At 69.9% G+C, this 55,146-nt stretch carries 51 protein-coding genes, 1 tRNA gene and 2 pseudogenes (1 of these 54 only partly in view); 20 read left to right on the forward strand and 34 right to left on the reverse strand.

Annotated elements, in window-relative coordinates; all coding sequences use genetic code 11:
- The 4 genes from ACFQ6S_RS24490 to ACFQ6S_RS24505 all read right to left on the reverse strand — a co-directional run.
- Positions 1–1,632 carry the 5' portion of a fructose-specific PTS transporter subunit EIIC gene (locus ACFQ6S_RS24490; RefSeq protein ID WP_383413548.1) on the reverse strand. 444 nt of this gene lie to the left of the window's left edge, so the window shows 1,632 of its 2,076 coding nt (coding positions 1–1,632); the start codon lies at positions 1,630–1,632; the stop codon falls past the left edge of the window.
- 250 nt (positions 1,633–1,882) lie between these two features.
- Entirely contained in the window at positions 1,883–2,830 is a 948-nt protein-coding gene (gene pfkB, locus ACFQ6S_RS24495) for a 1-phosphofructokinase (RefSeq protein WP_383413551.1), read from the reverse strand.
- Positions 2,827–3,588, reverse strand: a complete 762-nt coding sequence (locus tag ACFQ6S_RS24500; protein WP_383413554.1) for a DeoR/GlpR family DNA-binding transcription regulator — start codon at positions 3,586–3,588, stop codon at positions 2,827–2,829. Before ACFQ6S_RS24500 ends, pfkB begins: the two co-directional genes overlap by 4 nt.
- 187 nt (positions 3,589–3,775) lie before the next feature.
- The gene (locus ACFQ6S_RS24505; protein ID WP_383414527.1) at positions 3,776–5,242 is read right to left on the reverse strand and encodes an MFS transporter; all 1,467 of its coding nucleotides are present in this window, start codon (positions 5,240–5,242) and stop codon (positions 3,776–3,778) included.
- Positions 5,243–5,484: 242 nt separating this feature from the next.
- Between ACFQ6S_RS24505 and ACFQ6S_RS24510 the strand changes: the two genes are divergently transcribed.
- Positions 5,485–6,450 (forward strand): helix-turn-helix transcriptional regulator, encoded by a 966-nt coding sequence (locus tag ACFQ6S_RS24510; protein WP_383413557.1) that lies wholly within the window; start codon positions 5,485–5,487, stop codon positions 6,448–6,450.
- A 349-nt stretch (positions 6,451–6,799) separates the two neighbouring features.
- Here ACFQ6S_RS24510 and ACFQ6S_RS24515 read toward each other — a convergent pair whose 3' ends face one another.
- Both ACFQ6S_RS24515 and ACFQ6S_RS24520 read right to left on the reverse strand, forming a co-directional pair.
- Positions 6,800–7,393, reverse strand: coding sequence for a TetR/AcrR family transcriptional regulator (locus ACFQ6S_RS24515; protein WP_383414530.1), 594 nt, complete (start codon positions 7,391–7,393; stop codon positions 6,800–6,802).
- A gap of 394 nt (positions 7,394–7,787) precedes the next feature.
- Positions 7,788–8,786 carry an RNA polymerase sigma factor RpoD/SigA gene (locus tag ACFQ6S_RS24520; RefSeq protein WP_383413560.1) on the reverse strand — a complete coding sequence of 333 codons (999 nt, stop codon included), beginning with the start codon at positions 8,784–8,786 and terminating at the stop codon, positions 7,788–7,790.
- Positions 8,787–8,954: 168 nt separating this feature from the next.
- Between ACFQ6S_RS24520 and ACFQ6S_RS24525 the strand changes: the two genes are divergently transcribed.
- On the forward strand, positions 8,955–9,485 hold the full coding sequence (locus ACFQ6S_RS24525; RefSeq protein ID WP_383413564.1) for a GNAT family N-acetyltransferase: 531 nt from the start codon (positions 8,955–8,957) through the stop codon (positions 9,483–9,485).
- 62 nt (positions 9,486–9,547) lie between these two features.
- Here ACFQ6S_RS24525 and ACFQ6S_RS24530 read toward each other — a convergent pair whose 3' ends face one another.
- Entirely contained in the window at positions 9,548–10,333 is a 786-nt protein-coding gene (locus ACFQ6S_RS24530) for a dioxygenase (RefSeq protein WP_383413567.1), read from the reverse strand.
- Between the two features lie 152 nt (positions 10,334–10,485).
- Between ACFQ6S_RS24530 and ACFQ6S_RS24535 the strand changes: the two genes are divergently transcribed.
- Positions 10,486–11,025: a MarR family winged helix-turn-helix transcriptional regulator gene (locus ACFQ6S_RS24535; protein WP_383413570.1), complete on the forward strand. Its 540-nt coding sequence runs from the start codon at positions 10,486–10,488 to the stop codon at positions 11,023–11,025.
- 114 nt (positions 11,026–11,139) lie between these two features.
- Here ACFQ6S_RS24535 and ACFQ6S_RS24540 read toward each other — a convergent pair whose 3' ends face one another.
- Both ACFQ6S_RS24540 and ACFQ6S_RS24545 read right to left on the reverse strand, forming a co-directional pair.
- Positions 11,140–12,681, reverse strand: coding sequence for an MFS transporter (locus ACFQ6S_RS24540; protein WP_383413573.1), 1,542 nt, complete (start codon positions 12,679–12,681; stop codon positions 11,140–11,142).
- 165 nt (positions 12,682–12,846) lie between these two features.
- Positions 12,847–13,491 (reverse strand): TetR/AcrR family transcriptional regulator, encoded by a 645-nt coding sequence (locus ACFQ6S_RS24545; protein WP_383413576.1) that lies wholly within the window; start codon positions 13,489–13,491, stop codon positions 12,847–12,849.
- A 287-nt stretch (positions 13,492–13,778) separates the two neighbouring features.
- Here ACFQ6S_RS24545 and ACFQ6S_RS24550 point away from each other — a divergent pair, with 287 nt between their 5' ends.
- Complete coding sequence (locus ACFQ6S_RS24550; protein ID WP_383413579.1) at positions 13,779–15,059, forward strand: M6 family metalloprotease domain-containing protein; 1,281 nt, start codon at positions 13,779–13,781, stop codon at positions 15,057–15,059.
- A 136-nt stretch (positions 15,060–15,195) separates the two neighbouring features.
- A complete protein-coding gene (locus ACFQ6S_RS24555) occupies positions 15,196–16,878 on the forward strand; it encodes an IclR family transcriptional regulator C-terminal domain-containing protein (protein ID WP_383413582.1) in 1,683 nt (560 codons plus the stop codon).
- A 229-nt stretch (positions 16,879–17,107) separates the two neighbouring features.
- Here ACFQ6S_RS24555 and ACFQ6S_RS24560 read toward each other — a convergent pair whose 3' ends face one another.
- Positions 17,108–17,704, reverse strand: coding sequence for an NADPH-dependent FMN reductase (locus ACFQ6S_RS24560; RefSeq protein WP_383413585.1), 597 nt, complete (start codon positions 17,702–17,704; stop codon positions 17,108–17,110).
- Between the two features lie 209 nt (positions 17,705–17,913).
- Between ACFQ6S_RS24560 and ACFQ6S_RS24565 the strand changes: the two genes are divergently transcribed.
- Positions 17,914–17,989 (forward strand) — tRNA-Arg (locus ACFQ6S_RS24565).
- 68 nt (positions 17,990–18,057) lie between these two features.
- Here the strand turns inward: ACFQ6S_RS24565 and ACFQ6S_RS24570 are convergent.
- From ACFQ6S_RS24570 to ACFQ6S_RS24580, 3 genes and pseudogenes are all read right to left on the reverse strand, one after another.
- A pseudogene (locus ACFQ6S_RS24570) lies at positions 18,058–18,666 on the reverse strand (site-specific integrase); the annotation flags it as partial.
- A 368-nt stretch (positions 18,667–19,034) separates the two neighbouring features.
- The gene (locus tag ACFQ6S_RS24575) at positions 19,035–19,430 is read right to left on the reverse strand and encodes a DUF6188 family protein (protein WP_383413587.1); all 396 of its coding nucleotides are present in this window, start codon (positions 19,428–19,430) and stop codon (positions 19,035–19,037) included.
- On the reverse strand, positions 19,427–19,714 hold the full coding sequence (locus ACFQ6S_RS24580; RefSeq protein ID WP_383413590.1) for a hypothetical protein: 288 nt from the start codon (positions 19,712–19,714) through the stop codon (positions 19,427–19,429). Before ACFQ6S_RS24580 ends, ACFQ6S_RS24575 begins: the two co-directional genes overlap by 4 nt.
- A gap of 236 nt (positions 19,715–19,950) precedes the next feature.
- On the opposite strand from ACFQ6S_RS24580, the gene ACFQ6S_RS24585 reads away from it, so the two are divergent.
- Positions 19,951–20,307 carry a hypothetical protein gene (locus tag ACFQ6S_RS24585; protein ID WP_383413592.1) on the forward strand — a complete coding sequence of 119 codons (357 nt, stop codon included), beginning with the start codon at positions 19,951–19,953 and terminating at the stop codon, positions 20,305–20,307.
- A 982-nt stretch (positions 20,308–21,289) separates the two neighbouring features.
- Here the strand turns inward: ACFQ6S_RS24585 and ACFQ6S_RS24590 are convergent.
- The 4 genes from ACFQ6S_RS24590 to ACFQ6S_RS24605 all read right to left on the reverse strand — a co-directional run bounded on the left by ACFQ6S_RS24590 (position 21,290) and on the right by ACFQ6S_RS24605 (position 25,095).
- Positions 21,290–21,682: a hypothetical protein gene (locus ACFQ6S_RS24590; RefSeq protein ID WP_383413595.1), complete on the reverse strand. Its 393-nt coding sequence runs from the start codon at positions 21,680–21,682 to the stop codon at positions 21,290–21,292.
- Positions 21,683–22,590: 908 nt separating this feature from the next.
- Positions 22,591–22,794 (reverse strand): hypothetical protein, encoded by a 204-nt coding sequence (locus tag ACFQ6S_RS24595; RefSeq protein WP_383413598.1) that lies wholly within the window; start codon positions 22,792–22,794, stop codon positions 22,591–22,593.
- Positions 22,795–23,917: 1,123 nt separating this feature from the next.
- On the reverse strand, positions 23,918–24,523 hold the full coding sequence (locus ACFQ6S_RS24600) for a hypothetical protein (protein WP_383413601.1): 606 nt from the start codon (positions 24,521–24,523) through the stop codon (positions 23,918–23,920).
- Positions 24,520–25,095 carry an RNA polymerase sigma factor gene (locus ACFQ6S_RS24605; protein WP_383413603.1) on the reverse strand — a complete coding sequence of 192 codons (576 nt, stop codon included), beginning with the start codon at positions 25,093–25,095 and terminating at the stop codon, positions 24,520–24,522. Before ACFQ6S_RS24605 ends, ACFQ6S_RS24600 begins: the two co-directional genes overlap by 4 nt.
- Before the next feature lie 390 nt (positions 25,096–25,485).
- Here ACFQ6S_RS24605 and ACFQ6S_RS24610 point away from each other — a divergent pair, with 390 nt between their 5' ends.
- Entirely contained in the window at positions 25,486–26,067 is a 582-nt protein-coding gene (locus ACFQ6S_RS24610) for a hypothetical protein (RefSeq protein ID WP_383413606.1), read from the forward strand.
- Here ACFQ6S_RS24610 and ACFQ6S_RS24615 read toward each other — a convergent pair.
- Positions 26,025–26,642: a hypothetical protein gene (locus ACFQ6S_RS24615; RefSeq protein WP_383413607.1), complete on the reverse strand. Its 618-nt coding sequence runs from the start codon at positions 26,640–26,642 to the stop codon at positions 26,025–26,027. The two genes, ACFQ6S_RS24610 and ACFQ6S_RS24615, sit on opposite strands and share 43 nt — an antisense overlap.
- 190 nt (positions 26,643–26,832) lie before the next feature.
- Here ACFQ6S_RS24615 and ACFQ6S_RS24620 point away from each other — a divergent pair, with 190 nt between their 5' ends.
- The gene (locus ACFQ6S_RS24620) at positions 26,833–27,054 is read left to right on the forward strand and encodes a hypothetical protein (protein ID WP_149823567.1); all 222 of its coding nucleotides are present in this window, start codon (positions 26,833–26,835) and stop codon (positions 27,052–27,054) included.
- Positions 27,055–27,648: 594 nt separating this feature from the next.
- Here ACFQ6S_RS24620 and ACFQ6S_RS24625 read toward each other — a convergent pair.
- Positions 27,649–28,989, reverse strand: a complete 1,341-nt coding sequence (locus ACFQ6S_RS24625) for a ferric reductase-like transmembrane domain-containing protein (protein WP_383413610.1) — start codon at positions 28,987–28,989, stop codon at positions 27,649–27,651.
- Positions 28,990–29,221: 232 nt separating this feature from the next.
- Here ACFQ6S_RS24625 and ACFQ6S_RS24630 point away from each other — a divergent pair, with 232 nt between their 5' ends.
- Positions 29,222–29,596, forward strand: a complete 375-nt coding sequence (locus tag ACFQ6S_RS24630) for a hypothetical protein (protein ID WP_383413613.1) — start codon at positions 29,222–29,224, stop codon at positions 29,594–29,596.
- A gap of 100 nt (positions 29,597–29,696) precedes the next feature.
- Here the strand turns inward: ACFQ6S_RS24630 and ACFQ6S_RS24635 are convergent, their stop codons facing one another.
- Both ACFQ6S_RS24635 and ACFQ6S_RS24640 read right to left on the reverse strand, forming a co-directional pair.
- Positions 29,697–30,599: a hypothetical protein gene (locus tag ACFQ6S_RS24635; protein ID WP_383413615.1), complete on the reverse strand. Its 903-nt coding sequence runs from the start codon at positions 30,597–30,599 to the stop codon at positions 29,697–29,699.
- A gap of 113 nt (positions 30,600–30,712) precedes the next feature.
- Entirely contained in the window at positions 30,713–31,585 is an 873-nt protein-coding gene (locus tag ACFQ6S_RS24640) for an alpha/beta fold hydrolase (protein WP_383413617.1), read from the reverse strand.
- Between the two features lie 113 nt (positions 31,586–31,698).
- Here ACFQ6S_RS24640 and ACFQ6S_RS24645 point away from each other — a divergent pair, with 113 nt between their 5' ends.
- Positions 31,699–32,256: a CGNR zinc finger domain-containing protein gene (locus tag ACFQ6S_RS24645; protein WP_383413620.1), complete on the forward strand. Its 558-nt coding sequence runs from the start codon at positions 31,699–31,701 to the stop codon at positions 32,254–32,256.
- Between the two features lie 48 nt (positions 32,257–32,304).
- Here ACFQ6S_RS24645 and ACFQ6S_RS24650 read toward each other — a convergent pair whose 3' ends face one another.
- From ACFQ6S_RS24650 to ACFQ6S_RS24665, 4 genes are all read right to left on the reverse strand, one after another.
- A complete protein-coding gene (locus ACFQ6S_RS24650) occupies positions 32,305–33,087 on the reverse strand; it encodes an SAM-dependent methyltransferase (RefSeq protein WP_383413623.1) in 783 nt (260 codons plus the stop codon).
- Positions 33,088–33,220: 133 nt separating this feature from the next.
- Positions 33,221–33,865: a LuxR C-terminal-related transcriptional regulator gene (locus ACFQ6S_RS24655; RefSeq protein WP_383413625.1), complete on the reverse strand. Its 645-nt coding sequence runs from the start codon at positions 33,863–33,865 to the stop codon at positions 33,221–33,223.
- On the reverse strand, positions 33,829–35,148 hold the full coding sequence (locus ACFQ6S_RS24660) for a histidine kinase (RefSeq protein ID WP_383413628.1): 1,320 nt from the start codon (positions 35,146–35,148) through the stop codon (positions 33,829–33,831). The genes ACFQ6S_RS24655 and ACFQ6S_RS24660 overlap by 37 nt, the downstream gene beginning before the upstream one ends.
- A gap of 108 nt (positions 35,149–35,256) precedes the next feature.
- On the reverse strand, positions 35,257–36,456 hold the full coding sequence (locus tag ACFQ6S_RS24665) for an MFS transporter (RefSeq protein WP_383413630.1): 1,200 nt from the start codon (positions 36,454–36,456) through the stop codon (positions 35,257–35,259).
- A gap of 92 nt (positions 36,457–36,548) precedes the next feature.
- Here ACFQ6S_RS24665 and ACFQ6S_RS24670 point away from each other — a divergent pair, with 92 nt between their 5' ends.
- The 3 genes from ACFQ6S_RS24670 to ACFQ6S_RS24680 all read left to right on the forward strand — a co-directional run bounded on the left by ACFQ6S_RS24670 (position 36,549) and on the right by ACFQ6S_RS24680 (position 38,983).
- The gene (locus ACFQ6S_RS24670; protein WP_383413633.1) at positions 36,549–37,532 is read left to right on the forward strand and encodes an ArsR family transcriptional regulator; all 984 of its coding nucleotides are present in this window, start codon (positions 36,549–36,551) and stop codon (positions 37,530–37,532) included.
- Positions 37,533–37,542: 10 nt separating this feature from the next.
- Positions 37,543–38,046, forward strand: coding sequence for a glutathione peroxidase (locus ACFQ6S_RS24675; protein ID WP_383413636.1), 504 nt, complete (start codon positions 37,543–37,545; stop codon positions 38,044–38,046).
- Between the two features lie 67 nt (positions 38,047–38,113).
- The gene (locus tag ACFQ6S_RS24680; RefSeq protein ID WP_383413639.1) at positions 38,114–38,983 is read left to right on the forward strand and encodes a MerR family transcriptional regulator; all 870 of its coding nucleotides are present in this window, start codon (positions 38,114–38,116) and stop codon (positions 38,981–38,983) included.
- A gap of 37 nt (positions 38,984–39,020) precedes the next feature.
- On the opposite strand, the gene ACFQ6S_RS24685 is transcribed toward ACFQ6S_RS24680, so the two are convergent.
- Both ACFQ6S_RS24685 and ACFQ6S_RS24690 read right to left on the reverse strand, forming a co-directional pair.
- On the reverse strand, positions 39,021–40,883 hold the full coding sequence (locus ACFQ6S_RS24685) for an MFS transporter (protein WP_383413641.1): 1,863 nt from the start codon (positions 40,881–40,883) through the stop codon (positions 39,021–39,023).
- 196 nt (positions 40,884–41,079) lie between these two features.
- Positions 41,080–43,605: a D-alanyl-D-alanine carboxypeptidase gene (locus ACFQ6S_RS24690; protein WP_383414532.1), complete on the reverse strand. Its 2,526-nt coding sequence runs from the start codon at positions 43,603–43,605 to the stop codon at positions 41,080–41,082.
- Positions 43,606–43,842: 237 nt separating this feature from the next.
- On the opposite strand from ACFQ6S_RS24690, the gene ACFQ6S_RS24695 reads away from it, so the two are divergent.
- From ACFQ6S_RS24695 to ACFQ6S_RS24705, 3 genes are all read left to right on the forward strand, one after another.
- Complete coding sequence (locus ACFQ6S_RS24695; RefSeq protein WP_383413644.1) at positions 43,843–44,598, forward strand: GPP34 family phosphoprotein; 756 nt, start codon at positions 43,843–43,845, stop codon at positions 44,596–44,598.
- 329 nt (positions 44,599–44,927) lie between these two features.
- Positions 44,928–45,785 (forward strand): helix-turn-helix domain-containing protein, encoded by an 858-nt coding sequence (locus tag ACFQ6S_RS24700; RefSeq protein WP_383413646.1) that lies wholly within the window; start codon positions 44,928–44,930, stop codon positions 45,783–45,785.
- Positions 45,786–46,019: 234 nt separating this feature from the next.
- Entirely contained in the window at positions 46,020–46,211 is a 192-nt protein-coding gene (locus ACFQ6S_RS24705) for a DUF397 domain-containing protein (RefSeq protein ID WP_383413648.1), read from the forward strand.
- Positions 46,212–46,333: 122 nt separating this feature from the next.
- Here the strand turns inward: ACFQ6S_RS24705 and ACFQ6S_RS24710 are convergent, their stop codons facing one another.
- Positions 46,334–47,173 carry a hypothetical protein gene (locus ACFQ6S_RS24710; protein WP_383413651.1) on the reverse strand — a complete coding sequence of 280 codons (840 nt, stop codon included), beginning with the start codon at positions 47,171–47,173 and terminating at the stop codon, positions 46,334–46,336.
- 75 nt (positions 47,174–47,248) lie between these two features.
- Here ACFQ6S_RS24710 and ACFQ6S_RS24715 point away from each other — a divergent pair, with 75 nt between their 5' ends.
- Both ACFQ6S_RS24715 and ACFQ6S_RS24720 read left to right on the forward strand, forming a co-directional pair.
- Positions 47,249–48,034 carry an SDR family oxidoreductase gene (locus ACFQ6S_RS24715; protein WP_383413654.1) on the forward strand — a complete coding sequence of 262 codons (786 nt, stop codon included), beginning with the start codon at positions 47,249–47,251 and terminating at the stop codon, positions 48,032–48,034.
- Between the two features lie 125 nt (positions 48,035–48,159).
- A complete protein-coding gene (locus ACFQ6S_RS24720) occupies positions 48,160–49,734 on the forward strand; it encodes a sodium:solute symporter family protein (protein ID WP_383413657.1) in 1,575 nt (524 codons plus the stop codon).
- A gap of 65 nt (positions 49,735–49,799) precedes the next feature.
- Here ACFQ6S_RS24720 and ACFQ6S_RS24725 read toward each other — a convergent pair whose 3' ends face one another.
- The 6 genes from ACFQ6S_RS24725 to ACFQ6S_RS24750 form a co-directional block, all read right to left on the reverse strand.
- The gene (locus ACFQ6S_RS24725) at positions 49,800–50,681 is read right to left on the reverse strand and encodes a CU044_5270 family protein (RefSeq protein WP_383413660.1); all 882 of its coding nucleotides are present in this window, start codon (positions 50,679–50,681) and stop codon (positions 49,800–49,802) included.
- On the reverse strand, positions 50,678–51,355 hold the full coding sequence (locus ACFQ6S_RS24730; RefSeq protein ID WP_383413662.1) for an RNA polymerase sigma factor: 678 nt from the start codon (positions 51,353–51,355) through the stop codon (positions 50,678–50,680). Before ACFQ6S_RS24730 ends, ACFQ6S_RS24725 begins: the two co-directional genes overlap by 4 nt.
- Before the next feature lie 55 nt (positions 51,356–51,410).
- A complete protein-coding gene (locus ACFQ6S_RS24735; RefSeq protein ID WP_383413665.1) occupies positions 51,411–52,520 on the reverse strand; it encodes an ADP-ribosylglycohydrolase family protein in 1,110 nt (369 codons plus the stop codon).
- A gap of 155 nt (positions 52,521–52,675) precedes the next feature.
- Positions 52,676–52,837, reverse strand: a complete 162-nt coding sequence (locus ACFQ6S_RS24740) for a hypothetical protein (protein WP_383413668.1) — start codon at positions 52,835–52,837, stop codon at positions 52,676–52,678.
- A gap of 74 nt (positions 52,838–52,911) precedes the next feature.
- Positions 52,912–53,373, reverse strand: a complete 462-nt coding sequence (locus ACFQ6S_RS24745) for a hypothetical protein (RefSeq protein ID WP_383413671.1) — start codon at positions 53,371–53,373, stop codon at positions 52,912–52,914.
- Positions 53,374–53,478: 105 nt separating this feature from the next.
- Entirely contained in the window at positions 53,479–54,780 is a 1,302-nt protein-coding gene (locus ACFQ6S_RS24750) for an RNA-guided endonuclease InsQ/TnpB family protein (protein WP_383413673.1), read from the reverse strand.
- Between the two features lie 165 nt (positions 54,781–54,945).
- Here ACFQ6S_RS24750 and ACFQ6S_RS24755 point away from each other — a divergent pair.
- Positions 54,946–55,128, forward strand: a pseudogene (locus tag ACFQ6S_RS24755) (transcriptional regulator); the annotation flags it as partial.
- Positions 55,129–55,146 lie beyond the last annotated feature (18 nt).

A 55,146-nucleotide genomic window follows, 5' to 3' on the forward strand; every position in this document is an offset into this window, starting at 1 on the left:
CATGATCTTCATCGCGGAGTCGCTGGGTGCCGCGACCGAGATACCGGCGGTCGCGAAGGTGTAGGCCACCTTGTTGACCGGGCCGCCGAGGTCGAAGCACATCATCAGGCCGAGCAGCACGCCGAGCAGGATGGCGTTGGTGCCGGAGAGGCTGTTCAGCCAGTCGGTGAGGCCCTTCTGCGCCTCGGAGATCGGCTTGCCGATCACCACGAACATCAGGAAGCCGACGACCGCCGAGGAGACCAGCGGGATCACCACCACCGGCATGATGCCGCGCAGCACCGGCGGGATGTCGATGCGCTGGATGCCGAGGACCACACCACCGGCGATCAGACCGGCGACCAGACCGCCGAGGAACCCGGCGCCGATCGTGACCGAGATCGCGCCGCCGACGAAGCCGGGCACGAGACCCGGCCGGTCCGCCATGCCGTAGGCGATGTATCCGGCGAGGACCGGGACGAGGAAGCCGAAGGCCGCCGCGCCGATCTGGAACAGCAGCGCGCCCCAGCTGTCGACCTGGCCCCAGTCGAAGTGCTCGGTGACCGACTTGGCCTCGTTGATCTGGTAGCCGCCGATCGCGAAGCCGAGGGCGATCAGCAGACCGCCGGCCGCGACGAACGGGACCATGTAACTCACGCCGGACATCAGCCACTTGCGCAGCTTGCTGCCGTAGCCCTCGCCGGGCTCGCCCGCGCGCTCGACCGGGGTGCCGCCGCCGGGCCGGGCGGCCGCGGTGGCCTCGCCGCGCTCGGCCTTGGCGCGGACGTCGGCGATGAGTTCGGCGGGGCGGTTGATGCCCGCCTTCACGCCGACGTCGACGGTGGGCTTGCCGGCGAACCGGTCCTTCTCGCGTACGGCCACGTCGTGGGCGAAGATCACGCCGTCCGCCGCCGCGATGACGGCCGGGTCGAGCCGGGTGAAACCGGCCGAGCCCTGTGTCTCGACGACGAGTTCGACGCCCGCCTCACGGCCGGCGTTCTCCAGCGACTCGGCCGCCATGTACGTGTGGGCGATGCCGGTCGGGCAGGAGGTGACGGCGACGATGCGGAAGGGGCGCTCGACGGTCGGCTCGGCGGGCGTACCCGCGGAGGTGGTGCCCGTGGCGGCGCCGGCGGAGGCCGCCACCGGCGACGCCACGGAGTCTTCGGAACCGGAATCGACATGGGCGTCGGTGGCACCGGCCGCTTGGGGCTCCTCGCCCCGGATCAGCGCCGCGGCCGAGGCCGTGTCTCCCACCGACCGCAGCGCGTCCGTGAACTCGGTGTTCATCAGCTGCCGGGCGAGAGACGACAGGATCGTCAGATGGGCGTCGTCCGCGCCCGCCGGAGCGGCGATCAGGAAGATCAGGTCGGCGGGGCCGTCGGTGGCGCCGAAGTCGATGCCGACGGCGCTGCGCCCGAAGGCGAGCGTCGGCTCGGTGACGTGCTCGCTGCGGCAGTGCGGGATGCCGATGCCGCCGTCGAGGCCGGTGGGCATCTGTGCCTCACGGGCGGCCACGTCGGCGAGGAAGCCCTCCAGGTCGGTCACCCGGCCCAGGGCCACCATGCGCTCGGCGAGGGCGCGCGCCGCCGCTTCCTTGGTGTCGGCGGACAGGTCGAGATCGACCAGGTCCGCCGTGATCATGTGGCTCATCGCGGGCTCCTTCGCACGCGTATCGCCCGGTGAGTCTGGTGGGCGGAGAAGGGGACGGGGGTGCCGTGGGGGGTGGCGGGGCTGTGGTGGGGGGACGCGGAGGCGTCGGAGGCGGGGTCGGGGAAGGCCCGCCCCCTTCGGGCGGCAGCGCGGTTCAGGAGGCGCTGCCGTCCGTCGGCGGCCGTGAGTAACAGCGAGCTTCGCCGCTCGGGGAGTCGATCGGCAACAACTGTGACAACCGCGACATTCGTCATGACACGGGCTCCTTCAGTACGCGGTCCATCGGCACCTCGGCCGTGACCGTCACCGCCATCAGGTCCAGGTCGGCCGGGGACGGCATCACGCTGCCGGGCAGCCGCACGGCCGCCGCGCCATGGGCGACCGCCGAGGCGAGCGCCTCCGGACCGGTGCCGCCGGCGATCAGAAAGCCGGCGAGGGAGGAGTCACCGGCGCCGACATTGCTGCGTACGGTGTCCACGCGCGCGCTGCCGAACCAGGCGCCCGCGTCGTCCACGAGCAGCTGCCCGTCGGCACCCAGGCTCGCCAGCACGGCGTGCGCGCCCATGGTGCGCAGCTCCTCGGCGGCCTTCAACGCGTCGCCCACGGTGGTCAGAGGGCGCCCGACCGCTGCCGCGAGCTCCTCGGCGTTCGGCTTCACCACGTCGGGCCGGGCCCGCAGGGCTTCGAGGAGGGCGGGCCCGGAGGTGTCCAGCGCGATCCGCGCGCCCCCGTCGTGCGCCCGCGCGACGACATCGGCGTACCAGGACGGGGCGAGCCCGCGCGGCAGGCTGCCGCAGCAGGCGATCCAGTCCGCGTCGCGCGACTGCTCGCGCACGGTCTCCAGAAGCAGTTCCTGCTCGGCCGCGGAGAGCTCGGGCCCGGGTGCGTTGATCTTCGTGAGCACGCCGTCCGACTCCGCGAGCGCGATGTTGGAGCGGGTGGCGCCGGTGACCGGGACCGGCGCGACCTCGATGCCCTGCGCGTCGAGCAGGTCGGCGACGAGCGCGCCGGGCGCGCCGCCCAGGGGCAGCACCGCGACCGTGCGCCGTCCGGCGGCCGCGACCGCGCGCGAGACGTTCACGCCCTTGCCGCCCGGGTCCATGCGCTCGCCGGTGGCGCGGATGACCTCGCCACGGTCGAGGGAGGGGACCTCGTAGGTGCGGTCCAGGGACGGGTTCGGGGTGACGGTGAGGATCATGCGCGCACTACTTCCGTGCCGCCGCTCTCGATGGCGGATGCGTCTTCTTGGCTCAGCCCGCTGTCGGTGATCAGCAGGTCCACGTCGCTCAGGTCGCCGAAGCGGGCGAAGTGCTCCTGACCGTGCTTGGCGGAGTCGGCGAGCAGCACCACACGGCGGGCCGCGGCCACCGCCGCGCGCTTGACCGCGGCCTCGGCGAGGTCGGGGGTGGTCAGACCGTGCTCGACGGAGTAACCGTTGGCCGCGACGAACAGGACGTCGGCACGGATCTCGCCGTAGGCACGCAGCGCCCAGGCGTCGACGGCCGCGCGCGTACGGTGCCGTACGCGCCCTCCGACGAGGTGGAGCTGGATGCCGGGGTGGTCCGCGAGGCGGGCCGCGATGGGCAGGCTGTGGGTGACGACGGTCAGGGACGCCTCCAGCGGCAGCGCGGCGGCCAGGCGGGCCACCGTCGTACCGGCGTCGAGGATCATCGTGCCCTCGGTGGGCAGCTCGGCGAGGGCCGCCTTCGCGATGCGGTCCTTCTCGTCGGCCGCCGTGCCCTCCCGCTCGGCGAGGTCCGGCTCGAAGTCCAGGCGCCCGACCGGGATCGCGCCACCGTGCACCCGGCGCACCAGCCCGGCTCGATCGAGGGCCTTCAGGTCCCGGCGGATCGTCTCGGCCGTGACCTGGAACTCCTCGGCCAGCGACAGGACGTCCACCCGGCCGCCGTCACGGGCCAGCCGGAGAATCTCCTGCTGCCGCTCCGGTGCGTACATGTCCGTTCGCCTCCGAACTGTGCCCGAACTTGTGGTTTCAATGCGGAGACTACGCCCGGATTTCCGGGAAGTAAACAGGTTCGGGCCCAATCGGGCATGACTGTGGTCTCACCTGGGCATGAGTGGGCTTGCCGGAACGACGAAAAGCCCGGCAACGAAGTGCCGGGCCACCGTCTTTCCCCCGTTGTCAGCCCACCAGCGCGGGCTCCTTCTCCGGTCCCGGCTCGGACCCGGACTCCTCGCTCGCTCCCTCGACGTGCTGCGCCGGCCGCTTCGGCAGCGCGAACATCAGCAGGAAGATCGCACCCATCACCGCGGCCACCCAGCCCAGCGCGTTCTGGAAGCCGTCCGCGAAGGCCGCGGCCGCCTGCGAGGCCTCAGGCGCCTGCGCGGACTCCGTCAGCCTGTCGTCGACGACACCGAAGAAGACCACCGAGACCAGGCCGAGGCCGAGGGCGTTGCCCATCTGCTGGACGGTGTTGATCAGGCCCGACGCCGAACCCGCGTGCTCGCGCGGCACCTCCGACAGGATCGCGTCCGTCAGCGGGGCCACGATCAGGCCCATGCCGACGCCCATCACGACCAGCGGCAGGGCCATCTGCCAGGGGGCGATGGAAAGGCCGTAGCGGCCGGCCTCCCAGATGTAGAGCAGGACGCCGATCGCCATCACCAGCGCGCCCGCCTGGAGCACCTTGCGGCCGAAGCGCGGGACCAGCGCCTGCACGGACATGCCGGCCGCCGCCGAGACCGCGATCGAGAACGGGATCCCGGTCAGGCCCGCCTTCAGCGGGCTCCAGCCCAGGCCGAACTGCATGTACAGCGTCCACACCAGGAAGAAGATGCCGAGCGCCACACCGAAGACGGTCTGCACCGCGATGCCGGCCGCGAAGCTCTTCACCTTGAACAGCGACAGTTCGACGAGCGGGGAGCCGTCGCGGGCGGCCTTGCGGCGCTCGTACGCCACCAGCACCCCGAGGACGACGAGCGCGCCCGCCATCGACACGTAACCCCACAGCGGCCAGCCCAGCTCACGGCCACGGGTGAGCGGGTACAGCAGCATCAGCAGGCCGAGGGTGACGAGCGCGACGCCGACCAGGTCCAGCTTCAGTGCCTTCGGGGCCTTGGACTCCGTGATGAAGCGGCTGCCGAGGATCAGGCCCGCGATGCCGACGGGCAGGTTGATCAGGAAGATCGGGCGCCATTCGAGGCCGAAGAGGTTCCACTCCGTCAGCAGTGCGCCGAGGAGCGGGCCGGTGACCGCGCCGAGTCCGACGACCGCGCCGAACAGGCCGAAGACCTTCCCGCGTTCGCGGGCCGGGAACGTCGCGTGCACGATCGACAGGACCTGCGGGACCATCAGCGCCGCCATCGCGCCCTGCAGGATGCGGGAGGCGACCAGCATCTCCGGGTTCGCGGCGAAGCCGCACAGGGCCGAGGCCAGGGTGAAGCCGCCGATGCCGATCAGGAACAGCCGCTTTCGGCCATGTATGTCGCCGAGACGGCCGCCGGTGATCAGGCCGGCGGCGAAGGCGAGGGCGTAGCCGGCGGTGATCCACTGGATCTGGCTGAAGGACGCGCCGGCCTCCCGCTGGATCGACGGGATGGCGATGTTGACGATCGTGACGTCGACGAGGTCCATGAAGGCCGCGGTCATCACGATCGCCAGGGCGAACCATCGGCGGCGGTCGCCGGGTGCGGGCTCGGCGTCTGCGGTGGGGGCGGTGTCTGAGGTGGCGGTGGTGGCGGTGGTGGCGGTGGCGGTGGGGGCGGTGTTCGCGGCCTGCGGTGCGCTGGGGTGGGTCACGAGGGTTGATTCTGTCCCGGATGAGGTCATGGCTTGAAGGTATTCCTTGAGTAGGTCAGGTCATGTCCTAGTTCTGCGGCATCCTCGGATTCATGACGACGGACACTCCGGCACGGCTTCTGACGCTCCTCTCCCTTCTCCAGACGCCCCGCGAATGGCCCGGCGGTGAGCTCGCCGACCGGCTCGGGGTGTCCCGGCGCACGGTGCGGCGGGACATCGACCGGCTGCGGGAGCTGGGGTATCCGGTGCAGGCGACCATGGGGGCGGAGGGTGGCTATCGGCTCGTCGCGGGCAAGGCGATGCCGCCGCTCGTCCTGGACGACGAGGAGGCCGTGGCCATCGCGGTCGGGCTGCGGGCCGGGGCCGGGCATGCGGTGGAGGGGGTGGAGGAGGCGTCCGTGCGGGCGCTGGCGAAGCTGGAGCAGGTGCTGCCGTCGCGGTTGCGGCATCGGGTGGCCACGCTGCAGGCCGCGACCACGCCGTTGACCAGTGGGGACGGGGCGAGTATCGCGCCCGAGACGCTGACCGTGATGGCGTCGAGTGTGGCGGGGCGGGAGCGGTTGCGGTTCGCCTATCGTGCCGCGGACGGCACCGAGTCGCGGCGGCTGGCGGAGCCGTACCGGCTCGTCTCTACGGGGCGTCGCTGGTACCTCGTCGCGTACGACCTCGATCGCGCCGACTGGCGGACGTTCCGGGTGGACCGGGTGAGCGAACCGTTCGCGACCGGGGCGCGGTTCGCTCCGCGGGAGTTGCCTACGGGGAGCGCAGCGGAGTACCTACGGCGTTCCATGCAGCGGCATCAGGCGTCGTACTCCTTCGAGGTGACGTTCATGGCGCCTGCGGAGGTTGTCGCTGCTCGGGTTCCTCGGTGGTTGGGGGTGCCGGAGCCGGTGGGTGCGGAGTGCTGTCGGTTGCGGGCCACTGTGGGGGACGCGGTGGAGTGGTTGGCGGTGCGGTTGGTGTTGCTGGGGTTTGAGTTCACTGTGCGGGAGCCTGTGGAACTGGTGGAGTGTGTGCGGGAGTTGGGTGGGCGGTTGAGTCGGGCCGTGGTGGGGTGAGGGGGCGGGATGCCATGCGGCGGCCCGCTTCGGTGAGTGGGGGTGCGGGTAGCGCCTGCGGTGGGGTGGGTGGGTCGGGGCCGTGCCGGGGGGTGTCCGTCCTCGGTCGGGCGGTTGCCGTTGGGCAGGGAGGCGGGCGTTTGTTGACGCCCGCCGCTGCGGGCGGACACCCCCCGGCACGGCCCCTTGCCGCCGTACGCGGGTGCCGGACCGGTGGGGCAGCCCGCCGCCTATGAGCTGCTACGGCCCTTCTCAGCGCCGGGGTGCATCATTCAGCCCGTCCGGCGTTTGAGGACGAGGCCCCTTCAGGGCCGACGGGGTCCAGGTGGCGGAGCCCCCTGGCGGCGGGTCAGGACGGGGTGAACTCATCCCATGGGAAGGTCCTCAGGGCCTTCAAGTTGCGCAGTGCCAGGGCTGCCGGGCCCTTGGGGCCCTCTGCTGGGGCGGTTCCGGTGGCCCAGGTTTCCACTGCTACTCGGATGGAGGCCGCTGCCACCGCGGCGGCGAAGTTGAGGGTCGACGAGGGGGCCTCGGCAACGTTGTCCTGGCTTCTGTGGGCCAGGACCTCCGCCAGTTCCTCCTCCGACTCGTGGCAGACCTCGGCCCATACCCGGCGCAGGGCCGGGCTCGATATGGCCAGGCGCACCAGGGTGCGGACCCAGTCCCAGGACGCCGCCGAGACGCCTGTGCCGGGGGTGAGGGTGTGGTGGGCCGCGTGTTCCAGGGCCTCGGGGAGGGAGAGGTCGGCGGGGGCGTTGCGGACCGCCTGGGTCCACCGGGCGGCGCCGGCCGCGTAGAGGGGGGCCACCGCCTCCTCCTTGGTGGCGAAGTAGCGGTAGAAGGTGCGCGGGGCGATGCCTGCCGCCTGGGCGATGTCCTCGGCCCGGGTGGCCCGTAGGCCCTGTCGTACGAAGAGGGCCGCCGCCGCGCGGGCGATCTCCATGCGGGTCGCCGCCTTGCGGCGTTCCGTCAGTGAGGGGGAGGGCGGGCTGCTCACGTTCGGCAGGCTATGCCCATGTGGCACAATCTGCCATCCGGGTGGGCGACCCCGTGGTTCAGGTACGGGGTGGCCCACCCGTCCGGTCGGCCCTTTGCAAAAAAGAGCCGGGCCCCGGCACCCAGGGGGGATAGGCGCCGAAGCCCGACTCGGGGAAGTCCCGGCGCCGGGGGGAGTGCGTCGGGACTTGGTCCGTTGGTGTGTGCGGTGGGTCGCGGGTCCGAACTTCCTTGCCCGGAGGTCTTGTTCCCGGTCCCTGTGGATTGAAGCGGCGTTACAACGCCATGTTTGCGCGGTCTTTGGCCACCCGGCGTACGCCCCCGCCCTTGCGGGCGGAGGACTACGCGGCCGCGTCGAAGCCGGTGCTGCGGGCCATCTTCTTCAGCTCCAGCAGCGCGTGCTTCTCGATCTGGCGGATGCGCTCGCGGGTCAGACCGTGCTCCTTGCCGACCTCGGTCAGAGTGCGCTCGCGGCCGTCCTCGATGCCGTACCGCATCTTGATGATGGACGCCGTGCGCTGGTCGAGGCGGCCGATCAGGTCGTCCAACTCCTCGCTGCGCAGGAGGGTGAGGACGGACTGCTCGGGAGAGACCGCCGACGTGTCCTCCAGGAGGTCGCCGAACTGGGTCTCGCCCTGGTCGTCCACCGACATGTTCAGCGAGACCGGGTCGCGGGCCCAGTCCAGGACGTCCGTCACTCGGTCCGGATTCGAGCCGAGCTCGGCGGCGATCTCGGTGGGCTCCGGGTCGCGGCCGTGCTCACGGTTGAACTCGCGCTGCACGCGCCGGATTCGACCCAGCTCCTCCACCAGGTGGACGGGGAGGCGGATGGTGCGGGACTGGTCGGCTATCGAGCGGGTGATCGCCTGACGGATCCACCAGGTCGCGTACGTCGAGAACTTGAAGCCCTTGCGGTAGTCGAACTTCTCGACCGCGCGCACCAGACCGGCGTTGCCCTCCTGGATCAGGTCGAGGAGCGGAAGACCGCTGCGCGGATAGCGACGGGCCACCGCCACGACCAGACGGAGGTTGGAGCGGATGAAGATGTCCTTGGCCCGCTCGCCGTCGGCGACCAGCGCCTCCAGTTCTTCACGGGTGGCGTCCGCCTTGGCCTCCTCGTATCCGTCGAGGACCTGCCTGGCGAACACACCCGCCTCGATGATCTGCGAAAGCTCGACCTCTTTGGCGGCGTCGAGTAGCGGCGTACGCGCGATCTCGTCCAGGTACATGCCGACCAGGTCGCGGTCCGCGATCTCGCCGCCATGGGCGCGAACACTGCGTGCCGCGTCGCTGGCCTCGCCGGTGGCGGACTGACGACGGGCGACGGCACGGGTTGCCATGCGTGCTCCCTTGCGAAGTGGGCGGGCGGGTGCTTTTTGAACGCTTGGGACTCTTGTCGAGTGCCCTGCATCCGAAGGAAACAACGACTGGAATCAGGACAGAATTCCCAACCCACCCCCCTATTTTTCTGATCTTGCAGTATCCTGCCGGGCCAACGAGGAGGCCCGATGTCGTCGGAACGTACAGAGGTGCAGGTCAGGTCGGGAGTCGAGGGAGACCTCGAAGCCCTCACCGATATCTACAACCACTACGTACGTGAGACGGCCATCACATTCGACACCGCGGTCTTCACGCCGGAAGAGCGCCGCCCTTGGCTGCTCTCCCACCCTGAAGACGGCCCGCACCGGCTGAAGGTTGCCGTGGAGGCCGGGTCCGAAGGGAACGCACAACGGATTCTGGGCTACGCCACATCCGGTCCCTTTCGGGCCAAGCCCGCCTACGGGACCTCCGTGGAGGTCACCGTCTACCTCGCCCCGGACGCCGGCCGGCGCGGAATCGGCACGCTCCTCTACAAGGCCCTGTTCGAGGACCTGGCCGAGGAGGACCTGCATCGCGCCTACGCCGGCATCGCCCAGCCGAACGAGGCGTCCACCCGCCTGCACGAGCGCTTCGGCTTCCGGCACCTCGGCACCTATCGCGAGGTGGGCCGCAAGTTCGGCCGGTACTGGGACGTGGCCTGGTACGAGAAGGAGTTGTAAGCCAGGAGTTGCAGGCCAGGAGTCGTAGGCCAGGAGTTGTAGGCCGGCAAGGGCCGGGGCCCTCAGCCGAACTGCACCGACCGCTTCGCCAGACCCATCCAGAATCCGTCGATCACGGACTTCTGGTCCGCCCGCTCGCCGGCCGCGTCCGCGGCGCCCATCGTCACGAACAGCGGGGCGAAATGCTCGGTGCGCGGGTGGGCGTAGCGGCCGGCCGGGGCCTTGTGGAAGAAGTCCAGCAGGGCGTCCCAGTCGCCGCCCTCCAGGGCGCGGCGGCCCCAGTCGTCGAACTCCGCGGACCAGGCGGGGATGCCGCCCTGCCGCAGGGCGGCCAGGTTGTGGGTGAAGAAGCCGGAGCCGACGATCAGCACGCCCTCGTCGCGCAGCGGCGCCAGCTTGCGGCCGATCTCCATGAGCCGCACGGGGTCCAGGGTCGGCATGGAGATCTGCAGGACGGGGATGTCGGCCGCGGGGTACATCTCGACGAGCGGGACATAGGCGCCGTGGTCGAGGCCGCGGTCCGGGATGTCCTGCACGGGCATGCCCGGGGCGCGCAGCAGCTTCCGTACGGACTCGGCGAGGCCGGGGGCGCCGGGGGCCGCGTAGGTGACCTGGTAGTAGTGCTCCGGGAATCCCCAGAAGTCGTAGACGAGAGGAACGCGCTCGGTGGCGCCGATGGCCAGGGGGGCCTCCTCCCAGTGGGCGGAGACCATGAGGATCGCCTTGGGGCGCGGCAGGTCGGCCGACCAGGCCGCCAGCTCGCCGGGCCAGATCGGGTCGTCCGCGAGCGGCGGGGCGCCGTGACTGAGATAGAGCGCAGGCATGCGCTCCTGCGTGGCGGCGGACATGGCGGCCACTCCCTCCGGGAGGTCAGATGCTTCGCAACAGTTGCTTCACTCAGTTGCTTCACTCAGTTGCTTCAAACTTAAAGCTTCCTCTGCCGGAAACCGTACGTCCAAGTAGTTAAAATTTCAAGGAGAGCTCTCGTACAGTGGGGTACATGAATACGGCATCGACCTCCGCGCCACCCGCATCCGACGCGTCCGCACCCGCGCGGGAGACGCGCTGGCTCACCGTCGAGGAGCAGCAGGTCTGGCGCTCCTACATCGAGGCGACGACCCTGCTCTGGGACCACATGGACCGCCAGCTCCAGCGGGACGCGGGCATGCCGCACATCTACTACGGGCTGCTGGTCAAGCTCGCCGAGTCCCCGCACCGCCGGCTGCGGATGACCGAGCTGGCGATGCTCGCGAAGATCACCCGCTCCCGTCTCTCGCACGCCATCGCGCGCCTGGAGAAGAGCGGCTGGGTGCGGCGCGAGGACTGTCCCGACGACAAGCGGGGCCAGTTCGCGGTGCTGACGGACGCGGGCATGGCGATGCTGCGGGAGGCGGCACCCGGCCATGTGGAGGCGGTGCGGCAGGCGATGTTCGACCGGCTCACGCCGGAGCAGCAGAAGGCCCTCGGCGAGATCATGCAGATCGTCGCCGAGGGCCTTCAGCCGAGCGAAGCGGGTGCGGACCTGCCCTGGCTCCGCTGAACCGCTCATTCAGCGAGGCCGGGGCAGGTCCTTCGAGGCGTTACGTACGGAGCGTCCCCATCCCCGTACGTACGCCCGGTCTCAAGGGGTACGACCGGACGGTCGTCGCCGGTGTCAGTGCGCGACGACCGGCACTGCGACCTCGTCCGCGGCGCCCTCCTCGGAGGAGGCCACCGTCGTGCCGCCCGGACGGCCGGCGTTGACGAAGGTCAGGGCGATGGCCGCGGCCGCGACCAGGATGCCGACGGCGAACCAGATGGCGCTGGTGTAGCCCTCCACCATGCCCTCCAGCTGGACCAGCTGCTGCTGGGACCGGCTGGAGGCGCCGCCGATGTGGTCGGCGATGTAGGACGTGGTCGCCGAGGCGGCGATCGTGTTCAGCAGGGCCGTACCGATCGCGCCGCCCACCTGCTGCGAGGTGTTGACCATCGCGGAGGCGACACCGGCGTCCTGCGGCTTGACGCCCTGCGTGGCGAGCGACATCGCCGGCATGAACGCCGTACCCATGCCGAGGCCGAGCAGCAGCATCGCGGGCAGCAGGAGCGCGGCGTACGAGGAGCCGATCTCCAGCTGGGTCAGCAGCAGCATGCCGAGGGCGGCGACCAGGAAGCCGGGGCCCATCAGCAGCCGCGGCGCGACCCGGGTCATCAGACGGGTGCCGATCTGGGTGGAGCCCGTGATCATGCCCACGATCATCGGCAGGAAGGCGAAGCCGGTCTTCACCGGCGAGTAGCCCTTGACGATCTGCAGGTAGTAGGTGAGGAAGAGGAACAGGCCGAACATCGCGATGATCGCGAGGCCGAGCGAGAGGTAGACACCGCCGCGGTTGCGTTCGGTGACCACGCGCAGCGGCAGCAGCGGGGCCTTGACCTTGGCCTCGACGAGGACGAAGGCCAGCAGCAGCACGCCGGAGGCGACGAACATGCCGACCGTCAGGGAGTCGCCCCAGCCGTTGGACTCGGCGCGGGTGAAGCCGTAGACCAGCGCGACCAGACCGAGGGTGGACAGGACCACGCCGGGGATGTCGAGCGAGGAGCGGTTGCGGCCGCCCTCGGGCTCACGGATGACGTACCAGGCACCGGCCGCGGCGACGATGGCGAACGGGATGTTGACGAAGAAGGTCCAGCGCCAGTCCAGGTACTCGGTGAGGAATCCGCCGAGGATCAGACCGACGGCACCGCCACCACCGGCGATGGCGCCGTAGATGCCGAACGCCTTGGCGCGCTCCTTGGCATCGGTGAACATCACGGCGAGCAGCGAGAGCGCGGCCGGGGCGAGCAGCGCGCCGAACGCACCCTGCAGGGCGCGGGCGCCGAACATCATGGCCTCGTTGGTGGCCGCACCGCCCAGCGCGGAGGCCGCGGCGAAGCCGCCCAGACCGATGACGAAGGCACGCTTGCGTCCCCACAGGTCGGCGATACGGCCGCCGAACAGCAGCAGACCACCGAAGGCGAGGGCGTAGGCCGTGACGACCCACTGCCGGTTGCCGTCGGAGATGCCCAGGTCCTGCTGGGCGGAGGGCAGAGCGATGTTCACGATGGTCGCGTCGAGCACGACCATCAGCTGGGCTATCGCGATGAACGCGAGCGCTTTCCAGCGATTGGGATCGACGGCGCCGAGGGCGCTGCCGGGAGCCTTTGCGGCCGTTTCAGACATGGGTCTACCCACTTCGGGACTTCGTGACGGAAAAAGGAAACAAAAAGGGGACGGCTCGTCGGCTCTGACGGCCGGTGAGTTCGGTGGCTTGGCTTGGGTGTCTTAGGTGGCTGGTTGTTCGATGGCCAGGTGTGGATGACCGCTCTGGCGGCCTGAACTAATCGGTCAGGACTTGCGCAGGTCCTCCATCGTGATCGCCTCACCCGGCAGGACCGAGCGGGCCGGGGCCCGCAGTCCGTCCAGGAACAGCTGAAGATGACGGTGGACATAGCGGTCGGCCATGTCGCACCCGGTTCCGGCCGGGGGCCGGCTGAGCTGGGCCACGGCGATCATGAGGTCGCCGACGTCCACGTCGGTGCGGAGCTGGCCGGCCACCTTGGCGCGGTCCATGATCGCCCCGATCAGCTGCTCGGCCCGCTCCCGCGAGGCCTCCAGGTCCGGGTGGTGCTTGTCGAAGGTGCTCTGGACCATGGGGCACAGTGCACTGATCCGCTCGTCCGCAGCGGTGTGCACAAAGCGCTCCAGGGCCTCGAACGCGTCCCCGGTCTGTGCGAGCGCGAGCTCGGCCGCCGCCGTCGTACGGTCCATGACGGAGCAGACGACCTCGCGAACCAGCGCGTCGCGGTCGGGGAAGTTGCGGTACACCGTGGCATTGCCGACGCCGGCCCGGCGGGCGATCTCGTCCAACGGCACGTCCGGGCCGAACTCGACGAACATCTCCTGGGCGGCGGTGACGATCCGCTCCCGGTTGCGCAGAGCGTCGGCGCGCGGCCGGGGCGCCTTGCGCGGTACGGGGGTCACGGTCTGCACGGCGTACTCCTGGTGCTGCTGGATGGCTATTGATGATGCTGGGCGGCGATCCGGGGAAGCTGTCCCCGTTTCGCTCGGACACATGGCTAAACGGGGAGAGGATCCCCGGTTATTTCCCACCCGGAAAAGAATCCATGTGACCTGAGTCACACATGATGGGCCAAAGAACACACGTTCGGCCCACGTTCGGTCTCTTCCAACGCGCGCCCGCGCAGCCCTCGACACAGGGTGATCGAGAGGGTGCAGCGCGCAGGCCGGCGGGCTGCCATGGACTGAAGGGCCCATGCATGCAGCCGAGCCGTCGGATACGCCCCCGCCGTGTGGCCGCCCTCGTCTCCGTGACCGCCCTGACACTGGCGGTCAGCACCTCGGCAGGCAGCGGGCACCTCACGGCGGGATCCTCGACGGTGGCCGGGGCGGGCCCGATCTCTCCGGAGCACCCCTCCGCCCTGCGCCCCTGCATGATCAGCGGCCGGCCGGCGATCCAGATGTCCGAAGGCGTGCCGACGGTACGCGGCTACTCCCGCTCCACCGGCACCGTGCGCGCCCTGACGGTGATGGTCGACTTCCCCGACGCCCCCGGCCCCGGCCGCGCCCTGGACCGTTTCTCCGAGTTCTTCCCGCAGACCCAGGACTGGTTCCGCACCAGCTCCTACGGCCGCCTCGACTACCACCCCGAGACCCCGATCCCCGGCTGGCTGCGCATGCCCAAGTCCTTCCGGGCGTACGGCATAGAGCGCGGCGCACCCTTCGACCCGGGGTACCGGGAGCTGGTCCAGGACATCGTGGTCGCGGCCGATCCGAAGGTGGACTTCCGGGCGTACGACTTCCTGAACGTGCTGGTGACACCCAACGCCGGCCCGTCGGCCCTGGACACGGTCCTGTCGGTGACCTTCGCGGGCAACAGCGAGGCCCCGGTCGCCGACGGTGTCTCGGTGGCCAACGCCTCCTTCGTCTACTCCCGCCAGGACGACGGCTCCGGCACCTACCACCGCACCGGCTACCGGGTCCTCCCCCACGAGAACGGCCACGTCTTCGGCCTGCCCGACCTGTACACCGCCGAGGGCGGGAGCGCGGTGGGCCACTGGGACATCATGAGCGAGGACTGGGGGGCCAACAACGACCTGCTCGGCTGGCACAAGTGGAAGCTCGGCTGGCTGGACGACGCGCAGATACGCTGCGCGTCGACCCCGGGGACCACCGAGTACGCCCTGACCCCGCTGGCCCGCGAGGGCGGCCCGAAGCTGGTGTTCGTACCCCTGAGCCGCCGCACCGGATACGCCCTGGAACTACGCACCCGCGAGGGCAACGACGAGGCCGTGTGCCGCCCCGGCGTCCTGGTCTACCGGGTCGACGCGGATGTGGACACCGGGATGGGACCGGTGAGGGTCCACGATTCCCAGGAGAACAGCGGGGGTTGCACCCGCAGCCCGAACGTCCACGCCGAACTGTCCGACGCGACGTTCGTGCCCGGGGAGGAGTTCCAGGACGAGAAGCGGGGGGTGCGGGTGGCGGTGGTGGGGGCGGATCTGACGGGGGCGTATCGGGTGCGGGTGACTCGGGAGTAGGCCGGCCGCGAGGAGGGGGTGGGGGGCTTGGGGGCTTGAGCTGGGATCGTCGTACGGCCACCTGGCCCGGGATTGCCGTACGCGCGCGGGTGTCGGATTACGGTTAGGGCTGCCGCGAACGCCGTACGGAGAGCCGATGCCCGCGAAGACGACCCTGGACGACGACCGAGCCCTGCCGGTGGAGGCGGTCACGCCGCTGATCCGGGGTGTCGCGGTGCTGCGGCGGCTGACGGAGGCCGGCGGGACGCTGAGCGCGAGCGGGCTGGAGCGGAGCACCGGGCTGGCGCGCTCGACGGTGGACCGGATCACGTCCACGCTCGCCCGCATGGGATACGTCCGTCTCGACGGCCGTGACATCGCCCTGGCGCCGCGCGTCATGGAACTGGGCAACGCCTACCTGGCCGCCCTCGGCCTGCCCGGCCTGCTCTCCGCGCACGCGGACGCGCTCGCCGACGAGTTGGACGAGTCGGTGTCGCTCGCGGTCGCCGACCGTGACGGCATCCGCTTCATCCACCAGGCCACCCGCCGCCGCGCGATGTCCCTCAGCTTCCGCATCGGCGACCTGCTCCCGGCCGAACGCACGGCGCCGGGCCCGCTGTTCGCGACGGAGTGGGCGCAGCCGCAGTGGCAGACGTGGCGCGAGCGCCGGGCGACGGACCCCGAGGACCGGGGCTTTCCGGCCGCACCGTGGCAGGTGCACCCGTCCTCCGACGCGGACTTCGAACGCCGGGCGGCGCGGGCGCGCGAGGACGGCTGGGCGCTGGACGACCAGTTGATCGAGCCGGGGCTGGTCGCGATGGCCGTACCGGTGAAGGACCCCCGGGCGGGCGGCCGTATCGCCTGTGTGGTGAGCGTGGTGAGCCACACGAGCCGGCACACGGCCGCGGACCTGCGCGACACGCTCCTCCCCCGCCTGCGGACGGCGGTCGCCGAGATGGAACGCGCGCTGCGCGAGGCCCCACAGCAGCGCCCCGGCCCGGTTCCGGCGGGCCTCGCGACCTGGACGGGCGCCTCCAAGCAAGAACTGGGCCGGGAATTCGTCGAGTCGCTGGCGCGCGGACTGACCGTACTGACCGCCTTCGGAGAGGGCCGGGCGGAACTGACGCTCACGGACGTGGCGAACGCGACCGGCCTGGCCCGGGCGACGGCCCGACGCGCGCTCATCACCTACGAACACCTGGGCCTGGTACGGCCGTCAGGAAACCGGTCCTTCGCCTTGACCCCCCGCGTGCTGTCCCTCGGCTACCCGCCCCTGTCCCGCACGTCCCTGGCCCAGATCGCGACCCCGCACCTGGCCGAACTCGCCGGCCGCGTCCACGAGTCGGCGTCCCTGGCGGTGCTGACCCCTTCCGCAGAGGAGGTCCAGTACATCGCCCGGGCCGCCACGAGCCGCGTGATGAGCGTCAACATCACGGTCGGCACGCGGCTCCCGGCATACGCGACGTCGCTGGGGCGGGTGCTGCTGGCGGACCGCCCCCCGGCTGAACGCAAGTCGACCGGCCCGACGGGCGGACTGCGCCCCCTCACCCCCCAGACCATCACGACCCCCTCGGCCCTGACCGCCGCCCTCGAGGAGACCCACACCCGCGGATACGCCCTGGTCGACGAGGAGTTGGAGGCGGGCCTGCGCTCGGTGGCGGTACCGGTACGGGACCGGACGGGCCGGGTGGTCGCCGCGCTGAACGTGGCGATGCATGCGGCACGGAGGTCGGTGGAGGAGTGCGTGCGGGAGGTGCTCCCGGAGCTGATGGAGACGGCTGGGCGGGTGGAGGGGGAGCTTCGGGTGGCGGGGCGGTTTGCTCGGGTGGCGGTGTCTTGAGGGGGGTGGGTCGGAGGGCGCCTGGTGGTTCGGCCGGTTTTCGGTCGTGGTGGAGCGTGGCGGGCCGGGCTTCGGCTGTCGTGCAGCGTGGCGGGCCGGTCTTCTGCCGTCGTGCAGCCTGACGGGTGGGGCTTCGGCGGTCGTGCAGCGTGGCGGCTGGGGCTTCGGCCGTCGTGGAGGCTGACGGTCCGGTCCTCAGCCGTCCTGCGGCTTGGCGGCACGCACGGCACTAGCCGTCGTACGGCCTGGCGGTCCGGCCCTCGCGCAGGGTCAGTCCCCACCAGGCGAGCTGGTCGAGCAGGACATCGGCGGCCTTGGTGGTGCCGTCCTGATCGTGCGGGCGTCCCTCGTCGTCGAACTGCTCCCAGGCCATGTGAAAGCTGACGGTGTCGCGCAGGGTGACGGCGTGCAGTTCGGCGAAGACCTGACGCAACTGTTCGACGGCGCGCTGGCCGCCGGCCATACCGCCGTAGGAGACAAAGCCGACCGGCTTGGCCCGCCACTCCCGGTAGACGTAGTCGATGGCCAGCTTGAGGGCGGCCGGGTACCCGTGGTTGTACTCCGGCGTCACGACGACGAACCCGTCGAGCCCTCCGATGCGCTGGGCGAGGGTCGGGGCATCGCCCGGCGCGTCGGACCGCTCCAGGGTGAGCTTGAGCTCGTCGGCGAGGGCGGGCTCGGACAGATCGATGACATGCGTCTCCATGTCATCCCGACGCCCGATCTCGGCCACGAACCACTGGGCCACCTTGTCGGCGAACCGGCCGGGCCGGACGCTGCCGATGAGAACGCCGATCTTGAGCGGGGGCTGGGAGGCGTGGGACATGGGTGTACCTCGATTCCGGGGAACGGGTGGGTGTGATCGCGGGGCGCGCCGCTGAGCGGGGCCCGCGGAAGCAACGTAAAATCTCAAGCTAACTTGAGGTCAAGCGGGGCTGAGGTGACCCACCGAAGATCACTGAGCCGCACCATCGATCACCGACAACCGGGGCGAACCCCGAGGTACGGATCCGCTACGCTGTCAGGGCGCCTTCTGCCTTCGTAGCTCAGGGGATAGAGCACCGCTCTCCTAAAGCGGGTGTCGCAGGTTCGAATCCTGCCGGGGGCACCAGCCAAAAGGCCCCGGACCGATCATGGTCCGGGGCCTTTGACATCCACTTCTGACATCAACGGGGACGGTCACTGACGACCGGGCCGCCGCTTCCGCAGTAGCCGGTCCATGTGGCTCATGGCTTCGCGCTGGGTGTCCTGCACGACGTGCGTGTACACGTCCATGGTGATGCTGATCTGGGAGTGCCCGAGGATCTCCATCACGACGCGGGGCGCGACTCCGGCCGCCGTGAGGAGGGTCGCCGTGCCGTGGCGGGCGTCGTGGAGGCGGATGACGCGGAGGCCGGCGGACTCGGCGACGCGGGTGAAGGAGCGGTAGAGGTTCCGGGGCTCGACCTGGCGGCCGGTGCGGGTGGCGAAGACGTGGTCGGACTCGTGCCACCTCTCCCCCGCCTCAGTGCGCGCAGCTGCCTGCCGCAGCCGGTGCCAGCGCAGGGGTGCTTTGCGGAGCGCGGGCAGCGGGACGGCTCGGCGCCGACGGCTCTTCGGATCGTCGTCGTAGAGGACGCCACTGCGGCGCTGGGTCTGCCGGCGGACGTAGAGGACGCGGTTGTCGAGGTCGAGGTCAGACCAGCGGAGACCGACGATCACCCCTCGGCGCAGGCCCATCGCGATGGCGAGGACGAAGGGCGCGTAGAGCGGGTCTTTGCGGGAGGCCGCGAGGAAGTCGAGCGTCTGGAGCCACCGTTACGGGCCCGCGGTCGCGGGTTGCTCTGGTCGACGTCATGACAGCGTGGCTGAGGCCTGTGGGGGTGCGACGAGGCACACACGTGGGTGGTCGGTCGGTGCGCCCGACGTCGTGGCTGACTGTCGCCGCTGAGGTTCAGACACTCCAGGGCCCAGCTCTGTCCAAGTGACCTTAGAGGCGAAGGGGCCGTGCCAATCACGAGCCAGATCCTGCGGGGAACCATGGGGAACAGCGGGATGCTGCCCAGAGTGCGACCAGGACGCCAACATGACTCCGCCGCAGGTCAGCGCAGCAACCGCTACAAAGAACCCAAGCTTCCCAATCTGAGAGCGCGAACGAGTTCGTGGCCTGGCCAGCGTCAACGTTCCCAGTGCTCCTCGCCGCCAGGTCCGATGATGAGATGGCTCATGCCGCGTCCGATCAAGTGCCAGGACTCGAACTGCGGGTCCGGGCCGATACGCAAGCTGGCGCCGTCGCCAAATTCGATGCTGAGGGCACCGCGGTCCTGGACGTCAACGGCCGTGATCGACTGCTCGAAGAGACCGAGCACGGGGGCGAGATGCACACCCGATCCCGGCGCCAGCTCGTGCCATTTGCCGCCCGCGTCTCGGAGCAGAAACGGTGTCTCCACAATCAACTCGGCATCCACGCCGTGCCCTCCGCCCACAGCGGGAGCGGACAGGTTCAGCCGCATCTGGTGATCGAAGGCCGTGCGCGCCACGAGACACCCGATCAGACCTGTAGGCACTTTCATTTCGACTCCCGGCCTCCGGCACACAGTTCGGCTTGCCGTCGACTGGCGTACCCCTCCAGGTCGTTCTTGATGGCCATGACGTCCTCGATCGGTATCCGGATCGGTGCGCAGTACTGGGCGTCGCACGAGCGCGGGAAGGTGCTGTCGATCAGAGAGATGCCGCTGAGGACCACGCCGCCGTCATCGTCGATCTCAGTGCAGAGCACCGGGTGGAAGGAGCAGTCCTCGTAGATGTCCCCCACTCGGATCCCGGCAGGGTTGCGAGGGTCCGTCACGTCGTCCATGCGGCCCAACATGTCACGGGAGACCGCGCAGCGCCGCTGAGATTCCGGCGGCCACTGTCTCAGTGTCAGTCTCATTCAGCCCCGTTCACGGTCGTTCAGACGGGACCGGAAGCCGTGCCCGCGTCGGTGGCCGCCCATGAACCCGGGTGAACGTCCCCGCGCACCCCAACACCCCACCACCACAGTTGGAAAGCGTGTTGGGTGTTATGCGCCGAGGAAGAGGCGGGGCAATGCCGATGTCAGACGCCGATGAGAGTGTGTCGGCCATGGAGACACCCGTTGCCCCTGAGAGTGGGGATGAGGAGCACGCCGTCATTGCACACTTCCGGCTCGCCAGTGGCGGTTTCGGCGAGGCCGACCAGCGGGAGCTGGTCTACGGAGCCGAGCAGGCAATGGCAGCAGCGGTCGAGGCGGCCGACGTGGGCGAGGTCGACGGCAACGAGTTTGGTGGGGGCGAAGCGGTCGTCTACGCCTATGGACCGGATGCCGATGCTCTCTTCAAGGTCATGCAGCCAACTCTGAGCGGGCTGCCGTTCCGGCCGGCGCACGTCGTTCTCAGGCGTGGTGACAGCGAGTCACGCGTGGTCCTGTAAGCCCGGCCCGGCGGCCATGGGGCTGATCCGTGCAAGGTGGAGACGAGGCGCACCACCAGCGCACCAGATCGAGCGGGAAACAGCGGGGACTCACAGTGAAAGCCGCCGGACCCGACAAGACCACACCCCGACCGTTTGCCCAGGTCAACGCCTGAACCGCTCGCGAATGATCGCAGCTTCCCAAGCTGAGAGCGCCCCACGCCTGCTCAGTCGTGATTTAGGGCCGCACCAGGGCGGCAACGGCTACGCCGAATCCGACAACTCCGAACGCAGCCAACCCAACGGTCCACACTCGATGGGAACGAAGCTTGACCAGGCCCTTGGACTGAATGCCCGCAGCTTGGCAGCGCTCTGCTCCTGGAGCATGGACTTCAGGCAGTCCCCTCACCCTCTCGAACTCCTGTAACCAGATGCTGTCAGCCAGTTCGTGGAGGCGGTGCTTGGCCAAGAGCTGCACGGACAGGAAGGACACCACCATCGACAGCACCCCAGAAGTGACCCGTGCCAGTTGCCCTGTCTCTGGGCTGAGGGCGATTGTCATGAGGAACGCCTGAGCCGTCAGCCCCAGACCAGGCACTTGCCACATCATCGTGTCAAAGCCGGCTCGGCGGGCGGCTACCGCTTGGTACTGGAGCAATGCTTGCTCATCGCCCGGGGGCGGAGGCGTCGACATGACTCCAATGGAACCAGCAGCCGCTACCGGTTCGCGGCGTATCTGTGAGCTTCGGATCAGTAGGTACCGTGCCCGATCGTGCGAGAAGGAAGTCGCCCCGCACCAGGACTCGGGGAACCGTCTGCCTGGCATGCGAACCACGCCGTCCTTGCCACCACCGACGCCTTGATCCAAAAGCAGGTGCGCGATGGCTGGAGCTGTACCGGATCATGCGGGCCGCGGGTGGGGATCGCGGGTGGCTGGGGCGATCGGCTCCGCACCGGCCGCGTGGGTCAGAGCGCGCACAGGAAGGGCGAAGGTGAGTACCTATCAGAGCCGACGGCGCAACTTCTCGATGATCTCGTCAGCTCGGAAGTACACCACGTCCATGTTGTTTCCGAAGTACTCCTTCAGCTCTGGCGCATACACCGATGCGCGTGCCAGGGCGGCGCGGGCCTCAGCGACGGCGCGGGCATAGCTCTCCATCCCCTCACGTCCCATCTGCCTGTTCAACTCGGCGTGGTCCTCGGGCGTCGAGCCATCCCAAGCGTGGAGCCGATTGTAGAAGTGATGCCGTGCGACAGTCACAGCAACGGCCTCGATCGCGGCGTGGAACAAATCCTCGACCTTCGACCGCCTTCGGGTCCTCACGTTGAGGAGGTACGTGATCGCACTACCGATCAGTACTGACAAGAGAGGTAGCGCGACATCTATTGCGGCCATGCCCCTACCTTCCCGTCACTGGCCGACTTCAAAGAACCAGAACGATCCTGTGGCGCGGCACCGCAACCTCAGCAATCGCCGAGAGTCACCCGCAGCTGGCAGTCAATACGCCTTGGGACATCCGATCTGTCTCTTCTTGTCGTCGCCGGGCGGCAAATAAGGAGGGCCGACGCATGTCCAGCTCACGCAACACCAACCGTCTGGCCAAGAAGATCCGTAACCAGACGTCACTCACGCTCTCGACCACTTCCAGGCTGGCCCGGCAGGCCAACGTCTATCTCGGGCCCTCGGTTGCAGATGCCGCAGTTCCTCATCAGCGCCGTCTAGAAGCGCACGTAGCCCATGTGTTGGCAAGCAGCTTCAAGGACCGTCAACTCAAAGGTGCTCTTCTTGGCGTGCGTGAAGCGGGGCCAGACGGTCACAGCTTGGAACTGACCCTGGAGTCCGACATCTCGGACGAGGTTCTTCGTGAGCTCCTGCCGCGGCTCGATCACTTCTACGGAGGCATCCGCGGAGTCCCCGGGCTTCGCATCCGAGGGAACAGGGACCGCATGGTTCTCCTAGATGCCCTCAGCCCGGCGCAAGTCACCATGACGCGCGCCGATCACGGTCGCATGCGTCTGTCGTCCGCGCGCGAGGGTGGAGTGCTTCTTTGGAAGCGCGCCCCTGGCGGCCTCTCTCGCGACGAAAAGCAGCGCATGCCGCTCCGAATGATGCGGGGCGAGCCCTCGTGGTACTACAACGTATGCCGACGTTGCCGCCAGCGACTGCCGTGGCCGCTTCGGCCGCACGTCACAGTGGATCTAGACACGCCGCCTGCTCGATCGGGCACGCAAGGGGCACACTGGCCTTTCTCCCGGCTTCCCGTGTGGGACTCACATCGTGGCCCGATCGAGCCTGGGCCGCCCTTAGGCGGTCGTCTGCGGCTGTCGCGCTGATACGGCCCTGACTGCTGAGCCCGAGACGAGCACTCCTGACAGAGCGATCAGGCTGGTCAGGATGTCCTGGATCTGTGCCGCCGGGACATAGACGATCACGATGACGATGAGCAGGGCTGCCCAGTCCTTCGGGCGAGCGATTGACAGTACGGAGCGGATTGGAGCCACACTCATAGCGGTACCTCCTGGTACTCAGTGCCCGCCCCACCGACCCTGCCGCCAAGCCCGATCGGTGGTGCGGGCCTCCTGCTTGGACCCATATTGGCGCCTCTCCTGTCAGGACATATGTTGGGCGCCGCAGAAAAGGCTCACGGTCCCTCATACGGGCCATTGTGGGGATGCTTACCTGCAACTCGTCTGCTCCTTAGGTCTCTACACTGCTGGTGCAACGCCCGTGGGTGAATGGCGTTTGCTGGCGTTGGTTTCTACACACCCGCCGGAGCAAGTTGTGCCCCCGTCTTGCCCTCCGCGTGCGGCTGGGTCCCATCACGAGCCGTCACCACAGAAGCCCCACCCCAATTGGGCATCTCCCAGGGCGGGGCCGTTGACTTGCTAGTTGACGATGGCACAGAACGCCGTCGTGGTCGCGTCCAGGCGGGCTTTCGTCGTTCCTATCCCGCTGCTCCGGTAAGCCTGTTCGGCATGGATCGCTCGAAGCCTGCGCCGCAGTCGGAGCCGTTGTTCTTCAAGGGCTGGCAGGCGACTGCCGTCTTGTATGCGGACCGTGTGGTGTTCAAGCGCCTTGAATCATCTGTTGATGGATCAGCGCGGCACGCGAGGTGCTGTGCTCCATCCACATCATCAGCTACCGCGTGCTGGCCCCTGCCGTGGAAGCCAGCGTATTGCCGGTGTGCCGAGGGTCGTGGAAGTGCTGTTCGGCCGTGAACCCGCAGTCGTCCGGGCTTTGCCCAGTCGTCCCAGAAGTTGCTCGAAGACATGACCTTCACGACCAGTAGCGGCGAACTGCCCCAGGTGGCGCGTGACCTCGTCGAGCAACTCGGCCGGGAAGGAGACGGGGCGCACCCCAGCCGCAGACTTCGGAGCCCTGCCGAAGAGCCGGCCGTCCTGCAGCTCTGCCCGCGCGCGCCGGACGGTGATGCAGGGCACGGTTCTCTCGCGATGACAGGTCCCCGGGGTCAGTCCCGCCGAGAACGGCCGCAGGCGTTGCCCCCGCCCCCGCTCGTCTCTCAGCCGACCGTGGAGCACGGCCATGACAACAGAAGCGCCGACTTCCCGAACCGGCCCGAGCCCACCGCGGCCGTCGGTGGGCTCGGATCGTCCGTGCGGCTGCTTTCCGCTACTTCCCGAATGCCTGGCGGAACTCGTCGACGGTCTCGTCCGAGGCCACGTTCGTGCCGCACGCCGGGACGACGCCGTTCTCGGCGGCCACGATGTAGCGCTCATCCTCCGTGAACGTCAGCGCCTCCGGCCGGCTCGGGTCGCTGTCGAGCACGACCGTCTCCGTGTCGCCGCCCTTCAACCAGTGGTCGACGCGGAAATTGACCGTGGAGCCCTTGATGGAGGTGACCGTGCCCACGAAGAGGATCGGGTACCCGCGCAGGGTGTCTGGACTGGGTGTTACACACTTCTGGCTGCCGATGCCGTGGTGGGTGGTGAGCTTCAGCGGGCCGGCCGAGGCCGAGTGCCCGTTGTCGTTGTTCGCCATGACTCCTCCGGCGATGCCGCCGCCGAGCAGGAGCAGACCGGCAGCCGCCGCGAGTCCGAGGAGCTGACGGCGGCTCCGTCGCGCAGCGGTCTTCGTGGGGGCCGTATCGCCGGTCCGGAGCGCGGTGTCGGTGGTCAAGGTGTCCTCCACAAGTCGGTCGATGTCGGGCAGCGGAGCATGTGGGGTCAGCGCCGGGTCCGCGGACTTCAGCCGGGCCAGCAACTCGTCGTCATTCACTGACCGCTCCTTCCTTCATCACTCTTGTGTCCGGACGGTTCGTCATGCTTTCGCCCCAACTGTTCGGCGAGTTTCTTTTTCGCCCGGTGTAGCCGGATGCTCACCGCGTTGGGCGTCAGCCCGGTCGCCTCCGCGATCTGCCGGGGTGCCAGTTCCTCCCACGCCCACAGCCGCACCACCTCGCGATCCAGCGCCCCGAGGGCGGCGAGCGCGGCGTGCAGTCGGCTGTGGTCGGCGACACCAGCCGGCTGCTGTTCCTGCCTCCGGATCAACCGCTCCACCAGCCGGAGCCGGCGCCCGTCCGCACGGCGGGCATTCGCCAGGCAGCCCCGCGCCACCCCGTAGCACCACGGCAGCACGTCATCGGCGTCGGGCAGGGAACCTGGCGCCGGCCCCAAGCCGGGGACGTCGTCGATACGGCGCCACAGCACCAGCATCACCTCCGCCAGGATGTCGTCGACCATGTCGGCGCTCGTCCGTCGCAGCAGATACCGGTGCAACGGTTCCACCACCACGTGCGCCAGTTTTTCGAAGCGCGCCTGCTGCCTCTGGCGCGACTCCTCTTCCGTCATGGATTCCACAACCCGTCCTGTCCGGCACCGGCCGGATCCTTTCAGGCGAGGTCGTACAGACGCGGCAGCAGTTCAGGGCGTCGTCCATGGTCTGCTGCCAGGCCAGGACGAGACGCGGATCGAGCTGTCGCTGTGCCCGCCCTTCTCGGGCAGCGACGGGTGGGCGGCGGTGCTCGCGCCCTGGTCGAATCAGACCGCGAGGACTTGGCCGTACAGCCGTTGGAACCGCTGCCACGTCAGCACGACAGCGTCCTCCTCGAAGCGTCGTGCCCATAGCGTGCCCCAGGTCGGCAGTCATACGGCCGCGCAAGCGCCGTCGCTTCCCAAAGGGCTGAGGGCTCGGCGAAATCCCGCTGACTCCCGTCCCGCGGATGTCCTACCGTTCCACGCATGACTCCGATCAGCCCCGAGAACCCGCTGACCTCTGAAAACGCCCGGGCGTTGCTTGCCATGCTCCCTGCCCGAGTCGAGATCAAGCGAGGCATGAGCGAGCGGGAACTTGATCAGGTCGAGGAGCGTTGGGGGTTCCGTTTCGCTCCGGAGCACCGGACGCTGCTGAGCGCAGGACTGCCGACGGGGAGCCGTAGCTGGCCCGACTGGCGGGACGGCGACCCGGAGGACCTGGCGGAGAGGTTGGCCCGGCCGGCGGATGGAGTGCTCTTCGACGTGAAGCACAACGGTTTCTGGCACCCGGACTGGGATCCAAGGCCGGCGGGCACTGAAGACGCCTTGAACGTGGCTCGCTCGTACCTGTCCAAGGTTCCTGTGATGGTGCCGATTTACTCGCATCGGTACCTGCTGGGCGATCCGGACCGAACCGGTACGCCCGTGTTGTCGATGTACCAGGCGGACATCATTTACTACGGCACTGATCTCCTCGACTACTTCCACCACGAGTTCGGCCGCTCCGTGCCGACCCCCGAGGACCATCAGTACGCCACGATTCCGTTCTGGTCGTACTTCCTCGACTGAACGGCCGCCGCGCGGACTGACACGGTGCCTGAGACGAGACGTGCCACAGTCGTGCCGGATTTGACGGGCACCCCTGCAAGCGGCGCACCACGTAGTCGGACTGGCTTTCGTTGATGTCCTGAGCCAGCTCGATGAGCCGGAAGGTCTGCCCGTGCCGTGCCTTGACGTGATGGCTGACGTAGACAGGGTCGATGGGCGGGCAGTGCCCCGACGCCCGGTCCGGGCAGGAACTTGGTGAACCCGAACGGCTTGGTCGCCGCCAACTCCAGGGTGTGCCACACGTCCACGCCAAGTGTGTGAGCCATCCGGGAGAGTTCGTTGACCAGGGCGATGTTGACTTGCCGGTAGGTGTTCTCGAACACCTTGGCGAGCCCGGTCTCTTCCAGCCCCGATGCCGGGACGGTGACTTCGGTGACCGAGTCGTAGAAGATCTTCACCTGGCGCAAGCAGGCATCCGTGAGCCCGGCGACGATCTTGGGCCGCGACATTGAAGGCGATGCACTCGCGAACAGCGCGCGCCCCCGCGTGCGCCCCTGTAACACCGCGCAGCCCTTCACGCCTGTTTCCTGGGGCATGCGCGCGTCTGATCGATCAGCGCACTCGTGACTGACTGTCGTCGGCTGACGTCCGTGTCGCAACCGTGACCGTTGCCGGGGCCTCATTGAGGTCTCGAAATACCAGGTCAGAGGGCTGGCGCGGCGGTAGCCGTCCGCGTCTGTGCCCACGGCCACAGCAAGCGGGCCAAACGTAGGCTCATACTGAGCCATGACAAAACCTGCGGCACCGAAGCGTCACCTGCCCACCAGCCCCTTCAAGGCCCCGGTCGCACCTGTTCCCAAGCACTTCGCTGTGGGCGATCAGGTCACTCATGACATGTACGGTCTCGGCCGGGTGATCGGCATCGAGGACGGAATCGCGGCGCTCGTGGATTTCGGCTCGGCGCAAATGCGGATCTTGAGCCCGTACGCCAAGATGACCAAGCTGTAGAACCGCTGTGCCCGGTCACGGCACGCCAGGCCCCAGTAGGGGCCTGTAACGAAAGGCAGACCTCTCATCGACCCGACGACGTCGCTCTTCTCCGCCCTGGAGGGGCAACCCAGCCGTTCCACCGCAGTCTCGCCACCTCCGACGACAACGCCCTTCCAGGCTCCGGACTTCGGAGAAGAGGAGATGTTCTGGCCCGAGGACGCACAGGAGCCCGCCCCGGGCACCCGTGCGGCGCGGACCAAGGCCGCCTAGGTGTGGGTTCGACAGCCACCCGCTGACTGTCTCCGGTGCTGCAGTTCCGTCTCGATCAACCCCGTTCACGGTCGTTCAGGCGCGAGACCCGAAGCCGTTCCGACACCGGCGACCGGTCGCGCATGAACGCAGGTGAGCGTCCTGGTACACAGCCCAGCACCTCACCGGCCTTGCGTCGCCCGCAGTAGCCGCCCCTGGCCGTCAGCACCCCTCAGGCCCTCCCGAGCAACCGGAATGACCCCAGGCAACCGTCCTGCTTGGAGTCATGAACCAGAAGCGGGGACACCGCCAAAAGGCCACCTACGAACCCGTCGTAGGTGGCCTTTGACGTACTAGGGCCGGTCAGGCCAGGCCGAATCTCTCGGCGTGTACCTGTCGTGCGGGGACCCGCAGGTTCCGTAGGCCGGAGAGTACGGCCGTGGTCATGGCGGGCGGGCCACATACGTAGACGTCGCGTTCGGTGATGTCGGGGACCAGTCGGTGCAGGCTCTCCGCACCGAAGGGCGGGGTGTCGTGCTCGCCGGTCCTGCCGGTCAGCAGGTGCAATCGGCCGCCCCGTAGCGCGAGCAGACGGCGCACCTCGTTCAGCAGCACGGCGTCGGCCTCGCTGCGCACCCGGTACAGCACGACGACGTCGCCGGTCGCCTGCTCCTCCAGCATGGCGCGCACGGGTGTGATCCCGACGCCGCCGGCGATCAGCAGGGCGCCGGGCCGGGTCCGGTGCAGTGAGGTGAACGCGCCGTACGGGCCCTCGACGAAGGCACGGGAACCGACCGGGACGTTCCGCAGGCCGGCGCTGGCGCTGCCCACCGCCTTCGCCGTCAGACGCAACCCCTGTCCGTCGGGCGCCGCCGACAGGGAGAAGGGGTTGGCCAGCCACCAGTGGTGGTGTCCGGGGAACCGCCAGATGCAGAACTGGCCCGCCCGGGCGGGGAGTTTGTCGAGGTGGCGGCCGGTGACGTACACGGAGACCACGTTGTCCGACTCCGGCACCACGGCCGCGACGCGGAACTGGTGGTAGGCGTTGCGCCACAGCGGCATGACGACCCGGCCCGTCAGCAGGGCGCCGAAGGCGAACAGCCACAGGATCCACCAGTAGGCCGTGGCGAACGCGGACGACGTGAACGTCGTCGTCTCCTGCAACTGGTGGACGAACGCCAGGCCCAGGGCCACGTAGAGCAGCAGGTGCAGACCGTGCCAGACCTCGTACTGGAGCCGTCGCCGCAGGCCACGGGTGGAGCTCACGGCGATCACGACGATCACGGCCGCGGCGAGCATGCCCAGCAGGGAGGCCGGCACCCCGCTCAAGGCGACGAACGTCTTCCCCATGGAGGTGTCGTCGAGCCGCGCGTAGCCGAGCACCACCAGCGTGGCGTGGGTGAGGACGGTCCACAGCAGGGTGAAGCCGACCCAGCGGTGCCACACCGTGAGCCGGTCCATTCCGATACGGCGGTCCAGCCACGGCAGCCGGGCCACCAGCAGCAGTTGGAACAGCATCAGCAGGGCCGCGTGCAGTCCGAAGAACTTGGCGACCGTGAGCACCCCGTTCTTGCCCGAACCGGCGCTGACGAACAACGCCTCGACGATCACCACGTTAACGAGGACGAACGTCCACATCGCCCAGCGCGCCGCGTGCACCGGAAGCACGGTGCCTCTGCGCGCCGTGTTGCTCACTGTCGTCATGGTTGCCTCTCATCCCCCCGAGGTCGCGGTACTGGCGACCCGTGTGCACAAACCCCATGAAGATCGGGTAATTCGCCCTAATGCGTACCTCGATCGGGTAAGGATACGGCGCGCGGACCGGATCCGTTCATGCCGGAACGGCCCCAATCCGAGGGGAGTTCGGCGCTTTCGGCGCTTCGGTAACATCAGAAGCAGCGCATGCCGGCCGGGCCGATCAGGAGATGAGCAGGCGATGTCGGACGAGGAATTCACGCACGCCCTGGACGCGGTTCTGCACGACCTGCGTGCGCAGTCCTCCGTAGAGCCGAGGCTCGAGGAGGACGCCGAGTTCGGGCTCGTCATGTATGCGCACGACGGGAGTGGGCAGGGCATCGTGCCGCCCTGGGACGCCACCCCCGAGGAACGTCTGGCCAACCTCGCTGATCAGGTTCAGGACTGGGCGGTCGAGACGCTCTGCTCGGTGGGTGCGCCGGCTGTGTGGCCGCACTGTCCGGAGCACCCGGACAACCATCCCCTCACGGCGACCGTCGCGGACGGTACGGCGATCTGGGCGTGCCCGAAGAGCGGGGCGGACTTTGGGCGGATCGGCACACTGGAGCAGCGATAGGGGCTGGAGCGCGGCCCTCGGGAGGGCGACCTGCCCTTCTCGCGTCACGGCTCCCACGTCATGGCTCTCGCGTCACGACTCCCACGTCACGGCTCTCGCGTCACGGCTCCTGCGTACTGAGTCGCTCCACCCCCGCCGCTGCCGCCTCCGCCCTGCGCCTCGTCTCCCGGAGCTTGCGGTCGGCCGTGCGTGCATGCTCCCTGGCCGTCTGTTCTGCGGAACGTGCCTGCTGTTGCTGCTCCCTGGCGTGTTGGAGTTCGGTGCTCAGATCGCTGACGCGCTGTTGAGCTTCGTCCCAGTGCTTCTTGGCGGCGAAGGCCTCGCGGCTCGCGGTGGCCGCCTCCTTCTCCCGTGTTCGGAGTTCTCGCGCGGCCTCGTCCGCCTCCTTGCGGGCTTGGGCGATCCGTCGGCGGCGTTCCGTGGTGGCGGCCTTGGCCGTGGCCTTCGTGGTGGCCTTCGTGGCGGGGCGTGCCGGGCCGGAGGAGGCGGCAGGGCGCGGTGTCGCGGGGGCGTCCGCCGACATGGCCGGGAAGCCCGTACCGGCGGCGAGGGGCTTGACCAGTCTGCCGCTCGCCCATTCCTTGGCCGCCTCGGGGTCCGCGAGTACGGCGCGCAGGGTGTTCTCCACCTCGAGGCGGGCGGCTTCCGTGATCGGGTGGCCGGCCTGCGCGGCCAGTTGGCCGGCCTGGCGGGACAACGTGCTGATCAGGACCCGTTGCCGGTGGCTCAGCTCTCGCAGTTGCCCTCCGTCCAGGTCGCGGTGGGCCTGTCTCAGGCCCTCGCCGAGGCGGAGCAACGGTTCGACCTCGCTCGCCCGTTCATGGACCAGGAGGTTGCTGGCCCAGGCCGACAGGCTGGGGCGCCGCAGCTTGGCGATGCGGTCCGCGAGGGCCCGGTCGCCGGCCGTGCGGGCCGCGGCCATGCGGGCGGCGCGGGTGGCGGTGAACTCCTCCGGCCGCAGCCTGTACAGCTCGTCGGCGACAGTGTCCAGGTCCAGTTCCATCGACGTTCCCTCTCCGCGCCGGCGCCCTGTGGATCCCCGCGATGCCCGCGATCCTCGCGCCTCAGAGGTTCGTATCGATTTTCCCACTCTTGGTGCAGAGCGCGCAGGTCCGGCTACTTCCAGGCGCGGTCGAGGAAGTCGGCGATCAGCGGGGCGATCTCCGGCAGATGGGTGTCGAGGGCGAAGTGGCCGGTGTCGAGGAGGTGGAGTTCGGCGTCCGGCAGGTCGCGCAGGTAGGCGCGGGCGCCGGGCTCGGTGAAGAAGGGGTCGTGGCGGCCCCAGGTGATCAGGGTGGGCGGGGTGTGGCGGCGCAGCCACTCCTGCCAGTCGGCGTAGCGCGCGAAGTTGGAGCGGTAGTCGAGGATCAGTGAGCGCTGGGCCTCCTTGCGGCCCGGCTGGTCCAGGAAGTGCTGGTCGAGGGTCCAGCCGTCCGGGGCGATCAGGTCGGTCTCGGGGACGCCGGTCTCGTACTGGCTGCGGGTGCCGGCAAGGGTGAGGACGCCGGCGATGGTGTCGTCGGCGCCGGGGGTCTCGGAGGTGAGGCCGATCAGGCCGAGGGCCATCTCCGAGAGGCCCTCCTCGTAGGCGTTGCCGTTCTGGACGACCAGCCCCGCGATCCACTCCGGGTGGCGCTCGGCGACGCGCAGGCCGATGGGGGCGCCGAAGTCGAAGACGTACATCACGAACCGGTCCAGGCCCAGGCCCTTGACGAAGCCCTCGGTGATGTCGGCGAGCCGGTCGAACGTGTACGTGAAGCCGTCGGGGGCCTGGGTGTGGCCGAAGCCGGCGTGGTCGGGGGCGATCAGCCGGTACTGCGAGCCGAGTGCGTCGATGAGGCCGCGGAACTGGTGGGAGCCGGACGGGAAGCCGTGCAGGAGCAGCAGTACGGGCGCGTCGGCCCGGTCGGGGACGGACTCCCGGTAGAAGACGCGGACGCCGTCGACGTCGAGGTGGCGGTGGAGGGTGGGAGTGGGTGCGGTGAGCATGACCTACCTCTTTCTAATTCCTCGCGTGACCTCTTATGCATTAGATGGTGCTCCGTCGGCGACTAACATGTCAACCCCTCACTGAACCATTAGCCCCCTGTACCATTGGCCGCATGACTGATCCCGCACCGCTGACCGGCGAGCCCCTGGCGCTGGACCTGGTCAACACCCACCCGACCACCGGTGACCTGCTCACCACGCCGGACGGCCTGCGGGCCTGGTGGGTTCTGGAGGCGGCGCGGATCCCGGGCGAGGTGCCGCGGGAGGTCACCGCCGCGGATCTGGGCGCGGTGCTAGCCGTACGGGAGCACACCGCGCGCGCTCTCGACCACGTGCGCAGGGGCGAGCGGCCCCCGGCCGAGGACATCGAGGCGCTCAACGAGGCGCAGCGTGCCGCGCCGGCGATCAGCGAGCTGGTGTGGGACGGGACGGCCGTGGCCGTGACGCGGCGGCGCTCGGGCTCACCCGGTCTGCGGCTGGCCGCCGGGCTCGCGGAGGCGGCCGCCGAGCTGCTGGCCGATCCGGGGGTGGAAAAGATCCGCAAGTGCGAGGCCGACGACTGCGTGATGCTCTTCCTGCCCGCCAACCCGCGCCGCCGCTGGTGCTCGGCCGCCCGCTGCGGCAACCGGATGCGGGTCGCCCGCCACTATCGGCGCCACAAGATCGGGTAGCGGGCAGCGGGCGAAGGGGCGAGGCGGCCTGCGCAAGATCCCCCGCCGTCAGACCTTGCACCCCACCCCGCAATACGCGTCCACCGCCGCCGTCGCCGGATCGGTCGGGCCGTGGGTGTCGGGGCGCCACTCGGGCACCTGCACGATGCCCGGATCCACCAGGTCGAGGTCGTCGAAGAAGGCGGCGATCTCGCCGATGCTGCGAACGTGGTAGGGCACGGCGCCGCTCGCGTTGTACGCCTCCGACGCCGCGATCATGCCCTCGCTGGTGGCCGTGCTGTCGCTGATCACCAGGTGGCTGCCCGCGGGGAGGCCGGCCAGCAGGCGGCGTACCAGGTCGCGGGCCTCGTCGTGGTCGGCGACATGGCCGAGGGTGTTGAGGATCATCAGGGCGACCGGACGGGAGAGGTCGAGCGTGGCCGCGGCGGCCTCCAGGACAGCCTCGGGTTCGTACAGGTCAGCCTCCAGGTAGGCGGTCCTGCCCTGGGGGGTGCTGGTGAGCAGGGCGTTCGCGTGCGCCAGGACGACGGGGTCGTTGTCGACGTAGACGATCCGGGCGTCGGCGGCCACGCGCTGGGCGACCTGGTGGGTGTTGTCGGCGGTGGGCAGGCCGGTGCCGACGTCCAGGAACTGCCGTATGCCCACCTCACCGGCCAGGTGGCGTACCGCGCGGCCCAGGAACAGGCGGCTGGTGACGGCCACGTCGACCAGGCCCGGGAAGATCTCCTTGATCTCGTCGCCGATCCGCCGGTCGATCTCGTAGTGGTCCTCGCCGCCGACGAAGTAGTTCCAGAAGCGGGCCGAGTGGGGCTCGGTGGGGTCGTCGGGCACGGCGGGCCTCCTGCTGAGCGTTGCCAGTGGTCAAAGCAGCAACCAACCTAGGTCAACTCCCCCTGTGTGCACGGTAGTTGACTCAGATATGCCTCACGCACGGTGAGGTTCTGGCCATCTCCTGCGGGGGTCGTCACTGGTCCAGATACGCCAGCACCGCCAGCACCCGCCGGTTGTCGGCGTCCCCCTGCAACAGGCCCAGCTTGGTGAAGATGTTGCCGATGTGCTTGGCGACGGCCTTCTCCGAGATGAACAGCCCTTGTGCGATACCGGCGTTGGAACGCCCCTGCGCCACCCACTCCAGGACCTCGCGCTCGCGTCCGGACAGGCTGCCCACGGCCTCGTCGCGTTCCTTGCGGACCAGGAGCTTGGCGATCACCTCGGGGTCCATCGCGGTGCCGCCCTCGGCCACCCGGCGGATGGAGTCCAGGAACTGGCGGCCGTTGGTGACCCGGTCCTTCAGCAGATAGCCGACACCCCGGCCGCCGCCGGCCAGCAACTCCCGTGCGTAGAGCGGCTCGACGTACTGGGAGAGGAGCAGCACCGGCAGGTCCGGCAGCTGTTCGCGGGCCGCCAGCACCGCGCGCAGCCCCTCGTCGGTGAACGTCGGCGGCAGCCGGACGTCGACGACCGCGACGTCCGGCTGCTCCCTGATGAGCGCGTCCAGCAGTTCCCTACCGTCGTCCACGGCGGCGACGATCTCGTGGCCGTGAGCGCCGAGCAGGCGGATGAGCCCGTCCCTCAGGAGGAAGTGGTCTTCGGCGAGGGCAATACGCACGGAAGCTCCATCGTCACCATGGTCGGTCCGTTCACGGGGCTGTTCACGGCCAGCACCCCGTCGAAGGTGGCGAGGCGGCGCTCGATGCCCCGCAGACCGGTGCCCCGCGAGGCGTCCGCGCCGCCGTGGCCGTCGTCCGTGACGGTGATGCGCAGCATCCCGGGATCGTAATGGATGTCGATCCAGGCCCGGTCGGCTCCGGAGTGCTTGGCGACGTTGGTGAGGATCTCCGAGACCGCGAAGTAGGCCGCCGATTCGACCGGTGTCCGGGGGCGGCCCGGGAGGTCGGCCCGGACCTCGGTGGGGACCGGGCAGACCATGGCCAACGCCCGTACGGCATCGGTGAGTCCACGGTCGGCGAGGACCGGCGGGTGGATGCCGCGGACCAGGTCGCGCAGTTCCTCCAGCGCCTTGGAGGAGGACTCGCGCGCCTCGATCAGCAGGGCGCGCACGGCCTCCGGGTTGCTCTCCAGGAGGTGTTCGGCGGCGTCCAGGGTCATGCCCATCGCCACCAGACGGGCCTGGGCTCCGTCGTGCAGGTCGCGCTCGATACGGCGGATCTCGGCCATCTGTGTGTCGACGGCGTCGGAGCGGGTGGCGGTCAGGTGCTGGATGCGGCCGGCCATCATCTCGCTCTCGCTCGGGGCGAGCATGGAGCGCGTGTACAGGGCGTGCCGGCGTACGGCGCGCGGCGCCGACCACAGGGCCAGCGGGAGCTGGAGGGCGCCGAGGACACCGGCGAGCACGGCGGTGGCCCGGCCCTCGATCGGGATGAACTGGTACCAGAGTCCGTCCCACTCGGCGGACAGCGGGACACCGAAGAAGGCGAGGAAGACGCCCCAGACGCCGCTGAGGATGAGGGCGAGCGGGAGGAACGCGAAGAACGCGCCGGCCAGCGGGTCGACGAGCACCCAGACCCACTCCCGCCGGGTCTGCGGGTCGCTCATGATCCACCGGTAGCGGGCGGCCACCCCGGAAGCGCCCTCGGGCACCGGCGGCGGCGGACCGGGCGGACCTGGTATCTCCACGCCCGACCAGCGCAGCGCCAGTTCGCGCCGGCGGGCGGCCAGATCGCGTACGCCCTCCATGGCGCGCGGCACCACACCGAGGCCGGGTCCGACCAGCCAGATCGCGCCGGAGACCGCCAGGGACCGGCCGAAGGCGGCCGTGGACATCCAGCACAGGGTCATCGCCCGCCGCAGTCCCACCAGCCCTGCCGCGACCGAGAATCCGCTGATCTCCTCCGGCGGGCGGTTCCCCCCGAGCTGCGTCGTGCGGTCCATACGACTCGCTCCTCTCTGTTGCCTGTGCGGTGCGTGGGCCGAAGCGCCCGTGGCCCCCATTGTCGCGAGCGCCGGGGTGCTGCCGCGGTGGGAAAAACTCCCCTCTTGTCAGCCCCGGTCGACCGCAACCGCGACCGGCCCGCCCACCTCGGCGTGCCGACGGCGCGCCGCCACCAGTGCCAGCGTCACCGCGATCGACGCGACCGCCATCACCGTCATCCCCGTGGCCGGGGAGGTCAGTTGGGCCATCGCTCCGGCCAGCGAGGCGCTCACGCCCTGCATGGTGAGCATGCCGGCGGAGTGCAACCCCAGGGCGTGACCGCTGAGTTCGTCGGGCGTGACGGCCATCAGCCGCTCCTGCTGCACCAGGCTCGCCCCGAAGCCGACCGACGCGACGGCCACGGCGACGGCCGCCACCGGCAGCCCCGGACGCAGGAAGAACAGCAGATAGGGCGTGGCCAGGAGCAACAGCAGTGGAACGCCGAGCCGGGCCCGCAGCGCCTGGGGAAGGAACCGGCCGACGGTGATGTCACCGACGAACATGCCGAACGCCGCACACGCGAACAGCGTGCCCGCGGCCTCAGGCGCGTACGACACGTACAGGGACTCGCAGCCGACCACCAGACCGTTGGGAATCCACAGGGCGAGGAAGAGGTGACGGCGGGGCCGGGAGGACCACAGCAGGGCGTTGGTGCGCCAGGTCGCCGAGACCGACGGGCGGCCCGAGGCGCGCGGCACGCGGGGGGTGAGGCCGAGACGGAGGCAGAGGGCCGCGACGGCGTACAGCCCGGCCGCGAGCAGCAGCGCCGGGCGCGGGGACAGCACCGCCACCAGTACGCCACCGGCCGCGTACCCGGTGATCTGCATGATCCCGCTCATCATGTTGAAGACCGACCGGCCCAGCAGATAGCCGTCCTTGGTCAGGATCTCGTTCAGCAGCCCCCACCGGACGCCGCCGCCCAGCGAGGCGACCAGGCCCAGCAGCAGGATCAGGGCGAACAGCGCCCAGATCGATGTGCCCGGCGTCGCCATCGCCGCCGTGCCCACGGCGTAGGACAGCGCGATGCCGGTGAGTGCCGCTCGCGGTGCCAGGCGGTCGGACGCCGAGAGCAGGGTCGTCGCGCCCACCACCTGCGCCAGCTGCGGGCAGAACATGCTCACCGCCGCCAGCAGCGGTGACTCGGTCGCCGCGTACACCAGCGTGCCGATGGCCAGACCGCCGACGGTAGAGGCGGCCGTCTGCAGGGCGGAGGCGAGGAAGAGGGGGGTGAACTCCGGTGTGCGGAAGAGCTGTTGGTAGCTGCGCATGCGCGGATTCTGCGGGGACCGGAAAACGGTCGTTATTGTTTCGCGGAGAAGCGAAAGGTGCGTCGTGGAGCAGCGAAGGGCGGTGACGGCCGATGGGCTGGTGGCAGATCAACGCCGACACTCTCGCCGCGAGCCGCTTCGTCCTCTCCCCGCTCGCCGAGACGTTCGCCGCGCTGAAACTCCTGCACTCCGGCGCCGCCACCCACCCCGGCGAACGGGCCTGGCTGGACGCCCATCTGCCCGCCTACCGCGCCCGCCTGGCCGCCGACCCCGTCACCGCACGGCTGGTGCGGGCCGGCCTCGGCCGTGACTGGATCGCGGACTTCCTCACCCCGACCCCGAGGGACGGGGAGACCTTCGAGGAGGGCGTGGCCCGGGTACGCGCGGCGGCCCCCGCCGAGGCCCGCGCCCACCTCACCGTCTCGCTCGCCCGCCCCCTCCCCGCCGTACTGGACCGGGACGACCTGCCCGACCGCGCCGCCGCGCTCCTCGAACACATCTGGGCCGAGGCCGTACGCCCGGACTGGGACCGGCGCCGGCGCGTCCTGGAGGCCGATGTGGTCGCCCGGACCGCACTGGCGGGCCGGGGAGGCTGGGCGGCCGTACTGGACTCGCTGCGGCCGGGCCGCACCCGCTGGCTCGGCGGCAACCGGCTCCAGGTGAATCTGCACGAGTACCCGCCCCGCGAGATCGCCGGCGCCGAGCTGCTCCTGGTGCCGGTGACGCCGAAGGGCGGCTGGGTCTCCTGGGAGGACCCCGGACGGTACGCCCTGGTCTACCCCTGCGCGGGCGCCCTCACGGACCCCGGCTCACAGGCGGTGCCCGCGAGCCTCGGCGCCCTGCTGGGGCAGGCCCGCGCCGAGGTGCTCGTCCTCCTCGGTTCCCCGCTCAGCACGACCCAGCTGGTCGCCGTGACCGGGCAGGGGCTCGGCTCGGTGGGGCGCCATCTGCGGGTGCTGCTGGACGCGGGGCTGGTGGAGCGGCGCCGGGCGGGGCGGTCGGTGCTGTACTCGCGGACGGCGGCGGGGGACCTCCTCGTGGAGGCCCAGCGCCGGCCCGACACCTTGCGGAGTTAGCATCCGTTTCATGACGACCACTGACAGCAACTCCCCCCTCGCCGTCGAGATCAACACCCTCCAGGGCGGCCCCGCCGACCTCGCCCAGTACGCCGGCAAGGCGGTCCTCGTCGTGAACGTGGCCTCCAAGTGCGGCCTGACCCCGCAGTACACGGGCCTGGAGAAGCTGCAGGAGCAGTACGCGGACCGCGGCTTCACCGTGCTCGGCGTGCCCTGCAACCAGTTCATGGGACAGGAGCCCGGCAGTGCCGAGGAGATCGCGGAGTTCTGCTCGGCGACCTATGGCGTGACCTTCCCGATGACCGAGAAGGTCGAGGTGAACGGCGAGGGCCGGCACATCCTCTACGACCGTCTGGCCGGGTTCGCCGACGCCGAGGGACACACCGGGGACATCCGCTGGAACTTCGAGAAGTTCCTCATCGGCCGCGACGGCGCGGTCGTCGCCCGCTTCTCGCCGCAGACCGAGCCGGATGCCGCGGAGCTCGTGGCGGCCGTCGAGGCCCAGCTGGCGTAGCCGGGTGTTGACCTTGCCCCTGGGGCAGGGCTGAGCGTTCTTCGCACCGGGCGGAACGAACCGCCCGGTGACGGAGGATGAGGCCGTGGACGACGAACTGCTCACCATCGGCGCGTTCGCCGCGCGGGCCAGGCTCTCGGCCAAGGCCCTGCGGCTGTACGACCGCCTGGGGCTGCTGGCTCCCGCGCACGTCGACGAGGCCAGCGGCTACCGCTACTACCGCGCCGATCAGGTCGAGCGCGCCCGCCTGGTGGCGCTGCTGCGCCAGCTGGACATGCCGCTCGCCCGGATCGCCGAGGTCGTCGAGGCCCCGGACGGGGGCACGGCCGCCGGCCGGCTCGGGGCGTACTGGGCGGACGTCGAGGCGCGGGTGGCGGGGCAGCGGACGCTCGCCGAGTACCTCCGTGGACGACTGTCGGGGAGGAGCTCCGAGATGTACGGGAAGTTCGTGGTCGAAACGGTGGACGTGCCCGAGCAGGTGGTGATCGGCGAGGCCCGCCATGTGCTGGCGGGCGAGCTGCCGGCGTGGATCGGGGCGTCGCTGGGCCGGCTGGAGGCGGCGGCCCGGGAGTGCGGCGGCATCACGGCACCGCCGTTCGTCGTCTACCACGCCGAGGTGTCGATGGAGAGCGACGGTCCTGCCGAGTCCTGTGTGCCGGTCGCCGACGAGGCGGCGGCGCGCGCATGGGTCGAGCGGCACGGCCGTACCTGGGAGACGAAGGTGCGGGTCGAGCCCGGCCGGCGCTTCGCCTACACCCGCATCACCAAGGCGCAGGTGGCCCACCCGCAGATCCTGGCCGCCTTCGAGGCGGTGGAGGAGTGGATCGCCCGCGAGGGCCTTCAGCAGGCGGGACCGTGCCGGGAGATCTACTTCGCGGACTGGGAGGCGGCCGGGGCCGAGGACCCGGTGTGCGACATCGCGTTCCCGGTGCGGTGACGTGAGATGAGGTGACCGGGGCGGGCCGCGCCGGGGCTCACCCCTGGCGCAGCTCCTCCGGGCAGGGCGTCCCGCGCGACAGCGTGTACGGCGCCGCCAGCCGGTACGTCCCCGCCTTCGGCGCCACCAGCAGCGTCCACTTGTCGCCGAGGGCGTCCTCCTCCGTCTCCGTCAGGCAGCCGTTGACGTTCTCGTACGACTTCGGCTCACCGTCGGGGCGGTCCTTGGACTGCGCCGTCTCCTGCGGCGGGTCGAGCTTCTTGCCGTCGGCGTCGACGATGCTCAGCCAGGGCGAGTACGGGATCCGGATGAGGACGCGGCCGGGCTTGCTCACCCGCATCGTCATCTCGCCCTGCTCGGCCCGCTCGACGACGGCGTTCGGCTCGGCGAGCGGCGCCGGGGCGGTCACCCGGAACAGCTGCCAGTTGGCGTCGCCCCACACCTGCTTCAGATACGGCATGCCACGCTGCACCAGCTCCCGCTCACGCTCCGCCCCCGAGGCGTCCGGCTCGTCCTTGGGCAGGACCACGAAGTGCACGGCCCAGCGCTGGAGCCACTCGCGGTAGTTCGCGGAGTTGAGGGTGTCGTCGTAGAAGAGGGGATTGCGCTCCATGTCGGCCTGGCGGTTCCAGCCGCGGGCCAGGTTCACATACGGCGCGAGGGCGGAGGCCTCACGGTGGGAGCGGGCCGGGACCACCTCGACCCGGCCCTTCTCGGCGCCGACCTCCTGGAGTTCGTTGACGAGCGGCGCCAGCTCGCGTGCCCAGGAAGCGGCCGGGGCGGCATGAATGATGTCGTCGACCGTCTTGTAGCCGATCCAGCCGACGAAGGTGAGCAGGGCCAGTACGCCCGCGTACCACTTGCGCGAGCGGGGCACCGTGTACGGCAGCGCGGCCACCAGGGCCGTCCCGGCGAACAGCATCGCCAGGCGCGTGATGTTGGAGCCGATCTGCGAGCTGACCACCCAGACGAGGACGACCGAGAGGCCGTAGACCGCCGACACCAGCCGGACCGTCTTCCAGTCCTCGGGCACGATCACGAAGGTGACGACGGCGCACAGCAGCGGCAGGAGCACCGATCCGATCACCATCGGCTGGGTGCCCGAGAAGGGGAACAGCCACGCCGACACCGCGACCACGGCCGCCGGGGCGAGCCCCAGCGCCCAGGCCCCCGGCCGTCGCTTCTGGAGGAACAGCGCGACCGCCACGAAGCCCACGAACAGCCCCGCGACCGGTGACGACATGGTGGCGAGCGCGGCCAGCGGCGCCGCGCACAGCGCCTTCGCCCAGCGCTTGTAGCGCCAGCGGTACGGCCAGCAGAACACGACGGCGACCGCGCCCAGCGCGAACATCGTGCCCAGACCGAAGGTGACCCGCCCGGAGATCGCGTTGGCGATCAGCCCGCAGACCCCGGCGAACGCGGCCCACAGCGGATTGCGCACCGACCGGCTGCGCAGCAGGACCAGCGTCAGCAGGCCCGCGGAGATGGTCCCCGCGATCATCATCGTCGTACGGACACCGAGGACCGACATCAGATACGGCGACACCACGCTGTACGACACCGGGTGCATACCGCCGTACCAGGCCAGGTTGTAGGCCGAGTCCGGGTGCCGGCCGACGAACTCCGCCCAGGCGTCCTGGGCCGCGAGATCGCCTCCGCTGTTCGCGAACGTGAAGAACCAGATGATGTGCAGGAGCCCGGCCAGAGCCGTGATCGACAGCACCGGGCGACGCAGCAGACGCTCACGCAGGGTGCCTACGGCAGCGGTCAGCCGCGACGGCGGTCTGTCCTCCGTACTGCTTTGGCCCTCACCCGTGCGTGGCGCGGGTACGCGTATTCGCGGACCGGCTCCCCGTCCCGGATCGGCGTCGTCGGCGCGTGTCGGCTCCGCAGTGGCCACGTCTGAGGCACTCCCCGTGCTGTCCCGTCTTCTGTTCTGGCCGCGTCCCGTTTCCCGCGTGTTGCCGGCCCAGACCCTGAAGGTTCTCCGGTCGCGCCTTGCGAGCGACGACCTGCCCGTTTCGTGACGCTAGCACGCAGCCCGCCGACGAGCGCCGTCGGCGGGCTGCGCGAGGGTCCCTTCGGATGCCCGCGAGTCAGGCGATACGGGTCAGCTTGTCCGTGAAGCCCGGCTCGGTCAGATCCGTCTGGAGGGCGACCGGAACCTTGACGGCGCCGCTGCTGCCGTCACCCACGGTGAGCGTGCCCACCTGGGTGCCGGCCTTCGCGGTGTGCGGCACCTCGTCGGGCGCGAAGGTCAGCTTCACCTTCAGGCCCGACCAGCCGACCGCCTTGACGTCCTTGGTGGCCACGACCGCGGTGCGGCCGCCGAGACCGTCGTCGACGTATCCGACGACATCGCCCTTCTTCAGGATCGTCGCCGACTGCAGGGCGTCCTGCGCGGCGCGGATGAGCTGGTCGCCGCCGTCCAGCGCGGCGCTCAGGATGGTGTTCTCCGGGCCGCCGGCGGGCTGGCGGACGACGGCGCCGACGATGGTGCGGGTCTCGCCGCCGATCTCCTTCTTCGCGGCGAAGACGAGGTTGCCGAGGGCGGAGGTGGTGGTGCCGGTCTTGATGCCGACGACGTCGTTCTTGCCGACCAGCTGGTTCCAGTTGGAGTGGTTCGTCCCCTTGTAGTCGTCGTACGACATCATGGCGGCGACCTCACGGAAGGCGGGGAACTTCATCGCCGCCTTGGCCAGCTTCACCTGGTCCACGGCCGTGCTGACGGTGGTGTCGTTCAGGCCGGAGGGGTCGGTGTACGTCGTGTTCGTCATGCCGAGATCCTCGGCGGCGGCGTTCATCTTCGCCACGAACGACTTCTCCGAGCCGGCGTCCCAACGGGCCAGCAGACGGGCCACGTTGTTCGCGGATGCGATCAGGATGCTCTCCAGCGCCTCGCGCTGGGTGATCTCGTCGCCGGCGGTGACGTCGACGGTCGACTCCTGACCCGCGTTCGACTGGTCCTCGGCGAGCTGGTCGATCTTGATCTTCGGGCCCTCGTCGCCGCTCTTGAGGGGGCGGTCGCGCAGAACGAGGTACGCGGTCATGACCTTGGCGACGCTCGCGATCGGGACGGGCTTCTGGTCGCCCGAGGAGCCGAAGCTGCCGATGCCGTCGACGTCCAGCGCGGCCTGGCCGTCGGCGGGCCACGGGATGTCGATCTTGCCGCCCTCGAAGGTGTAGCTGTCCTTGGCGGTGAGGTCGAGGGTGGGGGCCGGGAGCGGACGTACGGACTGCACGACCGCGAAGACGATCGCGAGCAGGATGACGAGGGGCGTCCAGATCTTGACCCGGCGGATGGCCGTGCGGACCGGGGTGTCCGGGGGCGGGGGCGTGTTGGTCAGCTCGGCGAGCAGGTCGAGCGGAGGCCTGGGCGGGAGGGGCTGCTGGGTGGTGCGCTCGGGGCCGATCTGGGGGACGGCGGCGGTTACGTCCGGAGCGGGGCCCTTCGGGGATTCCGCGGGCTTCGGGATGCCCGGGGTGTTCGAGGTGCCCGGGGTGTTCGAGGTGCCCGGGGTGTTCGAGGTGCCCGGCGTGTTCGGGGTGTCTTGGTGGATGTCCGGCTTGAGGGCGACGAACTTGCTGGTGCGTTCGGCGGGGGTCTCGGCGGACTCGGGGGCTTCGGGCTTGGGGGCCTTCAGCATGGTGGTGGGCTGGTCGACGTGTGGCTTCGTGGGGCGTACGGCCTTGAAGACTGCGGTCGGCTGATCGACGGCCTCGGCTTCGCCTTCGGCCTTTTTGTTCCCACCCGCACCACCCGTGCGGCTCTCGTCGTCGGATGCGGGTGGCCCCTGTGGGGCGTCCTCGCCGTCGGCGGGTGCGGGTGCGTCGGCCGGGGCGGCAGCTTCGCCGTCGGCGGGAGCAGCGGCTTCCTCGGCCGCGTCAGCGGCTTCGCCGGTGTCGGCGCCCTCGCCCTCGTCGTCCGTGCCGGGCTCGGCGGCATCGGTCGCGTCGGCGTCGGAGGCCTCGGCGGCTTCGCCCGCGTCCGTACCGGCCGTTTCGGCGCGCGGGTCCTCCGGGACGGCGTCGACGGCTTCGCCTGCGTCCGTACCGGCCGTTTCGGCGCGCGGGTCCTCCGGAGCGGCCTCGACGGCTTCGCCCGCGTCCGTACCGGCCGAATCGGCGCGCGGGTCCTCCGGAGCGGCCTCGACGGCTTCGCCTGCATCCGTACCGGCCGAATCGGCGCGCGGGTCCTCCGGAGCGGCGTCGGTGGGCTCGTCCGTGTCGGGTTCCGTGGGCTCGGCCTCGTCGGCGTCGGGCTCGGCATCCCCGGCCTCCTCGGTGTCCGTGGAGGCCACCCAGGCCGCCACAGCCGCCTTCAGGCGATCGTCGCCCGAGTCGTCCGCGTCCTCGGACTCGGACTCGGCCTCCGCGTCTGCGTCCGCGTCTGCGTCCGCGGTGCTCTTCAGCTCCGCCCGCACCGCGTCCAGTTCGCGTCGGGACAGGACCTTCGTCGTCGTGTCCACCGCGGAGCTTTCGCGGGCCACCGCCAGGCGTGGGTCACGCCGCTCGTTCTCGGATTCGGGAACCGGATTCGCGCTCCCCGACGTCGGTTCTGCCGACGACTCGCGCTGCTTCGACCTGTCGGGGGACTCGCCCGCCACCGATGCCTCCTCCATGTGCCGCCGCACGGCCTCCGTGCGTCTGCCGAACCGTGAGCCGTCGCCCGGACCCCGTGTCCGTACGACCCCCGTGCCGCTGTCCGAACCATGTACCAGTGTCCTGTGCGCGGGCCTCAACCGATGCGGTAGACGAGAACGACATACCTACCGGTTCCCTTACGAACCGGTCACGCACCCTCGACAGATGAATGTGAGAGGGGTCACCCTGTCTTTCATCCACGCGGGGAGGCATGGATGGGCAGGAGCCGCAGAACAATTCCGGAGGAGCTTCTGCTGCTGGCATTGGACCCGACCACGGGTACCACTGCACAGCCGCAGTCGCTCGACCTCGGTCTGGCCGGAGCACAGCTAGTGGAGCTGGCGCTGGCCGGACGGATAGCCCCAGACGGGGATCGTATCGCCGTGGTGGCCCCACGGCCGACTGGAGATCCAACACTGGATTGCGCGTTGGAGTTGCTGCGAAGGCGTGGCGCTCCCGTTCGTGCCGTCCACTGGATCGGCGGGCCCCGGCTGGGGTTGCGCCAGACGTACCTATCGCATCTGGAGCGGTGCGGCATGGTGCATGCCGTGGCCGGTCAGATGTGCGGGGTGTTGCCGACGACTCGCTATCAGGCGACGGACAACGCCATCAGCCGGGAGATCAGGGCCCGGCTGGATTCCGCGATCCGTACCGGTGTACCGCCGGACCCACGGACCGCGGCGCTCGCCGCCCTGGCCCACGCGGTCGGCCTCGGCAAGCACCTGTATCCGGGCAACGAGGGCAGGTCCTCGAGGTCCCGGCTGCGGGACCTGATCAGACACGACCCCATGGGCGGTCTCGTCGCGCACGCCGTGATGGACGTCCAGAACGGCGCGGCTGCCCAGCCACGCCGCGCCCCGGCCCCGGCCGGCCGTCAGGCCGCTCCGGGAGGCAGGCCCGCAGCGGAACCCGCCCGTGGCGTTCCGGTGCAGCCGCGCCGCGGATCCATGGCGCGTGTCGTGGCCCACTGAGCCGCAGTCCCACGACGCACCGCCCGAACAACACGCTCCATACGCTTCACCCGCTCCATCGCACGCCACGTGCAGCGCCGCACCGCAGTGTCGCCAAGACCCGGTACGGGAGCCGCCGGTCCGCGCGGGGCGACGGGACCGTACGTCCGGACGACGACACCGGTCCCGTCGCCCCGCGCGGCCGCATGTGCCGGGCGAGTCGCCGAACTGGCGTGTATCCAGCGCATATCCACCGTTTCCCAGCGGTAGTAAGCACCTTGGTGGCAGTCTGCTCAACAGCAGATACGCAAAGTGGCAATCACAGGCACGCAGCCGGAGGTGCACGTCCCGTGGCGTCCAATGTCAATCCCACCGTCAGGCGACGCCGGCTGGGCCAGGAGTTGCGCCGGCTCCGCGAGCTCAAGGGCATGACGGCCGAGGAAGTGGCCGAACGGCTGCTGGTGTCGCAGTCGAAGATCAGCCGGCTGGAGAACGGCCGGCGCAGCATCAGCCAGCGCGACGTCCGGGATCTGTGCGGGGTCTATGAGGTGGAGGACCACCGGATCGTCGACTCCCTGATGCAGATGGCCAAGGATTCGCGACAGCAAGGATGGTGGCACTCCTTCGGCGACATCCCCTACAGCGTCTACATCGGGCTGGAGACGGACGCGGCGAGCCTGCGGGTGTACGACCCGCAGGTCGTCCCGGGGCTGTTGCAGACCAAGCAGTACGCGGAGGCCCTGATCGCCGGGGCGCTGCCCGAGACGGCGTCGGCCGAGATCGAGAAACGCGTCCAGGTGCGCATGCGCCGACAGGAACGAATCTCCACCGCGGAGAACCCGCTGCGGCTGTGGACCGTCCTGGACGAGGCCGCCCTGCGCCGGGTCGTCGGCAACCGCTCCCTCATGCGCGATCAGCTGGAACAGCTCGTCGAGCAGTCCCAGCTGCCGCACGTCACCGTGCAGGTGATCCCCTTCGACATGGGTGCGCACCCGGGCCTCAACGGCCAGTACGCGATCCTCGAGTTCCCGGACGCGGCCGACTCCAGCGTCGTCTACATCGAGGGCGTCACCAGCGACCTGTACCTGGAGAAGGCCAACGACGTCCAGAAGTACAGCGTGATGTACGAGCACCTGCGGGCGCAGGCCCTGAACGTGGAGCAGTCACGCCAGTTCATCGCGGACATCGCGAAGGAGTACGCGCGCTGAGCGCACCTCCCGACCGGGCAAGCGCCGTACGGTACACCGTCGCCCGGCCGAGATGGAAGACTCCAATGGAATATGCCACCCACCCGAGTGAATAGTCGCTTCGTCAGCCGATGTTGGCGAGTAGCGTCGATCACGCCATCCAGCAAGACAGGTTGGCGTGAATCGTCCTGCGCGGTCCGGTCCGGACGCGCGGGGCGATGACAGCAACTCAACATCTGGCAATTCGGAGCAAACATGGCAATTCGTCAGGGTTCCACGGACACGTGGACCAAGTCCTCGTACTCCACAGGAAACGGCGCGTGCGTCGAGGTCAAGTCACCGATTACGGCGGCCATGGCGGTGCGGGACTCCAAGGTTCCCGAGGGCCCGATCCTGGCGTTCCCCGCGGGGGCGTGGAACACCTTCGTGGCGTCGGTGAAGGCGTAAGGGGCGGGTCTGTCTGATCCTCACCCTCAACCGACCTCGAGATCAACAACTGCACAAGCATCACAGGGAGCCCTCTCGACCAGCCCGCCGTCCTTGCCGAGGGGGCTCGGCTGTGCCCGCGTTCAGCGCAACTCGGTGACGTACCGGTCCGTCCCCGGCACCGTCGGGACGAACGGCGCCACCAGCTCCACCCGCCCCAGCCCCGACTCGCCGACCGCCGTGTCCAGGTCGGTGAAGTGCTCCTCCCAGCACCCCCTCGGATCCTCCTCCAGGAACCACAGCAGCGTCAGACGGGTGTCGACGCCCTCGACCTGCTTCACGTAGGACATGCGGTCGAGGGGCAGGGGCGTCGGCCGGAAGAGCGTCACCATCGCGGCCGGGGAGCCCGCCAGGCGCCTCGGGAGGTGGCGGGCGCGCAGCCACTCCTGCAACTCGTCGCGCTGTTCGGGTGAGTCGGCGTCGACGACCTCGACCACCAGGCCCGCGTAGGGGTGGTCCAGGGCGTGGAAGTCGCGGGGGCCCGCCGCGCCGTCGCGGTACACCGTCGCCTCGTGGTCCTGGAAGGCCGTGAAGACGTGCGTGCGGTCCTGGTAGACGCGGGCGTCGCGGTTGAGGCGCTTGTTGATGCCCACCGTCCAGCGCATGTGGTCGTCGTAGCGGCCGGCGGTGATCCAGTACGTGGAGATGTAGCAGCCGGCGGTGACCGGCTGGGCTATCGCCGACTTCTCCGGGTAGCGCAGGAGTTGGAGGTCACGGGTCGCCACCCAGCGCCTCCCCGCGTACATCCACGGCATCGCCATCGCACCGGCGTAGTAGTGGTCGTCCTCGTACCAGCGGTTGTAGGCGTACTCATGCCCCGGATGCGGTTCGACCATGGTGATCAGGGCGTGTCCCGGGCGGACTCCGTACGGGCCGACGGCCGCCAGTTCGGCGTACACCTCGCTGCGGGTGTCCTCGCTCATGCGGTTCCCCTTTTCTCGGCTCGCCCATACTCTGACGCTCCGTCAGATATTGCGCCAGAGTCGGGAGGCAGCGGAATGTCACTGCTCGCAGGCAAGACCGTCGTCGTATCGGGAGTCGGTGCCGGGCTCGGTCATCAGGTCGCCGCCGCGGTCGTGCGCGACGGCGGGAACGCGGCGCTCGGGGCGCGCACGGAGGCCAACCTCGCCAAGAGCGCGGCCGAGATCGATCCGGACGGGGCGCACACGGCGTACCGGGCGACGGACATCACCGACGAGGGACAGTGCGAGGCGCTGGCGGCGCTCGCGCGGGAGCGGTTCGGGCGGATCGACGCGGTGGTCCATGTGGCCGCCCTGGACAGCCACTTCGGCGGCCTGGAGGACGCCGACTTCGCCACCTGGCAGTCGGTGATCGATGTGAACCTGCTGGGGTCGCTGCGGATGACGCGGGCGTGTCTGCCGGCGCTCAAGGAGTGCGGGGGCTCGGTCGTCTTCATCGGGACGCAGTCCTCGGTCGCGGCCCCTTCACAGGTGCGGCAGGCGGCGTACGCGGCGTCGAAGGGGGCGCTGACGAGCGCGATGTACTCGCTGGCCCGGGAGCTCGGCCCGCATCGGATCCGGGTCAACACCGTGCTGCCGGGCTGGATGTGGGGGCCGCCGGTGCAGGCGTACGTCCAGTTCGCCGCGCAGAGCGAGGGCGTGCCGGAGAAGGACGTGCTGGAGCGGCTGACGGAGCGGATGGCGCTGCCCGAGCTGGCCACGGACGGGGACGTGGCGGATGCGGCGGTGTTCCTGACGTCGGACAGGGCAAGGTCGATCACGGGACAGTCGTTGCTGGTCAACGCCGGGGAGCTGATGCGATGAGTTCACATAGATGAACTCGGACCCTCATTCCGAACACTTTTACCTCCCCTTGACCTTACGCTGACTTGTCGTGCTCACGCGACAGCGCCCACGATGAGCGCCGGGCGAACCCTGGGAGGGCGCACATGAACGGTCTCGACTGGGCCGTGCTCATCGGCTACTTCGGCGTGATGGTGGCGATCGGCGTCTGGTCGCACAAGCGGGTGGACAACGTCAGTGACTTCTTCACCGCGGGCGGCAAGATGCCGTGGTGGCTGTCCGGGATCTCGCATCACATGTCCGGATACAGCGCGGTGATGTTCACGGGGTACGCGGGCATCGCCTACACCTACGGCGTCACCTCATTCATCACCTGGTCCTTCCCCATCGCGCTCGGCATCGCCATCGGGTCGAAGCTGTTCGCGCCGCGCATCAACCGGCTGCGCTCACGGCTCCATGTGGCCTCCCCGCTGGAGTATCTGAAGAACCGCTACGACCTGAAGACCCAGCAGGCGCTGGCCTGGTCCGGCATGCTGCTGAAGATCGTGGACGTGGGCGCGAAGTGGGCCGCGATCGCGACGCTGCTGTCGGTGTTCACGGGTGTGTCGCTGAACCAGGGCATCCTCATCACCGGTTGCATCACCGCCGTCTACTGCACCATCGGCGGACTGTGGGCGGACGCCCTCACCGAACTCGGCCAGTTCGTCATCCAGTTGCTGGCCGGCATCGCGATGTTCGTGGCCGTCATCATGAAGCTGAACGACAAGAACATCGGGTTCCTCGGCGCCTGGGACGAGCCGGAGCTGCAGGGCCACGGTGAGCCGTTGGTCGGGCCGTACGGGACCGTCTTCCTGCTCGCGTTCCTCTTCATCAAGCTCTTCGAGTACAACGGCGGCATGCTCAACCAGGCCCAGCGGTACATGGCCACGGCCACCCCTCGGGAGGCGGAGCGCTCGGCACGGCTGTCGGCGGTGCTCTGGCTGGTCTGGCCCGTGGTGCTGTTCTTCCCGATGTGGATGTCGCCGCTGCTGGTCCAGTCGCAGAAGGGCGACGGCTCCGACTCCTACGCCCTGATGACCGAACAGCTCCTGCCGCACGGCCTGTTGGGCCTCGTCATCGTCGGCTTCTTCTCGCACACGATGGCCATGTGCTCCTCCGACGCCAACGCGATCGCGGCCGTGTTCACCCGGGACGTGGCGCCGGTGCTGTCGAAGCAGGCGCGGGCCTGGGGCGAGCGGTCCGGCCTGATCGCGGCCCGGGTGACGACGGTCGTCTTCCTCGGGCTGTCGATGGCGGTGGCGACGCAGGTCAACTCCCCCGCCTTCAAGGACATCATCACCGTCGTGATCAAGTGGGTCGCCGGTCTCATGGGCCCGATCGCCATCCCGATGATGCTGGGTCTGCTGCGGCCGTTCCGCCGCTCCGGCCCGACGGCCGCGCTGGTCAGCTGGTCGATGGGGCTGCTCGCCTTCTGGCTGGTCAACTACCCCATCAGCTGGAGCATCGAGGGCGGCGTGCCGCTGCAGTACCAGGTCTCGATCCCGCTGGCGGTCTCGCTGGTCCTGTACATCCTCATCGGCTTCATCAAGCCGGAGGACACCCCGGAGCGGCTCGCGGTCGTGGAAAGCATCAACACGGACGACGACGGGGCCGCGGCGGCCGCGGTGCCGGCGCCGGCCGGTCCGGTGGAGGACGCGGTGGGGACGCGTGTGAAGGACTGAGCCCGGGTCGCTCGCGGACACCGTCGCCCGGGAACCCCTCCCGGGCGACGGTGACGCGCTTCCCGTCAGTCCTTCGGCACCTCACCGATCCTGTCGGCGATACCGACACCCAGAAGCGCCTGCTCGTCGGTGCCGAGGAACTTCAGGGACTTCCGGTCGAAGACCCAGGTGTCCTGGTCGTCGCGGTCCTTGAACGTGAGGCCGACCCCCTCGCGCCCGGTGACGTCCTCGGCGTTGCGGACCACCGAGACGCCGGGGATCTTCGCGGCGGCGCGGTAGAGGGCGGCGTTCAGCTCCGGAAGCAGGGGCGCCGACGGCAGCATCGCGCCGATCTCCTCCAGCGCGGCCTCCTCGTGCGAGCCCTCCCCCTCGGTGTCGTCCCAGATCTTCCGGTACAGCTTCTCCGGGTCGGTCGGCAGTGCCTGGAGCTCCCGGTAAGAGGTGACGTTCGGGTCGCGGCCCAGCTTCATGTCGCCGTCGTGGAGGTACGGGTTGTTCGAGCCGGGGAGGATCTTGATCCGGGCGAGTCCGGACCGCTTGCCATCGACGGGCTGCCATTCGTCCCGCCGCAGCGAGCTGACGTACCCCTCCACGTCCTCGGTGTGCCGGCTGGCGACGTAGACGTACTGGTCGTCGCGCACAGGCGTCGCGGGCTGGGCTGCGGCGACCTCGGCAATGCGGTTCAGCAGGTCGACGGCCTGCTGGTCAGGGGCGGGGGTGCCGGAGCCGCCGAGCAGGACGGTGGCCGTGACGGCCGCGGCGGTGGCGAGAGGGACGGCGATGGCGGCGAAACGACGCCGGCTGCCGGACCTGCGGCTGGTGGTGGGATCCGTGGTGAGCTCGCGCATCAGATGCTCCTGCAGGAGATTCCGGCGGTCGCTCGACAGGACCGCTTCACCCGGGCTCGGCAGCAGCCTGGCCAGTTCTTCGCGCTCTGCGGGGTTCATCGGTGGTTCTCCCGTGTCGACCGGGCCGCGGTGGTGCGGCCGCCCGTTACCTGTCCGGTGCTGGAACCTCGTCCCGGTTCATGGGCCTTCTTCTCTTTCGCGAGTTCCTCCTCGGCCAGCCGGCGCAGTTTCTGGCGGGCGCGGGCGAGGCGGGATCGCACGGAGGCGGGAGTGACGCCGAGCGCCTCGGCTGCGGCCGCGTAGCTCAGGCCGGACCAGACACACAGGGCGAACACCTCCCGCTCGGGCCTGCGCAGCCGTTCGAGGGCGGCGCGGGCGGCGGCGAGCCGTTCGCCGTCCGCCATCCGGCCGACCAGCTCGTCGGCGAAGTCGGGCACCGTCTCCAGGTCCGCGCGACGCTCGGGGAGCCGGGCGAGGGCGGCCCGGTGGCGGCGAGCGGTGCGGCGGGTGTTGCGCAGGACGTTGGTGGCGATGCCGTACAGCCAGGGGCGCAGACCGTCGCCGCCGTGCGCCTCCGCGGGGTCGTCGGGTCTGAGTCGGTCCCGCAGGCGCCACGCCTCCAGAAGAGTCAGGGACACCACGTCCTCCGCGGCGCCGTGATCGGCCGTCATGCGGGCGGCATGGCCGTACAGGGCCTGGGCGTGGGCGGCGAAGAGTTCGGCGAAGGCGTCCGGGTCGCCGGCCCGTATCCGGGCGCGCAGGGAATGTTCCACATCTCCCCCTGTCCGGCCGTCGACGGGCGTCCCTGTGACGCCGCCCACATTGACGTCAGGCTCGCGGGTAGCGGGCCAGCCATCCCGGGGAGGACGCGGCCGGGCCGTGCAGGGCCGGGCCCTGGGTCATCTCCATGGCGAAGTCGTCGGCGAGTTCGAGGAGGGTGGGGCGGCCCTCCAGTTCGGCCAACCAGGCCGGGGGCAGGGCCGTCTCTCCGTGCAGGGCACCCAGCAGACCGCCGGTGAGGGCGGCCGCGGCGGCGGAGGGGCCGTCGTGGTTCACGGCGAGGCAGAGGCCGTGACGGACGTCCTCGCCGACCAGGGCGCAGTACACGGAGGCCGCGAGCAGCCCGTCCGCCGAGCCGTCGGCCGCGAGCTCCTCCACCCGGGCCGGGGTGGGCATGCCCTGCCGTACGGCGCCCAGCGCGTGCTGCAACGCGTCCGAGACGGGCTCGTGCCCGGGCCGCAGGGCGAGCAGCGCGAGCGCCCGCTGCACGGCGCCGTCGAGGCTCTCCCCGCAGGCCAGACCGTGCACGATCACGGCGTACGCGCCCGCCGACAGGTAGGCGATGGGGTGGCCGTGGGTCTGGGTCGCGCACTCCACGGCGAGCTGCACGACGAGCTGCGGCTCCCAGCCGACGAGCAGCCCGAAGGGCGCGGAACGGGCGACGGCCTCGGGCCCCAGCTCGGTGGAGTTCTTCGGTGCCTCCAGCGTGCCCATGGTCTCGTCGCCGAGGCCGATCAGGAGCGCGCGGGTCGGATCCCGGCGGGCGTACAGCCACTCCTCGCGGGCCAGCCACCCGTCGTCCTTACGGCGCTCGTCGGGACCCCAGTCGCGCTGTGTGGCGGCCCAGCGCAGATATGCGCGGTGCACGTCGGTCGGCGGATGCCAGGCACCGGTGTCCCGTCTGACCTGGGCTCTTATCAGCCCGTCCACGGAGAAGAGGGTGAGCTGGGTGAGATGACTCACGGCACCGCGCCGCCCGTACCCCAGGTCGACGACGCCCTCGGCACCGTACTGCTCCTGGATCTCCTCCAGCCCGAGCCCGTCGACGGGGGCCCCGAGGGCGTCCCCGACGGCCACACCGAGCAGCGTCCCCCGCACCCGGCTCCGGAAGTCCTGCTGCTCGGTACGGCCCCAGACGGCGCCGGCCATCGCACCCACCAAGACCTCCCCTTTGCAGCGACCGTCCGCACGACAGTTCGCCACTGTATTCGACCGGGGACGTTCGGTTCAGGGGGCGGATCGGTATGCGAGGTGTGACCGAAGTGGGCTCAAGTGGTCAGTTTTCGCCCTTCCCGGAGACGATGCCCGGTCCGTCACAGCCGAGCCTCTGCCTCGGCGGCCTCCCGGATCGCTCGGATCTCGGCGATGGTCTCCGCCGGGTCCTGTTCCCCCGCGTCCACGACGCGCTGAACACGGCCCAGGTGGGGGTGCGCCCTCTGGGGGAGCACGAAGGCTCGCAGCGGGGCGAGACTCAAGCCCGCAGCGCGTCCGGGGTCAGCTCGGGCATGGGGGTCAGCGGTCCGTACGGGCCGCCGGCTGGAGAGTTCACCTACGCCGCCGTGAAGGACATACGGCAGTCGCGGCATCGGCCTGGTTCCGGGGCGCGGAAGGCGCGGTCGCAGCCGTCGCAGGTCTGGAGTGGGGCCGGGGGGATGAAGGTCGGACCGCGGGCCGGGGTCGGGAGAGGTGGTGGGAGGAGCGCTTCGAGGCGGTGGGCCAGGAAGGCCGCCGGATGCTGGATCGGGGCCTTCGGCAGGCCGTTCGTCAGGGTTCGCTGTACGACGGTGGGCGGGACGCCTCTCTCCAGCCAGGCGGAGACCGCCGGCGCCAAGCGGTGCACGTCCCGTTCGGCCAGCAGCAGCCGGGAGTCGTGGGCACGCAGACCGGCGAGGAGATCGGCGGCGGTGCGAGGCGCCTCCCGGCCTGGCGGTGGTGCCGGGCGTGACGCCGGCTCCGTGACCGCTCGGACCGCCGCGCGACCCGGCTTGTTGTACGAGATCGTCCGGCTCACGACTCGGCCCGATTGAAGACGCTCCTTGGTGCGAGCCAGTTGGCGCGAGACCGCCGGGAAGAAGCATGGCGAGGAGATGGTCTCGTCGTTGACATCCTCCCCCTCTTAAAAGAGGGGGATTCCAACCCATTCGGGCTGAGGTTCACGGCCGCTCGACCGCGGGTTGGGCGGTGTCGTCCCTCCGGCACCGGCTGTCCGCCGGGGGCGGGGGATCCCGCCCTGTCCTGCCGCGATGTTGATACTGGCGTTGGTGTCGGCGTTGCAGGTGAAGCCGCAGGAGGAACAGACGAACTCGGCTTGGCTCTTGCGCGAGTTCTTGTCGATCCAACCACAGGCACTGCACCGCAGAGACGTGTAGGGGGCGGGAACGTCTTCGACCCGGCCGGGGGCTTTGTGCCCGGTGCGCTGCCGGAGCAGGCCCCAGCCCTGGGCCAGGATCGACCGGTTCAGGCCGGACTTCTGCGCCACGTTCTGGCCGGGCCGCTCCACGGTTCCCTTCGCGGAGCGGGTCATCGTCTTGATGTTGAGCTTCTCGAACCGGACCAGGTCATAGCAGCTGGCGAGCATGGTGCTGGTCTTCTCGCACCAGTCCTTACGCCGGTTCGCCTCCCGCGCCTTGAGCCTGGCAGCCTTCGCGTACTCGGCGGCCTTGGCCCTGCTGCCCTTGGGGGCGCGAGCAGCCCGCCGCTGGTGCTTGCGGATCTGTGCCCGCTCACGGGTGGTGAGCTGGGGACAGTTCAGCTTCCGTCCGTCGCAGAGGGCAGCGGTGATCGTGACGCCCCGGTCGACGCCGATGACCTCGCCCGTGCCCGGCCCCTCGACCGGATCGGGGATGACAGCGAACGCGATGTGCCACTGCCTGTTGCGGAAGGTGACCCGGAACGTCTTGGCATCGGGCAGCTTCGCACCTTTGCCCTGGGCGCTGAGGCGGAAGCGGACCCAGCCGCAGCCGGGCACCCTGACCTGAGCCCACCGCCGGTTGAGCCTCTGCACCACCACCGAGCGGCCCATGACCTGCCTGCCGGTCTTCGCGTTCAGCTTCGGCGACCCGTCCGCGTGGTACTCCGGTACACGGTCGGTGCCGATGACCCGGAAGCCCTCGTGCACGTGCTTCCTGCGCCAGGCCGGCTCACCGAACCCGGACGTGAACCTGGCGTTCTTGGCCTTGGCGAAGTCCTTCAAGGCCTGCTGCTGCACGTCCGCGTTCCCCGAACCCAGCCACTCGTTCTCCCGCCGGGCCTCGGTGAGCTGACGGCACTGCTCCGCGAAACCGGGCGCCGACGTGCGCCACCGGCGCCAGTGCGCGTGCTGCTCGACAGCGAGGTTCCAGACGTACCGGGCGTGCGCGCAGTGCGTAAGCATCTGCTCGGCCTGCGCGCGCGACGGATACATCCGGAAACGTGACATGCCACGAACCTAGACACCCCGTTCCCCTCCCGCGCACGACTTCGACCAACATCACCCCTGAGAGTGACCGGCACGCTCTTTCCTTCCAGGACGCCCCCGCCCACCGGGCCCGGGAACGGGCATTCACCCCGGGCCCTGAAGGACCGGGCACCCTGCCCGGCAAGCAAGGTGGAACGGGGGCGGCGGATTCCGAAGCCGGACTTCCTGGACAAGGCCGATGAGGTGCTGCGGGCGGGCGGGAAGCTCGCCTCCATGAAGGAGGACGTGGAGAGGGCCCGGTATCCGAAGAAGGTTCGGGATCTGGCGAAGTTGGAGGACGAGGCGGTCGAGCTGGGCGCCCTCCAAGGACAAGGACGGCGCGCGGCT

This window comes from Streptomyces sp. NPDC056479 (assembly GCF_042795335.1).
Taxonomy (GTDB): Bacteria; Actinomycetota; Actinomycetes; order Streptomycetales; family Streptomycetaceae; genus Streptomyces.

Excerpts from the sequence above, each read along its gene's own strand:
- pfkB (WP_383413551.1), bottom strand. The coding sequence starts at position 2,830 with ATGATCCTCACCGTCACCCCGAACCCGTCCCTGGACCGCACCTACGAG.
- ACFQ6S_RS24500 (WP_383413554.1), bottom strand. The coding sequence starts at position 3,588 with ATGTACGCACCGGAGCGGCAGCAGGAGATTCTCCGGCTGGCCCGTGAC.
- ACFQ6S_RS24505 (WP_383414527.1), bottom strand. The coding sequence starts at position 5,242 with ATGACCGCGGCCTTCATGGACCTCGTCGACGTCACGATCGTCAACATC.
- ACFQ6S_RS24510 (WP_383413557.1), top strand. The coding sequence starts at position 5,485 with ATGACGACGGACACTCCGGCACGGCTTCTGACGCTCCTCTCCCTTCTC.
- ACFQ6S_RS24515 (WP_383414530.1), bottom strand. The coding sequence starts at position 7,393 with ATGGAGATCGCCCGCGCGGCGGCGGCCCTCTTCGTACGACAGGGCCTA.
- ACFQ6S_RS24520 (WP_383413560.1), bottom strand. The coding sequence starts at position 8,786 with ATGGCAACCCGTGCCGTCGCCCGTCGTCAGTCCGCCACCGGCGAGGCC.
- ACFQ6S_RS24525 (WP_383413564.1), top strand. The coding sequence starts at position 8,955 with ATGTCGTCGGAACGTACAGAGGTGCAGGTCAGGTCGGGAGTCGAGGGA.
- ACFQ6S_RS24530 (WP_383413567.1), bottom strand. The coding sequence starts at position 10,333 with ATGTCCGCCGCCACGCAGGAGCGCATGCCTGCGCTCTATCTCAGTCAC.
- ACFQ6S_RS24535 (WP_383413570.1), top strand. The coding sequence starts at position 10,486 with ATGAATACGGCATCGACCTCCGCGCCACCCGCATCCGACGCGTCCGCA.
- ACFQ6S_RS24540 (WP_383413573.1), bottom strand. The coding sequence starts at position 12,681 with ATGTCTGAAACGGCCGCAAAGGCTCCCGGCAGCGCCCTCGGCGCCGTC.
- ACFQ6S_RS24550 (WP_383413579.1), top strand. The coding sequence starts at position 13,779 with ATGCAGCCGAGCCGTCGGATACGCCCCCGCCGTGTGGCCGCCCTCGTC.
- ACFQ6S_RS24555 (WP_383413582.1), top strand. The coding sequence starts at position 15,196 with ATGCCCGCGAAGACGACCCTGGACGACGACCGAGCCCTGCCGGTGGAG.
- ACFQ6S_RS24560 (WP_383413585.1), bottom strand. The coding sequence starts at position 17,704 with ATGTCCCACGCCTCCCAGCCCCCGCTCAAGATCGGCGTTCTCATCGGC.
- ACFQ6S_RS24575 (WP_383413587.1), bottom strand. The coding sequence starts at position 19,430 with ATGAAAGTGCCTACAGGTCTGATCGGGTGTCTCGTGGCGCGCACGGCC.
- ACFQ6S_RS24580 (WP_383413590.1), bottom strand. The coding sequence starts at position 19,714 with ATGGACGACGTGACGGACCCTCGCAACCCTGCCGGGATCCGAGTGGGG.
- ACFQ6S_RS24585 (WP_383413592.1), top strand. The coding sequence starts at position 19,951 with ATGTCAGACGCCGATGAGAGTGTGTCGGCCATGGAGACACCCGTTGCC.
- ACFQ6S_RS24590 (WP_383413595.1), bottom strand. The coding sequence starts at position 21,682 with ATGGCCGCAATAGATGTCGCGCTACCTCTCTTGTCAGTACTGATCGGT.
- ACFQ6S_RS24595 (WP_383413598.1), bottom strand. The coding sequence starts at position 22,794 with ATGAGTGTGGCTCCAATCCGCTCCGTACTGTCAATCGCTCGCCCGAAG.
- ACFQ6S_RS24605 (WP_383413603.1), bottom strand. The coding sequence starts at position 25,095 with ATGACGGAAGAGGAGTCGCGCCAGAGGCAGCAGGCGCGCTTCGAAAAA.
- ACFQ6S_RS24610 (WP_383413606.1), top strand. The coding sequence starts at position 25,486 with ATGACTCCGATCAGCCCCGAGAACCCGCTGACCTCTGAAAACGCCCGG.
- ACFQ6S_RS24615 (WP_383413607.1), bottom strand. The coding sequence starts at position 26,642 with ATGCCCCAGGAAACAGGCGTGAAGGGCTGCGCGGTGTTACAGGGGCGC.
- ACFQ6S_RS24620 (WP_149823567.1), top strand. The coding sequence starts at position 26,833 with ATGACAAAACCTGCGGCACCGAAGCGTCACCTGCCCACCAGCCCCTTC.
- ACFQ6S_RS24625 (WP_383413610.1), bottom strand. The coding sequence starts at position 28,989 with ATGACGACAGTGAGCAACACGGCGCGCAGAGGCACCGTGCTTCCGGTG.
- ACFQ6S_RS24630 (WP_383413613.1), top strand. The coding sequence starts at position 29,222 with ATGTCGGACGAGGAATTCACGCACGCCCTGGACGCGGTTCTGCACGAC.
- ACFQ6S_RS24635 (WP_383413615.1), bottom strand. The coding sequence starts at position 30,599 with ATGGAACTGGACCTGGACACTGTCGCCGACGAGCTGTACAGGCTGCGG.
- ACFQ6S_RS24640 (WP_383413617.1), bottom strand. The coding sequence starts at position 31,585 with ATGCTCACCGCACCCACTCCCACCCTCCACCGCCACCTCGACGTCGAC.
- ACFQ6S_RS24645 (WP_383413620.1), top strand. The coding sequence starts at position 31,699 with ATGACTGATCCCGCACCGCTGACCGGCGAGCCCCTGGCGCTGGACCTG.
- ACFQ6S_RS24660 (WP_383413628.1), bottom strand. The coding sequence starts at position 35,148 with ATGGACCGCACGACGCAGCTCGGGGGGAACCGCCCGCCGGAGGAGATC.
- ACFQ6S_RS24665 (WP_383413630.1), bottom strand. The coding sequence starts at position 36,456 with ATGCGCAGCTACCAACAGCTCTTCCGCACACCGGAGTTCACCCCCCTC.
- ACFQ6S_RS24670 (WP_383413633.1), top strand. The coding sequence starts at position 36,549 with ATGGGCTGGTGGCAGATCAACGCCGACACTCTCGCCGCGAGCCGCTTC.
- ACFQ6S_RS24675 (WP_383413636.1), top strand. The coding sequence starts at position 37,543 with ATGACGACCACTGACAGCAACTCCCCCCTCGCCGTCGAGATCAACACC.
- ACFQ6S_RS24690 (WP_383414532.1), bottom strand. The coding sequence starts at position 43,605 with ATGGAGGAGGCATCGGTGGCGGGCGAGTCCCCCGACAGGTCGAAGCAG.
- ACFQ6S_RS24695 (WP_383413644.1), top strand. The coding sequence starts at position 43,843 with ATGGGCAGGAGCCGCAGAACAATTCCGGAGGAGCTTCTGCTGCTGGCA.
- ACFQ6S_RS24705 (WP_383413648.1), top strand. The coding sequence starts at position 46,020 with ATGGCAATTCGTCAGGGTTCCACGGACACGTGGACCAAGTCCTCGTAC.
- ACFQ6S_RS24710 (WP_383413651.1), bottom strand. The coding sequence starts at position 47,173 with ATGAGCGAGGACACCCGCAGCGAGGTGTACGCCGAACTGGCGGCCGTC.
- ACFQ6S_RS24715 (WP_383413654.1), top strand. The coding sequence starts at position 47,249 with ATGTCACTGCTCGCAGGCAAGACCGTCGTCGTATCGGGAGTCGGTGCC.
- ACFQ6S_RS24720 (WP_383413657.1), top strand. The coding sequence starts at position 48,160 with ATGAACGGTCTCGACTGGGCCGTGCTCATCGGCTACTTCGGCGTGATG.
- ACFQ6S_RS24725 (WP_383413660.1), bottom strand. The coding sequence starts at position 50,681 with ATGAACCCCGCAGAGCGCGAAGAACTGGCCAGGCTGCTGCCGAGCCCG.
- ACFQ6S_RS24750 (WP_383413673.1), bottom strand. The coding sequence starts at position 54,780 with ATGTCACGTTTCCGGATGTATCCGTCGCGCGCGCAGGCCGAGCAGATG.